The organism is Sphingobacterium sp. UBA3519 (assembly GCF_002377215.1).
Lineage (GTDB): Bacteria > Bacteroidota > Bacteroidia > Sphingobacteriales > Sphingobacteriaceae > Sphingobacterium > Sphingobacterium multivorum.
On sequence record NZ_DFPI01000021.1, the window covers coordinates 173,014 to 230,684 of the forward strand.

Here is a 57,671-nt window from a genome sequence, read left to right on the forward strand (position 1 = left end):
AACCTGACGTGCGTTTTGTGATTCACCTCGATTTGCCCGATTCACTGGAGGCCTATTATCAAGAAGCCGGTAGGGCAGGAAGAGATGGCAAGAAGGCCTATCCCGTTATTCTTTATCAAAAGACAGATGAGCAGAAGCTTGTCGATAATTTGCAAGCTAGCTTCCCTGATATTCCATTTATTCAACAGACCTATCATTACCTGTGTAATCATTTTCAGATTCCCTATGGTGCTGGAGAAGGAGTGACTGTAGATTTTGATGTTGTTGCTTTTGCCAAAAAATATCAGCTGCCATTGGTTCCTGTTATGAATGCGCTGAAGTTTCTGGAGCGGGACACTTGGTTGGTTTTGTCCGAAGCTGTCACAATCCCCTCACGGTTTAAATTTGAAATTGATAGCGCCGAATTGTATAAAGTTCAGGTGCAGTATGTAAAATATGATAAGCTCATTAAGGCTATTTTACGCAGCTATGGTGGTGTATTTGAAAACTATATCCTCATTAATGAATACGAATTTGCACGTAAGTTGGGTCTGCCTTATGATCGTGTTGTCGAGCTATTGAAGTCGTTAGAGTCATTGGAAATAGCGAGTTATCTGCCTTCTACAGATGCGCCACAATTGACCTTTTTGCAGAACCGCGTCGATTACAAACACCTGCATATCGATCATATTTTTATTCGCGATCGCCATCAGGTGAAAGAAGAAGAAGTCAATGGCATGATCGGTTATATTGAACGTAGCAATTGCCGCAGTCAGTCGCTGTTGTTATATTTTGGAGAAAAAAATGCGGGGTTCTGTGAAGTATGCGATTTGTGTCTGATCCGTAATCATCAGAAAAAGCAGCGCGCAGATATAAAAGCAGAAATCAAAAGTAGTTTGCTCGCTGGCGCTAAAAACATTCACGATTTGGTGGCTAGTTTGACGATAGGTACAGAAAAGAAAAGAATAGAGATTATCCGCGATCTCCTGGATGCGGAAAAAATCCTCTTGGAGGATAATCTCTACTCTTGGAATACCTTGTTTTAAACTATTTTTCGATGGGTAGATTGAGCTCTTCGCGACCCCATTCTGACCAAGAGCCATCGTATACGCGGATTTGCTCGTGACCAACAAGATGAGAAGCAAATGCTAAGATTGAGGCCGTGATACCCGATCCACAGGAGAATACATATTCATTTCCGGTAGCATTATGATGATCAAATTGCTGTTTCAGTTCACCAAGGGGTTTATAAACGATTCCATCAAGTAATTCTTCGAAAGGGAGGTTTTTGGAATGAGGGATATGCCCACCATGAAGGCCTTTTCGAGGTTCAGCAACAAAACTACTAAATCGACCTTTACTTCTGGCGTCAAAAATATTCACTTGAGGATCCCGATAATGTGTTAAGATATATTCTTTGTCAGCATAATGGTTTGCTTGAAATTGGGCTTTAAAGTTTCCAGGCTTTACAGCAGCTGCATACTGGTCTACGAGCGGTAATTTACTTTTTTTCCAAGCGGGGACGCCACCATTTAAAATAAATACCTGCTCAAAACCCATGACCTTAAACATCCACCATGCCCTTGGGCTTGAATAAACACCCCATCTGTCATATAACACGACGGTACTATCCTGATTGATTCCTAGGCGTTGCATTTCCCGTTCGAATACTTCTGCCGATACAAGGGTATGTGGTAATTTAGAAGTAGAATCCGAAAGTTTCCCTTCGATGTCAAAAAATTGAGAATGCGGTAGTACTTCGAACTTGGCGTCCTTGATGGATTGGCCAACTTTGTCGATGGTGCAATCAAGGAGGACAATGTCTGTATGCTGTCCCAATGATTCCAGAAGTTCGGTGGGGTTGATTAAGGCTGATTTGAATGACATAACAATAAAGTTTATTGCTACAAAATTACAAAAGCATCCCTATAAAAGCAAAGCGGCTGTTCTTTTGGAACAGCCGCTTTTTATGGATTGAAATTGCTAATTACTTAGCGTTTTTATCATTTTCCATTTGCTCTTTCAATTGAGCTAATACGTCTAAGTCGCCTAAAGTAGATTTCTCAACAGAATCTTTTACTTTTTTCACAGCTGAAGACTCAGCTTTAGCGTCTTTTTTACGGCTGTTAGACTCTTCTTTGCGAGCTTCTTCTTTCTCTTCTTCCCAGATACGAGAGTGAGAAATTACCAAACGTTTGTTCTCTTTGTTGAACTCGATGATTTTGAATGAAGTAACTTCATCAACTTTCAATGAAGAACCGTCTTCTTTAACAGAGTGTTTAGAAGGACAGAAACCTTCAACACCATATTGTAAAGCTACGATATCACCTTTGTCACCAACTTTGATCACAGTACCTTCGTGGATAGAACCTTCAGTAAAGATCGTTTCGAAAGTATCCCAAGGGTTTTCTTCCAATTGTTTGTGACCTAAAGATAATTTACGGTTTTCTTCATCCAATTCTAAAACAACTACGTCTAATGTTTCACCAACTTTAGTGAATTCGTTAGGGTGGTTGATTTTTTTAGACCAAGATAAATCAGAGATGTGGATCAAACCATCGATACCTTCTTCCAATTCAACAAATACACCGAAGTTAGTCATGTTTTTAACAACAGCTGTTTGTTTAGAACCTACAGGGTAACGCTCAGTGATATTTTTCCAAGGATCTGGAGTCAATTGTTTGATACCTAAGCTCATTTTACGCTCATCGCGATCTAACGTTAAGATTTGCGCTTCGATCTCATCACCAACTTTCAAGAACTCTTGTGGAGAACGTAAGTTTTGTGACCAAGACATTTCAGAAACGTGGATCAAACCTTCAACACCAGGGATGATTTCTAAGAAAGCACCGTAATCAGCAACTGTTACGATTTTACCTTTAACTTTAGAACCAACTTCTAATGCAGTATCTAAAGATTCCCAAGGATGCTCAGATAATTGTTTCAAGCCTAAAGCGATACGTTTTTTCTCGTCATCAAAGTCTAATACAACAACGTTGATTGTTTGATCTAACGATAAAACTTCTTTTGGATGCTCGATACGACCCCAAGAGATGTCTGTGATATGCAATAAACCGTCAACACCACCTAAATCGATGAACACACCGAAATCAGTGATATTTTTAACTGTTCCTTCTAATACTTGACCTTTTTCTAATTTAGCAACGATTTCAGATTTTTGGTTTTCTAAATCGTTTTCAATTAATACTTTGTGTGATACGACAACGTTTTTGAATTCGTGGTTGATTTTCACAACTTTGAATTCCATTGTTTTACCTACGTATACATCGTAGTCACGGATAGGTTTGATATCGATTTGAGATCCAGGTAAGAATGCCTCAACACCTTTGATATCAACGATAAGACCACCTTTAGTACGGCTCTTAACGAAACCAGTAATGATTGCATCATTTTCCAATGCCTCATTGATAGCTTCCCAAGATTTTTGAGTTTTAGCACGTTTGCGAGAAAGTACTAATTGACCGTTAGCATCTTCTTGAGATTCAACGAATACGTCAACTTTGTCACCAACTTGTAATTCTGGTAAGTCACGGAATTCTGATAAAGAAACTAAACCGTCAGATTTGAAACCAACATTTAAGACTACGTCTTTGTTGTTGATAGAAACTACAGTACCTTCAATAATTTCACCTTGGTTAACTTGGTTGAAAGTATCTGCGTATTGTGCTTCAAGTTTAGCGCGTTCAGCTTCGCTATAATTTCCGAAACCTTTATCATTTGCATCCCAGTCAAATTCACCTTCTGGTGTGATCCAAGTGTTTGATTTGATTTCGTCGATTAAGTTTGAATCAGCTTCTGATTCAATTTTTTCAGTGTCTTTCACTACTTTAGTGTCAGCACCTTGTAGCTCTGCGTTTTTCGCTGCTAATTCTTTTTCTGCTTCTTGTTTTTTTGCCATTAATTAATTTTCTCCTTTTTCCTACTTTGTAGGAGTTGCAAAGGTACAAAAAAACTTTAAATGCAAAATTTTATTTTTCTTATTTTATTGAAAGACTTTCAGTTATACAGGCCTTTTGCTTTAGACGTGTAAAGCTGCCTGTTCGAACGCTCGTTTAGCGTCTTCTACCGTTCATTTGTTGCCAACCTGACGGGGTAAATGAAGCTTTAAATAATTTTATACACCTATTCGTCTCTCTTAAAAGAGTTGAAAATGCGTGGTTTGGCAATAACAATGGTTTGTTTAGACAGCGCTATTGCTGCATTAAGCTCATAGCCCAATAATAAAATAAGCGTATTCAGGTAAATCCAGAGCATAATGACGATCAGTGTCCCAATGGATCCATAGAGTTTGTTATATGCACCAAAATGATTGATATAAAAGGTAAATATGGAAAACGTCAATATTGCTAAAATGGTAGCCATAGAAGCTCCGGGACTGAAGAGTTTCCATTTATTGGAGTTGGAAGGACCAAATTTGTAAATACAGCTTACCGTGAAAAAGTAAATAGCAAATATTATCAACCATCGGGCTACTTTAAGTAGAATGGCCCAGAAGCTCGACTTTATACCTGTTGTTTCCTTGAGGTAGTCTATGGTAATGCCAGCTAGGGTAAATATTGTCATCCCAACTGTTAACGCAAAAATAATTAGGAAAGCCAAGGCTAAGGCAAGCAAACGTTTTCTGACCCATGGCCTTCTTTCCGTCATGAGGGAAGCCTTATTGAAGGCATTCATCAGAGAGGCCATACCATTGGTTGCAAAATAGGCCGCAAATAAAAAACCGAAAGAAAGTAATCCACCATTTTGGTTTTTAATAATATCCTCCAAAGTCGTTTCAACAACCAGAAAAGCATTTTTGGGAATAACCACGGCCAGAAAGTCCAGCAACTGTTCCTGAAAATTATTGATCGGAATATAAGGGATCAATGTAAATAAAAAAATGATACCCGGAAAAATGGCCAATAAAAAGCTATAGGAAAGGGAAGAAGCCTTGCTGACAATGGAATCTCTCGATAGCTCCTGAAAGAAAAATACGGCCACAGTATAGAGTGGTAGCGAGCCAAAGCCAGGTAGTACGACACGTTTACTCCATTCGATTAATCTAAAATAAGGTTCAATATTTAATAGCCATTGGTGGATTTTCCCCATATCAATTAAAATAGTTACTCATCTTATCCAAGAAAACCTGTGGCGGCATACAAGGTCTATTTTTTTCCATGTTGACAAAGACCAAAGTTGTCTCGCCCTGGTTGAGTAGTTCTCCGCTTTCATTGAACAGTTCATATTCAAAAATAATACGGACGGCAGGTTTCTGGCGGATTGTTACCCGTATCGTGATCAAATCATCGTATTTGCCCGGTTTTAGGTATTTTGTTTTCATCTCCGTAACGGGGAGCATGACCCCCATTTCTTCCAGCTCCTTATACGATATCCCCGTGCTCCGCAGCATTTCAGTCCGCGCTATTTCGTAAAATGCAGCATAATTTCCATAATAAACATACCCCATTTGGTCTGTTTCTGCATAGCGGACACGAATCTGATGGTCAAATACAAACATTATTTTTTAATATTTCTGGCGTCCAATGCCTGTTGAAATTTACGTGCATTGATCAAATGCTCAGCCTCTGTTTTTGCAAAATTATGATAGCCCGAAAAATCATCTTTAGCACACATGTAAATATAATCATGTTGCTTAAAGTTTAAGACCGCATCAATTGCAGCAATACTTGGAATTGAAATAGGACCTGGAGGCAAGCCCCTATAGATGTAAGTATTGTAAGGATTGTCTGTTCTAAGGTGCTTATTCAATACCCTTCTAATGGTAAAGTCGTTGTTGGCAAAGATCACGGTAGGATCAGCTTGCAATAACATGCCTTTTTTGAGGCGGTTTAAATATAATCCGGCGATCATGGGCATTTCATCCTGGTGTAAGGCTTCACCTTTGACAATAGAAGCCAATGTACTGACTTGTTGCGGTGTCAGGTTAAGTGCTTTTGCTTTTGCCGTGCGATCTGCATTCCAAAACTTTTTCCATTCATCATCAAAACGAGCAATTACTTTTTCGGGATTGGTGTTCCAATAAATTTCGTAGGTATTGGGGATAAATATAGCAATCAGATTTTCTTTTGTAAATCCATATTTCTGTGCTGTAGCCTCATCATTTAGTACCGCGATAAATTCTGCAGAATCTGCCTCAAAACTTTTACCAAGGAGTGCGGCCATATTCTCTTTCAGTCGCACATTGGAAAATCTGAATTTTACAGGTTCTTGGTAGCCACCAATCAAATTGCCAACTAAGCGTCTATTGTTCATACCAGGGGTTAACAGATAACGTCCGGGTTTTACACTTTGCTCATATTTTTTATATTGTGCGGCACGCTCAAAGGAAGCGATGTCATCCACAAGATTTGAATCCTTGATTGATTTCAATACATCTTCATATTTTTCGCCCTCGTGTATGTACAGGTATTTTTTCTCTCCCGATACATTAGAAGCATAAAATGCTTTATAAAATGTCCAAGCAAAATAACCTCCGACAACGATAACGATCAGGGCAATGATTTTTAACCAACTTGGTATTCCTTTTTTATTTTCCATGCTAAAATTTTTTATTCATTTGTTGTTCGCTATTAAGGGCATTCATACAGCCTTTAGCGGTCAATGGTTGATGAAATCGCCCAGATATGGATCGGTTTCATCTTTATATTTTATACAATTCCTGAATCTGCAACAAACGCTAATCCATCATAATGGAGATTATGCCATGCAGCTTCATTTTTAAGTCAATACACTTAAAAGCCAAGACTATTCCCTTTACTTTCTTTTTCTTTTTTCTGCCCTGCAGTTGGATTTGTTGTTGTCGATTTAGCTGCTGGCGTATTTGTTGTGGTACTTTTCGCTGGAGCAACGGGCTTAGACTGAACCGGAGCTTTTGCTGCTGGCGGAGTAACCTGTGTTTGGTTTGCCTGTGGTTTAGGAGTTGGCGTACCTCCAGCTGGAGCACCTGTAGTTGTTGTTGGTGCCGTCAATGAGAGCGTTATGTCTATTTTAGCCCCTAAGCTGGTTAAGCCTTTTTCTATTCCTGGTGATTGTACACTGATTACTGCGGTGGCTGTATCCGTTACATTGGGATCATAAGTCACTGTGCCTAGGCCTAGACCAGCTCCAGATAGGGCAAACTTCGCTTCGTTTAATGGAAGACCAATTAAGTTGGGTATTTCCACTTCATTAGCACCGAGTCCATTTCCCAAAACTAGATCTATACGTGAACCCTTAGGAATCATGCGCCCGTTACGGATTGATTGTCCAGCAAATTGAGCATCCAATACGATGTCCCTAGCGATATCGGCGACATAAGAAGTGTCTCCGATTCTAAGGTTATGGTTTTTCAAAATAGCCGTTGCTTCGATCAATGTTTTATCCTTTATATTCGGAAAGGCAACTTCAGGTGCAACTTGTGTGATAATGGTCAAATAAATAGTCCGCCCCGATTTTACATGAAATCCTTGTTCGGGATCCTGCTCGATGACCATTCCTGGTTTGGCGTCCATCTGGTAGACGGAGTCAATTTGATATTCCAGCCCCGCGTCTTCCAGCGCCTGGATGGCAGCACTGATATGAAGGCCTTTCACTTTAGGAACGGCTATAGATTCATCATGTTTGGTATATATTTTCAGTCCAACATAAACGAAAAGGAATAGACATACTATCGCGATAAAAGCGGCAATAAGATTTTTCCTAAAAGTGGGGGTCTGAAGATATTGTACGACTTTGGACATTTCTCTGTTTTGATAAAAATTAATTCTGCATAGAACCGCAATATTAAAGCCAAGTTTGCAGAATGATTAAATAAAATTATTCCTCACAAAATTATTCGTTTTTCCGTGTATAGCAAATTATATTTGCTATTCGAATCGCTAAAATTTATGAAAGCAAAAATAGCATTAATAACTGGAGGTTATACAGGAGAAGCTGAAGTTTCTTTTAAAAGTTCTGCCTTTGTCAATTCTCAACTTGATCACGACAAATACGATATATATTTGATTACAGTGACCAAAGAAGCATGGTACTATGAAGATTTGGACGGTAAGCGGCATCCGATTTCAAAAGCAGATTTTACACTTCCATTGAACGGAAATATCTTAAGCTTTGACTTAGCATTTATTATGGTGCATGGTGTGCCCGGAGAAGATGGAAGACTTCAGAGCTATTTTGATTTATTAGATATTCCATATACCTCATGTGATGCCTTGACTTCGGCATTGACTATGAATAAAGGGTATACAAAAGCGATTTTATCGGATATTCCCGAGTTGCATTTGGCAAAATCGGTCTTATTGTTTGAATCGCAACGCCCGGAAGCGGTCAAAATCGTCGAAAGCAATCTTTCGCTGCCGTATTTTGTGAAACCTAATGCCGGTGGAAGTAGTATCGGAATGACCAAAGTAAAGGAATCGGCACAACTGCAGGAAGCGATTGATAAAGCTTTTGATGCAGAGAATACCGGGAAACAGGTTATTGTTGAAGAATTTGTGACTGGACGCGAATTTTCCGAGGGAATTTTTAGGAATTCAAAAGGCGAACTCGTTGTTTTGCCGGCTACCGAAGTTCGTACTACACGTGAATTTTTTGATTATGAAGCCAAGTATGTACCTGGATTGACCGAAGAGATTACACCAGCAGATCTGACTAGGGAAGAGCAGGAGCGCGCTGCACGTATTTTAAGGGAAATTTATGTGAGATTGAACTGTAAGGGTATGGTTCGGGTGGACTTCTTTTTGGAAAACGATACCGATAAATTTTATTTTATCGAAATTAATACCATTCCGGGGCAGACTCCACAAAGCTTTATTCCGCAGCAGGTACGGGCTTTTGGAATGAAGGAGGGGGATTTTTACGGGGAGTTGATCGAAACGGCTCTACAATCGAAATAGTTTTGTTCTATCTCAGTAAGACTTGAGGCAGGGACTATATGGCTGGAGCGCGGATAAGCATACATTCCGATGATGACATACTGCATTTCCCGGCCACAGCCCGCTGATCATTCGCATAAGCAGCCTTCTAGCCAAGGAGGATAAAAATACGCCACGATGACGATGCGCAAAAAAGGCTTTCAATTTTCTGAGAGCCTTTTTTGTGTTTTATTTTCTGAAATCAAATTTCGATAGATCAGGTTTAAACTTTTTAACTCTTTTCAGCTCCTCCTGATAAATTACCTGACCGATATTTTTTAAAAAAGGATAGGTTACTGTTTCATATTCATAGCGTCCATCGTTGTAGATGCCATTTTCATTGGACTGTACAACAACGGCGAGCATAAATTCCACGCCATGTTCAAAGTCGACGACATAGGCATTATCAATATTATAGCCATAGGAATCTCCATACTTGTTGAAGATCCGGATGTTGGGATTTAAGATCGCATTTTTTTCACGGCCATAAAAAAGGAGCTTGCTATACGTTGGCCAGAATTCTGCTGGATCATATTTTGGAAAATCCGATTCAAAGGGATAGCGCGACATATAATCATAGAGGAGCGCGTAGTCATCTTTTTTCAGATTGAATCTTTCTTGAGGCTGAAATGCTTCGGGAAATAACAGCTTCTTCAATATCAGCTGTTGATCTTGCAAAGCGTATACATTTAATCCTTCAAAACTCCAGGGTTCATGAACAAGTTCATCTTTATCGTTCATGTAACCTTTCCCCTGAAGCGTATTGGACAGCTCGATGGTATAATCCTTGGGATCGAACTGTGCTTCTTGTTTATAAATAATACGCTTCCCCTTATAAAAGGTGACGGGGTTAGTATGTTTGGCCCATATGCCTTTGTCGCCAATAGCAAGACGGTTGACAATGCGGCTGTAATTAGTGCCGTATTTTTTTAGTTTCGCATTCAGTTCTGCACGGCCAATAAATTCGAAAAGCCTGTTTTGGGCATCGTTGTCGCTGGTTAATAAGATCTTTTTAACATATTGAGCAACAGATGGAAGGCCATTGGCGGCGGATTCATCCACAAGAACCTTAGTCTGCTTTTCAAAAGCAGAATCGATGCGTAGTGGGGTATCTTTGCTGAGACCGTCAATATGCAGGTCATTGATTTTTTCCAAAGCCAGAATTGCTGTCGGCAACTTCACTGTACTTGCGGGATAAAAATACCAGTTCGGATTCAGTCGATAGCTATAGGACCTGAAATGTGGCTTATTGGATTTGTCACGATCAATCTGTGTATACAGAATTTGTACTTCATTTTTCGTCGGATGACTTAATATGTTTTGAAATAGATCGGGATGACTTTGGAGTAATTTTTCCAGGTAAACAGTATCTATCTTCTGAGCGTATAGATCTGACATGAATAGAGTAAAAATTAGGGTGAGGTATTTTTGCATGTGCTTTAGATCAAAGTGTCGCGCCTGTAAGCTCTTCTATAGCTTTTAATGGTGATAGGATCATGAAGCAAAAAGCTCCATGATCCTATCGCGTTTTGCTATTCGTAAACATGGAATTATTTTCGCGTATAAACTTCAAAGGTATAAGCAAATGCATGTTTGTCATCGGCCTGATGCGAATCTGAGGCAACTAATTCCCATTCTTCTGACGGTAATTCAGGAAAGAAAGCGTCACCTTTGATAGTTGTATGTACGCGCGTCAGAAGCACTTTATTTGCCAAGGGTAGCGCTTGCTGATAAATGTTTGCGCCACCAATGATGAATACCTCACGTTCATCCCGGCAATACAAGAGTGCCTCTTGGATGCTGTTGGCAACATCAATATCTTCTCCCTGGAAATTCGCGTTACGTGTAATGACAATATTCCTTCTGTCTGGTAATGCTTTGCCTATGGCCTCAAAAGTCTTTCTGCCCATTAGGACAGAATGCGCAATGGTATTTTTCTTAAAATATTTAAAGTCGTTGGGTAAATGCCAAGGCATCTGATTGTCGATTCCGATGGCATTGTTTTCCGACGCAGCTACGATTAATGTGATCGTTGGGTTGCTCATTTTTGATATAAGGTGATTATTCGTTCGCTAAAATATATTACAAAATCAGGTACCTTTCTTGTTAAACGGCCACCGGAGCTTTGATATGTGGATGGGATTCGTAGTTTAACAATTCAAAATCTTCAAACTTAAAATCAAAGATATCTTTTACTTCAGGGTTTATTTTCATCTGGGGTAGCGCTTTTGGCTCGCGGCTCAATTGGAGCTCCGTTTGCTCGAAGTGATTACTGTAGATATGTGCATCGCCAAGGGTGTGGATAAACTCTGCGGCTTCCATGTCGCAAACCTGTGCGACCATCATCGTCAATAAAGCATAAGAGGCAATGTTGAAAGGAACGCCCAAGAATATATCGGCACTACGTTGATAGAGTTGACAGGACAATTGCGGCTTTAAGATACCTTTTTCAGGTTGTGCCGGAGCGACATAAAACTGAAAAAAGGCATGACAAGGAGGTAATGCCATATGCTCTATTTCGGCAACATTCCATGCCGATACAATAATACGGCGTGAATCCGGTGAATTTTTTAGCTGGTTGATAACCTGTGTGATCTGATCGATATGACGGCCATCGGGTGTTGGCCAGGAGCGCCATTGTGATCCGTATACAGGGCCCAAATTTCCTTGTTCGTCAGCCCACTCGTCCCAAATGCTTACGCCATTTTCTTTGAGATACTGAATATTGGTTTCACCTTTAAGAAACCAGATCAATTCATGGATAATGGATCGCAGGTGTAATTTCTTCGTCGTTACCAAAGGGAAACCTTCCTGAAGGTTGAAACGCATCTGATATCCAAAGACACTTTTGGTACCTGTGCCCGTACGATCTGTCTTTACAACACCATTCGTATATACATGTCTGAGTAAATCTAAATATTGTTTCATCTGTAAAAAGTAATTATTAAATACCAAATATCAATGCTATAATCGAACTGGATAGAACGAATAGCACTATTTTATGTGTCTGATTCTCAATCGGGGAATTTTTGAATACATCATGTCCGGCTCTAATTTAGTTTGTCCGTAATAAGCCGCCGGTGCATTCAACCTTTCAAGATAGTCAAAACTAAGGAAAATCCTTATAACGAGAAAGTCAAAACTTAAAATGATAAGAGGGGTTACTGAAAAAAAATGTAATTTTGCAAAATATTATGGAGAATAAAAAAGTAGCTTTTTATACACTTGGATGTAAACTGAATTATTCGGAGACATCATCCATTGGTCGTTTATTTAAAGATGCGGGCTATGATACTACAGCGTTCAATAGCCGTGCAGACGTTTATGTAATCAATACATGTTCGGTAACGGATAATGCTGACAAGAAGTGTAGAAAAGTAGTGAAGGAAGCTTTAAAGCACTCTCCCAACGCCTATATTACGATTGTTGGCTGTTATGCGCAGCTAAAACCAAAAGAGATTGCAGAGATTCCGGGAGTGGATATGGTCTTAGGTGCAGCTGAAAAGTTTAATATTATTGAGCATATCAATGATTTGACGAAACAGGAAAAAACGATCGTTTATAATGGTCCAATCGATGAGACCAATCAATTTGTTTCGGCTTATTCGATTGGCGATCGTACGCGTACCTTCCTAAAAGTACAGGACGGGTGCGATTATTCATGTACATTTTGTACGATTCCTTTGGCACGTGGCGGAAGCCGCTCGGGTAAGATCGAAGATATTGTGCGTCAAGCGGAAGAAATTGCAGCTTCAGGCGTAAAAGAAATTGTGTTAACGGGAGTTAATATTGGTGATTTTGGTATTCGGGATGGTAAGCGTGAAGACCGATTCTTGGATTTGGTAAAGGTTTTGGATGAAGTTGAAGATATCGACAGGATTCGGATTTCTTCGATAGAACCTAATCTTCTTTCCAATGATATTATTGAGTTTGTGGCGCAATCAAAACGTTTTGTTCCACATTTCCATATGCCACTGCAGTCTGGAAGCAATAAAATTCTGAGTTTAATGCGCAGAAGGTACAAAAGAGAACTTTACACAGAGCGTGTCGCATTTATCAAGTCATTGATGCCTAATTGCTGTATCGGTGTTGACGTTATTGTCGGATTTCCGGGAGAAACACGTGAAGACTTTATCGATACATACAATTTCTTGAATGATTTGGATATTTCTTACCTGCATGTCTTTACCTATTCAGAAAGGGAGAATACGATTGCTGCTCAAATGGACGGTGCTGTACCGGGAGCTCAACGCAGCGACCGTAGCAAAATGTTGCACATCCTTTCGGAGAAGAAGCGCCGTGCGTTTTATGAGTCACAGCTTGGTGAGACTGGTGATGTTTTGTTTGAAGCAGACGAAAAAGATGGTTATATGCATGGTTTTTCTAAAAACTATGTCAAAGTACGGACCTTATACGATCCATTATTGGTGAATGAGGTTGTGCCGGTTAAATTTATGGAAGTAACGGATTCCTGTGAAGTGGAAGTAGAAGAAATTCCGGAGACATTGACACATTAATCTTTTTAAGGGTTATACTATATTAAGATTTATAACATATAAAAAAGGCAATCTTCCCGCATAAGATTGCCTTTTTTCGCTAAAGAGAATTCCAAAATTTCCCTATTGATTGCAGTATGCTGTTGTATTTCTGATCAAATTGACGGCTGAAATCTGACCGGAAGTAAATCGGTACCTCTAATGCGTACTGCTCTTTGCTGCGTTCAACCAGATGACGGTACCCAAGATCAAAAGCACCCCGAGCCATTGTATCGTGGATACACTTTCATGAAGTATAAAAAATGACATACAGGTGGCTACAGGTAGCTCCGCCGAACTCAATATTCCGCCTAAGGAGAAGCCTGTTTTAGGTAAGCCGTAGGCAAACAATAAAGGCGGGATGACTGTGCCAAATAGAGAAAGGATCAAGCCGAAATAAAGGAAGTTACCATCAAATTGACCATTCCATAAATAAGCAGGTGGAAATAAGGTAAAGACCATGATACAGGCCCCCGTTACCATAATAGCGCTTTTTTGAATGGGGTGATAGTCATTGCCGACACGACCGTTGACGATCATGAAGACCGAATAGGCGGTCGCCGCTAAAAGACCAAATAAGACACCTGTTAAGTTGAGCTGTTGTAAGCCTTTTTCAATAAGTCCAGTCGCTAATAATGTTGCAATGAGTACAATGCCGATGCCAATCAGGTTGTTTTTTGAAGGTTTTGCCTTGAAAAAGATAAATTCAATCAGCACACCGATCCAAATATACTGCATCAACAGTACAATGGCCAAGGAAGCCGGAACAAGCTGTACACATTTGTAATAGAGAATGCTCACCAAACCGGTCGAAGTACCACTGATTAATATCTTGATCCATGAAGATTTCTTGCTTGAAGAGTGAAATGACTTTGCCGAAAAGAGTTTGATGATGATATAGATAAGCCAAAGGATAAGCATGCCAAACAATACCTGAATTCCTGTTACCTCTCCTAAATTCAACCCTTTACCATAGGCTTTTTTAACAAACGTTGATAGTATCCCAAAACTACTCGCACCTAAAAAGACAGCTAATGCACCTTTTAATTTTTCCATTCTCAAATAAATTAGGCGTCAAAGTTACGATTTCTGAACAATTCTTTTTCTTATCTGACGTTCTTATCAAGAAAAGCAATCTCCGGGGGCAAGCAAATTTATTGGATATCAACAGCAATTTAATTAAGTTTGTTATGCAAGTAAGTTTGTTAAGCAAGAACGTAAATCGAACAGCATGGGTGTCAGATCTTATTTTATCTTCTTTTTAGGTGCAGTTCTATTTTTGAGCAGTTGTTCAACGAAGAAAAAGGTACTTAGCTCCAAAACACATTCTTCCAATGGTTCGGTTTTGACAGATGCGAGCTCAGCGCGTGGAAAAACTTTTTCGGGATCCAAACTTGACAATTATGCAGACTTGCTCAATGTGAGTACCAAAAAACTAAATCCGCACCTTTATTCCTTTATTGACGATTGGATGGGGATACCGCATCGTATGGGTGGACAGACCAAATCGGGGGTAGATTGCTCGGGATTTGTTAATCTGCTCTATATTGAAGTATACAAAGGGAATTTGCCGCGGACTTCGCGTGACATGGAAGGAATAGTAAAGAGAAAAAAGGTCGATAAACTTGAAGAAGGAGATCTCGTGTTTTTTTCTTTCGGACGAAATGGAATAGATCATGTTGGTGTATACCTGCATAATAATAAGTTCGTTCATGTTTCGACACGGAAAGGTGTTATTATCTCTGATCTTTCCGACAGTTGGTATGCGAAGACCTTTGTTGACGCGGGCTCTCCCAATATCTAAACGCGTGAATTTCATGTAGGTTTTATGTCATATCTTGATATAAACTTTTATACCCTGTATAAATCCTTATTTTTGTCAAAATTTTATAGAAATGACAATCAAGAGTAAGAAGATTTTTTTGGGCCTTTGTATTATTGTGCCGTTTTTGATGTATTGTGTTTATTACTACAGTAATATGATCAAAAATGCCCCTTTTCGTTTTGCCGATTTTGAATCCATTGTATTCAAATATGGCGAGCCGAACCACATGGTCAACGAATACAATTCAAAAACACGTATCTATAAATATTTAGACAAAAAAGATTCTCTAATTACCGATACTGTAAAATTTACAAAAGACGATTTATTATACCTGCATCGCAAAGCAATGGAGCTCGGCTTTTGGAACTTGGATACTGATATGACCGGTCCTGAATGGCAGCAGGATTCAACAAATTCTAAAGTCCCACGTTTTTATTTAGAGTTCAACTATAAAGATAAGTCCAAGCATATCACTTTGGATGCAGATTTTGCAGGCAACCCTCGGATGCACGATGCAGCAAAATCAATGATCGATGAAGTCAACCGCATGTTGGCAACTGCGCAAGCCAGATAGTTAAGAAATAGGCCCTAAGGGTAAAGAGAGAAATCAAGTCATTGGTTTCTCTTTTTTTGTGCCGAATATCCGTCTGAAAACAAAGGATGGAAGAAGGATTTAACCGGCCAACAACATATATGTTAATGGGGATTTTATAGGGACTTAATAGGGACCTGATAGGGACCTCATTCGGATGAATACGTATAAAACACGGATAAAGTCCCTATAACGATACTGCCAAATATGGATTAATTAATACAAGAGTGTTAAATGGCTTCCTTTGTTTTTTTGATAAATTCTTTATATTCTCTTTATACTCTGTTAACCTGAATCGAATACCTTAGCGCCAAAACAAAATTTCATATGAAAGCATTTTTGGCACTAGCAATTTCCTGGGCATGCGTAAACGCTGTGCAGGCGCAAGATTTTGCAAAAGGAAAAGTTTATCTGGACGCAAACAAGAACGGAAAATTAGATAAAAACGAACAAGGCATTGCGTCTGTTTCTGTTAGTAACGGGCGTGAAGTGACAACGACTGATAAAGATGGTAATTACCAATTGCCCGTTGGAAATGACAACATCATTTTTGTGGTTAAACCAACAGGCTATGCTTTGCCCTTGGATGAAAATAACCACCCAAAATTCTATTATATCCATAAAGTAAACGGTAGTCCAGTTTCAAAATACCCTGCTGTTGCTGCTACAGGAAAAATCCCTGCTGCTGTAAATTTTGCAATGTATCAACAAGATGAGGATCCTAATTTTTCAGCTTTTGTTTTTGGTGATCCACAGGCTTACACGGAGGAAGAACTGGCCTATTTCAAAAATGGTGTGATCAATGAAATTTCCGATAAGACAATTGCAAAATTCGGAATAAGCTTAGGCGACTTGGTGGGAGACGATCTTTCACTTCAGCCAAAATATAAATCGGTGATTTCCACGATGGGCTTGCCATGGTATAATGTCATGGGAAACCACGATATGAACTATGATGCTAAAGTGGATAGCCTCTCCGATGAATCGTTCGAGCGGACGTTTGGCCCCAATAATTATGCGTTCAACTATGGAAATACGCATTTTATCATTCTTGATAATATCATTTATCCGAATCCACGGACAGGTAAAGGTTATTTAGGCGGATTCCGTAAAGATCAGCTTGATTTTGTGGAAAATGACTTAAAAAACGTTGCTAAAGATAAATTGATTGTGTTGGCATTTCATATTCCTTTATACCATCAAAACTCGGATGTCTTTCGTAACGAAGATAGACAACGTCTGTTCGATATTTTGGCTCCATTTAAGCATACCTTGTCTTTATCCGCGCATACACACTTTCAGCGGCAATATTTTTATGGACAAAACGAAGGATGGAAACAAGAAAAGCCACATCACGAGTATAATGTGGGTACAACCTCGGGCGACTGGTATTCGGGCGAGTTGAATGAAAAGGGAATTCCTGTTTCTACAATGCGGGACGGTACACCAAAAGGGTATGCCATCTTAAAAATCGAGGGCAACCAGTACAGTTTTGATTATAAGGTTGTCGGTAAGCCGGCAACGTATCAGATTGATTTATATGGCGCATCAGTCGTTCCAGAAAAATACACAAAGAAATACCCGATATACGCTAATTTTTTCATTGGAAAGGAAGGTGACAAGGTAACGTATAGAATCAATCAGGGCGAATGGAAGGAAATGGATTTTGTCAATGAAAACGATCCGGCATTCCTAAATTCTCTTGCTAAATACGATACAGCAACCGAATTAAAGAATACGCGTAGACCTTCGAACCCCGAAAAATCCAGTCATCTGTGGACAGCTAATTTGCCCAAACTTAAAGCTGGTAAATATCAGATTGAGGTTCAGGCGGTTGATCTTTTCAATAGAGTACACCTGGCAACAAAGACTATTGAGGTGAGATAAATAAGCATTTGTAGAGTTGTTTTAAGTTTAAAGATAGCTTAAGATGCACTTAACATAACGATCCTATATTTGTGTAGAGTAATTTTTGATTCATAAAGAGTTAGGGTTAATGTGTAGATCTGTTGTGAAACACGTCTGAAAATTTAGTTTGTTTTTAAAGTGAAGGTAATCTCCCCAGATTACCTTTCACTGTTTTAGACCTTTTAGGCTATCTTACGATACCAGCATTTAACTGCTTCTCGGCTGGCCTGTTCTTACAGTTCATTTGATTTATGCAGACAAGGTTTTGCCTGGTAATTCGTTTGGTATATGAACCTTAGCAATATATGAACACATAGTTCGGCTGAACACTTGGTTCGACAGCGATATTTTCTTCTGAAAGTGTCTGATGTTATTGGCCAGAAAGAACATTCCGTTCGCTTTTATTGTTGTTGGTCTGCGAAGTCATGAAGGCTTTTATGCCGGATAGCACGCCGAAAATCATCCGATGCCGGATTTTCAAAGATCTCCAGGTCGAAGTATTTTGTGGCGGCAAATAGGTGGTCGAATACATCCGAAACAATTCCTTCGTAATATTCCCAGCGGATATCGTTTACAAAGAAATAAAGTTCGACTGGAACACCGTGTTCGGTTGAAGCAAGCTGACGCACCATCAGGGGCATGGTCTTGTGGATATTGGGGTTTTGACGTAAATAGGTGAGTGTGTAAGCTCTGAACATCCCTAAATTGGTCATTTTGCGACCGTTTATGGGGCTTGACTGATCTATCTGCTGCTGGGTGTTGAATTGGTCAATTGTCCTGGCGCGCTCTTCGATATACGGCCGCAGGATCTGTATATTTTTGAGTTTTTCAATTTCTTCATTTTCTAAAAATCGAATCGTGGAAATTTTGATATTTATGGCCCGCTTTAAGCGCCTACCGCCCGACTGCTGCATGCCCCTGTAATTTTTGAACGAATCCGACAATAGCGTATGTGTCGGTATCGTCGTAATGGTCTTATCAAAGTTCTGTACTTTTACATTATTGAGGTTAATCTCTTTGACCGTTCCATCGGCGCCATATTTGGGCATCTCTATCCAATCTCCGACACGGATGGAGTCATTGGCCGAAACTTGTATACTGGCAACAAATCCTAGTATAGTGTCTTTGAATACCAACATCAGAATTGCGGATGCGGCACCCAAGGATAATAAGAAAGACCAGGGAGATTTTCCTGTCAATATTGAAAAGCAGATCGTTCCGCCGATAAATAATAAGATAATCTGACAAACCTGTAAATAACTCTCCAGAGGTTTGTCTGCAAAAGATTTCTTCATGCGCAGCATATCCCGCAAACTTTTCAGGAGCGAATGAATAATCAATAAACTGACGACAGTCGTCGCTATGTCAAGTACTTTATTGCTGTTTTCTTTCCAGGTTGGAAAACCCATGAAGATAATGGGCATGATATATTGTGCCACTAATATCGGAACAAAATGAGCAACAAGTTTCAGTGTTTTATTACGGATCAACAGATCATCAAAGCGGTTTGTACTACGTCTGATGGCTTTGATTGTTAACAGGAGTAATGTTCTTTTGGTGAAATAGTCAATGATGATCAAAAACAAGACAACCAGTAAGAGTAAAAGGATCGAGTTAACAAAATGACTCCCCTGATTATCAAGGCCAAATTGTTTAATCCATTGAAATGTCCAATTATAGATGTGGGATTGAGAATCTTTGAATAATTCCGTTGCTGTGCTTTGCATGTTACAAATATACAAAAAGCCGCAATTAGCGGCTTTTTGTTATTTTGAATTGAGCGGTTCACGCTCGTGTTTATGTCTAAAGAAGACCGCAAAAAGGACTGCTATAATCAAGGTGTAGATGGCAAAAGCTAGCCAGATGTCATGCCAGTCTTTTAGCATGAGGTTACCACTTAACATGCCGTCAGGTAAGATTGAGATACTCTTTTCCTGCAGAAAATGTAGAAAATGGGTGTTGTCGATTGTTGTATCTAAATATTGTGCGAGATCTTTGCTGTTTTGAAAACTTTTGGTAAAGTAGTGGTCAATGATCCAACCCGATGCAAAACTGCCTACAACGGCACCAAAACCATTTGTCATCATCATAAACAAACCTTGTGCCGAGCTGCGTATGCTCGAAGTTGTTGAGGTTTCAACAAATAAAGAACCTGAGATATTAAAGAAGTCAAATGCCATACCATAGACGATACAGGATAATACAATCATCCAAAGTCCGCCTGCAGGGTCACCAAAGGAGAATAATCCAAAACGTAATACCCAGGCTAACATCGAAATCAGCATGACCTTTTTTATACCGAATCTTTTGAGAAAAAATGGAATAGCCAAAATAAATAGTGTCTCGGATATCTGGGAAATCGACATAATGATGGTCGAATATTTCACAACGAAAGATTCTGCAAATTTAGGATAGAATTTAAATTCATCCAAAAATACATCACCGTAGGCATTGGTCAGTTGGAGTGCGGCCCCCAAGAACATGGAAAAAATAAAAAATAAAGCCATTTTATAATTTCCGAAAAGTTTAAATGCCTCTAAGCCTAATAGTTGTGTCCAGGAGGCATCTTCCTGTTGTAACTTTTTTGGTGGACATTTAGGTAGCGTAAAAGCATAGAGACTTAAAGCCAGCGCTGCGGTTCCGGCGATATAAAATTGATAAGCTGTAGCCTTGTTGCCGGTTAAATTGGTGATCCACATGGCGACGATAAAGCCTATCGTTCCGAATACCCGGATAGGGGGGAATGCCTTGACCAAATCGTAGTTATTTTCATTCAATGCCGTATATGCAATGGAGTTGGATAGGGCCAAAGTGGGCATATAAAAACACATCGCCGCTAGCATTGCATAAAAAAAAGTGTTTGGATCATTTACCTGCGGTAAATAGAATAAAACACCCGCATAACATAAGTGAAGGATAAAATATAATCTTTCGGCATTTATCCAACGATCGGCGATAATTCCCATCAGGGTAGGCATAAATAAAGAAGCGATCCCCATGGTTGCGAAAATAGCTCCAAATTGTGTACCATCCCATTGTTTTGTGCCAAACCAATAGTTTGCTATTGTAATCAACCATGCTCCCCAGACAAAGAACTGAAAGAAGCTCATAATGGTCAATCTTAATTTAATAGACATAAATCGATGTTATTTAAAATTTTTATTTCGCTTTAATGAAAGGAGTTATTTTCTTTTGGAAATCTCATCCCTAATCAAGGCAGCCTGCTCGTAGTTTTCTTCGGTCAATGCCTGATTAAGTGCTTGCTCCAGTTGCTCATCTGTCAACGAGGAGAAAGGATTTTGTGGGGATTTTGAAGGTATTTTTTCTTCGACCTCAACAACACTTGGATCCTGAACTTTGTTGGATTTGTCCAGGTTTTCCAAAAATGCAAACTCATGTCCTTCAATGATAATTCCAGCAGAGGACATAATAAATTCGTAGGCATAGATCGGAGCTTCAAACCGTACAGCCAGTGCAACTGCATCGGATGTCCGGGCATCAATTTCTACAATCTTGTTGCCGTCGGAACAGATAATTTTAGCATAAAATATCCCTTCAATCAAATTATAGATCAGTACTTCAATGAGTTTAATACCAAAAGAATCTGCAAAAGATTGAAATAGGTCGTGTGTGAGCGGACGACTAGGAATCATTTTCTCTATCCGAATAGCAATAGCTTGAGCCTCATGGCTGCCGATGATGATGGGCAATCTTCTGTTGCCCTCCACTTCTCCCAATACAAGAGCATAAGCGCCAGATTGTGTTTGACTATAGGATAAACCAACGATATCTAATCTGATTTTCTTCATTTTAATTCCAAAGCGGTCTACAAACTTAGATAAATTTGCTTTTATATGCAATTATAACAACTAAAAACTCCCCATTCATTTTGGATAAATGGGGAGAATATATCGGATGAAAGCTTTAAATACCTTTGTAAGCCTTCAATGCCTGCGTTAATTTCGGAACGACGTCGAAGGCATCGCCTACAATTCCATAGTCGGCCACCTTGAAAAAGGGCGCTTCTGGATCTTTATTGATGACAACGATTGTTTTGGATGAGCTTACTCCAGCCAAATGCTGGATTGCTCCGGAGATACCGATTGCGATATAGAGATTGGGACTCACTACAATACCTGTCTGGCCTACGTGCTCCGAATGCGGGCGCCAGCCAGCATCGGATACTGGTTTTGAACAGGCTGTAGCCGCGCCAAGCACATCGGCGAGTTCTTCAATTATCCCCCAGTTTTCAGGTCCTTTTAGACCACGGCCGGCAGAGACGACGATTTCAGCTTCCGGAAGGGATATTTTGTCTGTTGCACGAACAATCTCTTTGACCATAGTTGTAAAATCTGTTTGGTCAATATTCGGAGCAAAAGTTTCGACATTTGCGCTACCACCGGTCTCTTTTGTTTCATATGCATTTGGACTAAGTGCGATGACTTTTATATCCGAGGTTAGTTCGAGCGTAGCGAAAGCCTTATTGGAAAATGCCGTCTTTTTGACAGTCAGTTTGTCGCCATTAATGGTCGGCAATTCGAGTGCGCCATCGGCCAGACCAGCCTCCAATTTGGCTGCAATACGTGGAGCGAGTCCCTTACCTGAGAATGAGTTGGACAGCACAAGTATTTTTGAACCGGTACTTTTTACGGCTTCAGCAATGATGCTTGCATACGCTTGGTTTACAAAAGAAGCAAGTTGTTCATTATTGACATTTAATACTTTGGAAGCACCGTACTTACCCAAACCAGCAAGTTCGTCTTCAGCGACATTTCCGATTGAAATAGCCACAAGATCAGTCTGTATGTTATCGGCGATGGATTTTGCATAAGAAACAACTTCAAAAGCTGATTTTTTGAATTTTCCATCAGTATTTTCTACATATACGAGTATAGACATAGTGTTTTAGCGTTTAAAGATTAAATAACTTTAGCTTCGTCGTGAAGAAGAGAAACTAATTTTTCTACCTCGGCAGCGTCAACAAGTTTGACCGTACCCCGTGGAGCAGGCGTCTCATAGCTGACAATGTGTTCAAGAACGTCTATTGCGGAAGGTTCCAGCACATCCAATGGTTTGGTCCGTGCGCTCATAATACCACGCATATTCGGTATTTTAGGTTCGGCAACACCTTCGGCAGTGCCAATGACGATGGGTAGCTTTGCTGTCAATACTTCTTTTCCACCTTCAATCTCGCGCTCAACTGTGACTGCGTCGCCCGCAATGTCAACTTTTTTGGCAATGGAAACAGAAGGGATATGCAGCAGTTCTCCTACGATTGCTCCCACTTGAGCACCGTTATAGTCGATTGATTCCCGGCCGGTTAAGATCAAATCAAATGCATTGTCTTTGGCATATTGTGCTATCTGATTCGCAACAAACCAAGCATCGCGCGGAACGGCGTTAATCCGTACAGCATTGTCTGCACCAATTGCCAATGCTTTTCGAATGGTTGCATCTGTAGATGCATCGCCCACATTGATGACAGTTACGGTTCCTTTTCCACCTTCGGCCAACTCAACTGCTTTGGATAAAGCAATTTCATCATAAGGGTTTATAATGAATTGTACACCAGCTGTATTAAATGCAGTGTTGTCATTTGTAAAAGTGATTTTGGATGTAGTGTCAGGGACATTACTTATACAAACTAATATTTTCATATACGATTGGTTTTACTCAAACTTACCATATTTTCTTTCAATTAAAAAGTGCTAAGGCGTTTTAAATGCTGTTAAAAAGTCGTCTTGTGATTTTGATGAATTTGTAATTTTACTAGTTTTTTTCTTTTATTTTTTTTGATGTGATATAATATTGAGGTGTTTTGTTGTCTTTTTTGTAATTTTTTATTTTAAATAGCCGGTTCTTGACAATAGATTTATTACGTCAGTAAATTGTCATTTTATATGCTAGCATAGTAATTTCATAAAGCATCACAGCTCATTCGGGGTTCCTGTTTATAAAAGCCTTTCGTGTGATATGGAGAGACGGGGAATTGTTTTAGTGGATATACAATTAAATTGCATATAATATGCAATTTGTCTAAGTTTGAAATAAAAAAGATATGTCGACACGATTGGATCAACTGAATGAATTTTTGAAAGAGAGCCCTGAAGATCCATTTTTAAAATATGCGATTGCAGCTGAATATCTCAAGCAGGAAGATGAACAAGAGGCCATGGTAAGATTTGAGAATTTAGTACATACAAATCCAGATTATGTAGGAACGTATTATCATTTGGGTAAATTGTACGAAAAATTGAATAGACAGGAGTCCGCGATTAATACCTATAGATCCGGGATTGAGATCGCTCGCAAGACGCGTAATTTCCATGCTTTGGGCGAGTTACAAGGTGCATTGTCATTCTTGACAGACGATGATGAAGATGATTTTTAATCTTTTCTAAATTTTTGGTATTTAATTTGTTATGAATTTATTGGTGTAACTGTTAGATGCTGATTTTTTTGAATTTGGAATGAGATGAAAAGGTATATTTGGATTGTGGGTTTGTTATTGACAATTGGAATGGTGGGATGTGATAATCCCAAACAAAGTGTTGCGGTCTATAAAGATAATTTACAAGACCTAAAAGGTAGGGATAAGGCGGAAGTAGTGATTGGTGAATATAGAGGTGTCATGCCTTGTGCGGATTGTGATGGTATAGAAACGCTTATTTCATTGCATGCAGACAACACCTACCAATATTCATCTAAATACCTTAATAAAAGTGATGATGTGTTTATGCGTGAAGGAAAATGGAAATTGGATGGCAACATCATTACATTGGACGGCGTCGACTATAAGTTCAAATTAGGAAATCGGATACTCAGTCAACTGGATCTCTCTGGAAATGACATAACGGGTGATATTTCCAAATATTATGTTTTGACAAAAAATTGATATGTAGCCTAAGGGATATATTAAAACATAAAAAGCCGAAAATATACTTTCGGCTTTTTATGTTTTTGGATGTATAGCTGTTTTTCGGCTATTGAATAAGTTCTTTCTTGCTGCAAGCCTGATAATTTATTTTTCACTTGCGGGGCATGCCTGACGCTTTACCTATAAATGCTATTTGTTCTTTGTACAAAGTTCTTTCAAGGTTGCTACCACAAAATCGACTTCTTCCTTTGTATTATGCTTGCAGAATGAAAAACGAACCGAAGGACGCTCCGAGCTGGTTTTGATTGCACCCAATACATGCGATCCGATGTCTGTTCCTGAGCTGCAGGCACTGCCACCAGAACAAGAGATTCCTGCAATATCCAGGTTGAATAAAAGCATGTCAGCAAGGTCACTACATGGGAAAGAAACATTCAGTACGGTATACAGTGATTTTTCTGGTTCAATAACACCATTAAAATCAATTTCGGGGATTGCTTTTTGCAACTCGTCGATCATATAAGATTTGAGTCCTTGAATATAAGCGCGGTGTTCTTCCATGTGCTCATAGGCAAGTTCCAAAGCTTTGGCAAGACCCGCTATTCCATAGACATTTTCTGTTCCGCCACGCATGTTACGTTCTTGTGCTCCACCGTAGATCAATGGTTTAATTTTGTTGTTGGCGTTAATATAAAGAAAACCAACTCCTTTTGGACCATGGAATTTATGTGCAGCTCCGGTTATAAAATCTATTTTCAGACTGCCAAGATCATGTGGGTAATGACCCATGGTCTGTACAGTATCCGAATGGAATATCGCATTATACTTTTGGCATAACTCGGCGATGCGTTGAATATCGTTGAGATTTCCGATCTCATTATTGGCATGCATAATGGAAACAAAAGTACGCGGATTGGTACTTAAAAGTTCTTCCAGCTGGTTGAGATTTAAATTACCTTTCTCGTCAACTTCCAATAAGTCGAGGTGCACCTTACCGGCTTTTTCTAGCTCTTCTAAGGTATGTAATACGGCATGGTGCTCAATAGGTGAGGTGATGGCATGGGTTATCCCAAAGTCGGCGATTGACCTAACGATGGCCATATTGTCCGCCTCGGTTCCACCCGATGTGAAGAAGATCTCTGCTGGAGATACATGAAGTAGATTGGCGATCGTTTTACGTGCTTTTTCTACAATTGTTTTTACTTGTCGTCCGTGACTATGGATAGAAGATGGATTTCCAAAGTTATTGTTCATCACATCCACCATTACTTTTATTACTTCAGGATCTAAGGCTGTAGTCGCTGCATTATCAAAATATACTTGCATGCTGCAAAATTACAAATCTCTCAAGTAAATTAGAGGTATAAAATGACTTATTTTTATCATTTTATTTTCCTAATTGTAGCTGACAGTGCTGGCGTAGCGGGTCTCATCAGAATTAGGCTCTTTTGCCTGGAAAGGAATAAGATGAGTATTTTTCCGTTCTGATGAAAAAAATAGCGCCAATCTATTACTTCAGTTTGGCGCTACTTTTCTATTTAGACAAGTTCTCTTTTGGTCTGACCACGATGAGTATCACAATTCCTCCTAGTGCGAGCACCAAACCCAAATAGGCAGCGATATCACCTGCTTGCGTGTAGAACGTAATTTCTTCATTTAAATTGATTTCCTGATTTAGGGCCGCAGGCTGCCACCATTTAGTCTGCTGTACAATATCACCACGTTGATTGGTAAAGCCTGAAATCCCTGTATTCGCCGACCGGGCAACCCAGCGCCTGTTTTCAATCGCACGCAGTTTTGCATACTGTAAATGCTGGTCTTTACCCGAAGTATTGCCCCACCAGCCGTCATTAGTGATAATAGCAATAAACTGAGCTCCTTTTTTGACGTATTGGGAAACATAATTGCCCCAGATGGATTCATAGCAGATAACGGGTGCGGCACCAATACCGCTCTGGGCATAGAATACCGAAGGTTCAGCCTGTTTTCCGTAGCCACCCGTCGTACCACCGAATGCTTTAAATAGAGGTTTCAGGAAGTTCATCGCTGCTCCAAAAGGCATTTGCTCTACGCCCGGAACGAGTTTGGACTTATGGTAAAACTGAAGTTTGGAGGAATAATCGATCAATGTTGCGGCATTGAAATTATCCTGATATACATTAGGAGCTATTTCACGCGCAGTAGGTGTTTTTGCATAGTTGTACAGCTGATAACTTTCAATACCTGAAAGTACATTGCCATTTTTATATTGATCTAAAAATTTTAAAATGCGCTGGTAAGAATACGTTTCCCTAAAGTTTTCCTCATCAAAATCGCCGTTCTGTGAAAGCGCAGTTTCAGGCCAGATAAAAAACTCTGTATTGGGTTTGGCGACCGAATTTGATAAAGAGAATAAGGTATTTAATTGTTCTTCAGGACTTAAATTGAATTTAATATAAGGGTCAATATTAGGCTGTACGACGACAATCTGTGCCGGATTCTGATGTTCTTCGTAGTTGAAGTAACGTATCAGCGAGTAGGTACTGGGAATTAATAAGACTGCAGCCAAAGAAGCAATCGGGACAATCTTATGTTTGATCGGATAAAGTCCTTTTCGATTGAGGTAGAGTGTAAATACTAAGATATTGACCAGCCAGATCCATATTGTTCCGCCATAAACCCCTGTGATGTCATACCATTGGATCAATTGATGGAAATTGGCGAAACCATTACCCAAAGTCATCCAGGGGAAGGCTAAATCCCAGGATTCGTGTAGAAATTCATAGCTTATCCAGAATCCCATTAATCCGAAAAGGGATAACAGGATGTTCGTTTTGCCTCGTAATTGCCCATATAACCTGAAAGCCAACGCCATTAAAGCGGCGCCAAGACAAAAAGGTATCAGACTGATGACAACAGCTGCAAAAGGCGGCATAACTGCCGAGATGGAGTTGTAAACCCAGTAAATGGAAGCCGTGTTCCAAACAACAGCCGTGAGTCCCGCTGTAAAAAATACTTTACGACCTTTTCTTTTGAATGTTTCATTGCGGATAATGTTTTCTACTGCAATTAGTAGTGGCACAAATCCAATAAATAACAATGGACTGGAATAGGGGATTGGAGGCCAGCCCAACCACAATAAAAAGGCACTTAAAAGTGCCAGTAAATAGTTGTTTTTCACAATATATTTTCTTCCATTTATGATTATAAACTGGATAAAACTTCTCTCTTTTTACTCTCGTATTCCTCTTGGGTAATCAATTGTTTGTCGAAGAGTGTTTTTAATTTTTTGAGCTTTAAGGTGATTTCATCATCTTCCTCTTCTTTAACGGGTGGAGCGGGGGGGATGTTTGATACCGTTGGCGCTGGCGGAGTTACTGGTGCCGATACAACAGCTTGAGGTGCCGCCGGAGCTGTAACTGCTGGCTGAACCGGGGTGTTATTTTCTGGCCGTTCGATAATCACTTCCTTTGCAACTGTTGGAGCAATGACTATTTTTTCTTTTTCGGCAGCCAATTCGGCTTTTTTATAGTTTTCAAGGGCGGCTTTAATATATTGATACAATTTCCTAGCCTGAACTTTAGGGATATAGTCTATGCTTAAATTCTCGCCAGTAAATGGTATAACCGTAACTTTTGAACCGAAGATTTCTTCCTTAAAGGCAATATCCTTGATATCTTGCCAACCGAAGATTTCAAAATCAGTAGCCAGACCCAGTTTAGTAAATTCGCACATAAATATGCGCTTATTACTGATGGTGATACTATCTGGTAAAATAGTAACTGCAGGTTTCTTTTGAACTGCAATATAATCTATTTTTTCCCCTGGAGTAAGCATATCTTGGACTTTAGTCACCAATTTTTCAATGATTTTTATGTCCTGCCCGTCCTGTGCAAATTGTTCCATGTTCATGTCAAATACTTTTTAATACCTAAAGATTGTCAAAATTTATTCCAATCCCGCTACACAAAATACAAATTCTCCTTTAATCGGATTGTTTCCAAAGTGTAATTTTAAATCAGTTAATGTTCCGCGAACATTTTCTTCATAGAGTTTGCTCAGTTCACGCGATATCGAAGCTTGTCTTTCAGCTCCAAAAACGGTGATAAATTCTTCGATGGTTTTGAGAATACGATGTGGCGACTCGTAGAAGATCATCGTTCTTTTTTCCTCTGCCAAAGCTTTTAAGCGCGTTTGTCTTCCTTTTTTGACGGGGAGAAAACCTTCAAAGCAAAAACGGTCGTTGGGAAGGCCCGAATTGACAAGCGCTGGAACAAAAGCTGTTGCGCCTGGTAAGCACTGTACTTCGAGTCCTTCCTTGATGGCCTCACGTACCAGTAAAAAACCCGGATCTGAGATCGCCGGTGTCCCTGCGTCCGAAATCAAAGCAATATTTTGCCCTTCTTTCAGAAATTTAATGATTTCCGAGACCGCTTTATGTTCATTGTGTTGATGATGCGCAAATACTTTTTTGTCGATTCCAAAATGTTTCAAAAGCGGAGCACTGGTCCTTGTATCCTCTGCTAAGATGAGGTCTACTTCTTTCAGGACATTGATCGCACGAAACGTCATGTCCTCCAGATTGCCAATAGGTGTTGGAACTAAATATAACATGGTCAAAGTTAAGTTTTTTTTACTATATAATATGCGCTAAAACATTCTGTGCTTTTTGGAGTTTTATTTTAAAGATTATGGTAAACTCCATCACTTTATTTTAAATAAATTATGCAATACATTGAAAAAATACAGGCACATCTGGGTGCTGAAGCGAGTTATTTGTTAGAATTTGATCAACCCGCAGTTTCCAAAACAATGCTTCATCTTCCACAAGCAGCATTTATTGACCAAGTATATAGTTCGAGTGATCGTAGCCCTCAGGTCTTGCGGAGTTTGGGGCAACTTTTTGGAACGGGTCGATTAGCCAATACCGGTTATCTTTCGATACTGCCTGTTGATCAGGGAATCGAACACAGTGCAGGAGCTTCTTTTGCGCCAAATCCACAGTATTTTGATCCAGAAAATATCGTCAAACTGGCTTTGGAGGGAAATTGTAATGCCGTGGCTTCTACCTTTGGTGTTTTGGGCGCTGTTGCCCGAAAGTATGCACATAAGATTCCGTTTTTGGTTAAAATAAATCATAATGAACTATTGACCTATCCTAATCGAGCCGATCAAATCTTGTACGGAACAATTCGCGAGGCCTGGAATATGGGGGCTGTTGCGGTAGGGGCAACGATTTACTTTGGGTCTGAGGAATCCGACCGTCAGATTATAGAGGTGGCAAAAGCATTTGAAGAAGCCCATTCCTTGGGAATGGCGACGGTATTATGGTGTTATCTGCGCAACTCGGCGTTTAAAGTTGGCGATACAGATTATCATTTGGCTGCGGATCTTACCGGACAGGCCAATCATTTGGGCGTAACGATCAAAGCGGATATTATTAAGCAAAAACTACCCGAATTGAACGGCGGCTTTAAAGCGCTGAATATGGGTAAAAGTAGTTATGGAAAGCTGGATGAACGCATGTATACCCAACTTTCTTCCGATCATCCTATTGATTTGTGCCGCTACCAGGTGCTTAATTGCTTTGCCGGCAGGGCAGGCTTGATCAATTCTGGCGGGGCTTCGGGGCAGAATGATATACAAGAAGCTGTAAAAACAGCGGTTATCAACAAGCGCGCAGGTGGAACAGGTTTGATCTCCGGCCGTAAGGCCTTTCAAAAACCAATGAATGAAGGTGTCGCATTATTACATGCCATTCAGGATGTTTATTTATGCGACGAAGTAAGCATAGCTTAGCAAATGCGCGACTCCTGAGTTCATCAGATTAAATTTCACAACAGCACTTGTAGTACAGACCAAACTGTAGAGCGTATCGATTAGGAGTCTAATGGATACGCTCTTTCTATGGATCATAGTTTGTAAACCGATCCCGTTGAAGATCAGTCTTCGATGAGTTGGTGGATGTTCGCCGGTGCGGTGCGATGGAAATAGAGTGCCGTAAAGCAGTCAAAAAGCCTTTTGAATGGTGGTTTAGGAATAAAATAGCTTGTATATAAAGGCAAATTTATCTAAGTTTGTTCACTATTTTAAATAACACATTTATATTATGTTGCAATTAAATTATATCCGTGAGAACAGGGATACGGTAATCGAAAGATTGGCTGTCAAGCATTTCAAGGAAATTGGATTGGTCGACGAAATCATCAGTTTAGATGAAGATCGCCGTAAGGTCCAATCGGAATCGGACGCACTTTCGGCAGAGGCTAATGCGGCAGCAAAACAGATTGGAGATCTGATGCGCCAAGGTAAAAAAGAAGAAGCTGAAACCGTTAAATCCAAATCCTCGGGGTATAAGGAGCAAGTGAAGCAACTTTTGGATCAATTGGGTACAATTGAGGCAGAATTGAATGAGAAGATCGTGCAATTACCTAATTTACCGCATCAATCCGTTCCGGCAGGTGTAAGTGCTGAGGACAACGAAGTTGTTTTGAGCCATGGCGAAATCCCAGCTTTGTCGGAGGATGCATTGCCGCATTGGGAATTGTTGAATAAATATGGTATTGTTGAGTTAGAGCTTGGCGTAAAAGTTGCGGGAGCAGGTTTTCCTATCTATAAAGGTAAGGGGGCTAAATTGCAACGCGCCTTGATCAATTTCTTTTTGGATCAGGCTGCCGAAGAAGGATACGAAGAAGTACAGGTACCTATTTTGGTCAATGAAGATTCTGCATTTGCTACGGGACAATTGCCGGATAAAGAAGGGCAGATGTACTATGTGGGTAACGACAACCTGTATTTGATCCCTACAGCTGAGGTTCCGGTCACCAACATTTATAGAGACGAGATTGTGAAAGAAGCACAATTCCCCATTAAACATTGTGCATATACACCCTGTTTCCGTCGTGAAGCAGGTTCATACGGGGCACATGTACGCGGATTAAACAGGCTACACCAATTTGACAAAGTGGAGACGGTGCAGATTGTACATCCTGAAAAGTCCTACGAAGTGCTTGAAGAAATGAGTTTATACGTACAGGGGCTGTTGCAGAAGTTAGAGCTTCCTTACCGTGTATTGCGCCTTTGTGGTGGAGATATGAGTTTTACTGCTGCATTGACCTATGACATGGAAGTGTATAGCTCTGCTCAGAAACGTTGGTTGGAGGTATCTTCCGTTTCCAATTTTGAAACTTATCAAGCGAATCGTTTGAAGGTCCGTTTTAAAAATGCCGATGGCAAGATGCAGCTGGCACATACCTTAAACGGTTCGGCATTGGCTTTACCACGTATCGTCGCAGCGATATTGGAGAATAACCAAACAGAAAAAGGAATTAAGATTCCTGCGGTTTTGGTTCCGTACACCAAATTTGAGTATATCGATTAAATAACAATAAATAAGTCATCTTTAGACTTATTTAATATCAGCATGAAAGACGCTCAGCCTGAGAAGGTAGAGCGTCTTTTTTTGTTATAACTCGACTTTAAGATGTTTAGAATGATTATAAATTAACTATAATTTCCATATGAAAAAATAATAGAATGGCATGTTAACGTTTTCTTATAACATTGTTAATGTTTTGTTAATTATGGTTGATTCCGTATAAAATTCTGTCCGTAAATTGTTTGATGACTTTTTATTCTATAATGCTTCTTTTGTAACAATTTGTAAAATTGTGAACTTATTCTTGCGGTATTTCCTGTTATCGATAGATTATGTTAAAAAACTTGTAAAAGCAACTTTGGCTTTCTATATTTGACACCGCTAATAAAAATCGCACTAACTATTATTTACTGTAAATGCTGAAAAGAGCAAATTTTACAGCTGGATATTTATCTAAGGACTGACCCTATATCTACCTGGGGCCTGCTTTTCCAATAATATTTTCAACTGTTACTAAATGAACTGCAATAGCATGTTATGCTTTTTTTGCTGTTTATTGTTTAGGCAATTTATGTTTAGACGGTTATGATAACGGATATAATTTATATCAATATAGGATTAGAAAAATAATAAAATTAACTAACTAAAACATGAAACAAACATTACTAAGTTTTCTTGTTGGCGGTATGATTCTGACTTCGGTTGCATTCGCTCAAGAAAAAAAGATTAGTGGTCTTGTTACATCTGCTGACGGTAAAGCAATACCAGGGGTAACAGTAGTTGTACAAGGTACTAATCAGGCTACTCAGACTGATACTGATGGTAATTATTCATTGAATGTACCGGCAGGTAAGGTTGTGGTATTCCGTTCCGTTGGTTTTGATGATAAAACTATTATTGTTAACAATAACAGTTCTGTATTCAATGTCTCTTTAGTAAATCATGACAATGCTTTGGAAGAAGTTGTTGTTACAGCAAATGCAATTAAGAGAGAAAAACGTTCTTTGGGATACTCTGCTCCAACAATTAAGAGCGATGAATTGACAGAAGGCCGTAATTCGAGTGCGATCAACTCCTTAGCTGGTAAAGTTGCAGGGGTAAATATTACTTCTACGTCAAATTCTCCGGGTAGTTCATCTCGTGTTGTATTACGTGGTGGTTCTTCGATTGCCGGAAATAACCAAGCATTGATCGTTGTTGATGGTACACCGATTGATAATACAAGCAGAGTTGGTGGAACTAATGATCTTTCAAGTGTGGATTTTGGTAACCGTGGTAATGATATCAATCCAGATGATATCGAATCAGTAACGGTATTAAAAGGCCCTGCAGCAGCTGCTTTGTATGGTTCAAGAGCTTCGAATGGTGCGTTGATCATTACAACGAAAAGTGGAAAAAAAGGTGCGAAAAGTGCCATTACATTTAGCTCCACCAATACATTGTCTTCTATTTTGAAGTTACCTGAATTTCAAAATGAATACGGGCAAGGCTATGCTGCATTTGATGAAAAGACAGGAGCTTTTATTGATTATGTGAATGATCCGAGGGAAAATGGTTCGTGGGGAGCTCCTTTTACAGGCAATGTTCAAGAATGGGGACAGGCGATAGATGGCGTTCGCCAGAAGAAAGCTTATTCTGCAGTAAAAGATAATGTACGCGATTTCTTTGATCTTGGAATTGCTTCTGACAATAACCTTAGTTTTTCAGGCGGTTCAGAAAAGTCTACATTCTATCTGGGATTAAATGCTCTGAATTCAAATGGTGTTTATCCTGGAAAGAAAGATAACTACAATAAATATGGTGTTCGATTCAATGGAACCACGGAATTGTCCGATAAATTCAGTGCCGGTGTTTCTGTAAATTATAATCGTATTAACAGTAATAATGTCGGTGGTGGCCAAGGTGGCGGTTCTGTTTATAACAACCTATTGCAGACCCCGCGCGATATTGATGTTAAAGGATTGAAAGATCTTTCAAATCCGTATAATGCGTATGGATATACGGACGCAAACGGTGTTTTGCATGATGATGTATACGGTTATTACGGTGCTTATACCATGAACCCGTATTGGGTATTAGCTAATTATAATAATTACAATGATGTGAACCGTATTATGGGGAACTTCAATGTAAATTATAAACCGACCGAATGGTTAACATTCCAAGAACGTGTAGGTTTAGACAATTATACCGATCGTAGAAGAGCGCAGTCTCCAAAATATAGTTACCTGCCTGCTGATAACTCTACAGGTAATTATGTAAGAGGAAACGTTCAAACGGATCCTGGGAGTTATAGAATCGATCAATTTAATGTGAATGAAATTGTACATGATTTCATGGCAACCGCTACTCATAAATTTAATGAGGACTGGGACGCATCCTTTATGATTGGTAATAATATTCGTCAACGCAAAACTTCGAATAATAGCACTGCTACCAATTCAAGTGGAGGACTAGTTGTTCCTGGCTGGTATAATCTTGCAAACTCGAATGGTCCATTGGATCTAATCGAAGACACTTGGAGCAACCGTCGTTTAGTGGGTGTTTATGGAGATTTAAACGTTTCCTATAAAAATATTGCTTATTTACAAGCAACAGCTCGTAATGACTGGTCATCTACTTTACCAAAGCAAAATAACTCTTTCTTTTACCCGAGTGTGAGTGGATCATTTGTCTTGTCTGAATTGTTTAAGCCAGAATTGAAGAGCAAGTTCAATTATGCCAAATTACGTGCGAACTGGGCGCAAGTAGGATCGGATACTGATCCTTATCAGTTGATTACAACTTTCTCCAGAAGTACTATTGCTGGCGGTTTTGGTTCAACAACTTTTCCATTTGGAAACGTATCCGCATTGATGTCAAGTAATACGATAGGAAATGCGGGTTTGAAGCCTGAAATCACAACATCATTTGAAGTGGGGGCTGAATTAGGATTTTTAAATAACCGTCTTTACGCAGACTTTACTTATTACAACAACAATTCAAAAAATCAGATTCTAAGTATTCCAATTCCGGTTTCAACAGGTTATGGATTTGCCCTGGTAAATGCTGGTAAAGTCCAAAATAATGGTGTTGAATTGACATTAAGAGGAACGCCAGTGAAAACAGAGAATTTGACATGGGAATTGTTCGGTACATTCACAAAAAATAACAGTAAAGTTATTGAATTGATGCCGGGTGTAGAACAAGTTTCTGTCGGTGGTTTCTCAGGAATGAATATCGTGGCAGCGGTAGGTCGTCCATATGGTGAGTTTTATGGTGTTACAAATGCTACGGACGCACAAGGTCGTACGATTGTAGATCAGGCATCAGGTATGCCGTTAGCTACTGAAAAACCACAATACTTGGGTACTTATAATCCAGATTTCCAAGCATCATTGGGTACTAACTTGACCTACAAAAACTGGTCAATGAGTGCTTTATTTGATACAAAACAAGGCGGTGTATTCTATTCAAGAACAAAAGATATCATGGCTTTTGTTGGAACATCTGCTGAAACCGGTGGTGAGCGAATTGCACAGATTTTCCCAAATTCTGTCTACTTGGATAATAACGGAAACTCTATTGAAAATACATCGGTAACCTACGATAAGCAAAATTACTATGGTTCACTGGAGTCTGGGATGAATGTAGTAGACGCGACTTACATCAAGCTTCGTAATTTGACATTGAGTTATAAATTCACGAAAAATCAATTGAAAAACACACCTTTTGGAGCAGCTTCTATTGGTTTGTTTGGAAATAACTTGTTTATCTGGACGCCAAGCGAAAATAAATATGCTGATCCAGAGGTGAATTCATCAGGTGCTGGTAATGCACAAGGTTTTGATTTTACGGCACAACCTTCATTGCGTAACTACGGTATCAATGTTAAAGTTTCATTTTAAAAGCGAATAAAGTATGAAAACTATAAAATTTAATAATACCAAGAAATTCCTAGTTGTGGCTTTAATCGGCGCAATGGGCTTGACTGGATGTAATAAATTCTTGGATATCAATGAGAATCCAAATAACCCGGAGTCAGCAACACCTAGTTTGTTATTGCCTACAGTAGAAGCCTCAATCAGTCAGGTTGTTGGAAATTCTTTTCAGGTATTTGGTAATATTTGGGGACAATATTGGACACAAAACCCAACCTCTTCTCAATATAGAGTTATCGATCAGTATAGAATCACCAATACTTCTATGGATAGAGTTTGGGGTAATATCTACAGGGGAACTTTAAACAATGCTGAATTGATTATCAATTCAAAAGTGGCGGATAACGAAAATTATAAAGGTATCGCTCATATTTTGAAAGCTTATGCATATCAGGTTGCAACCGATGCTTTCGGGGATATTCCGCTTTCTGAAGCATCAAAGGCTGATGGAAATTTGAGTCCAAAATATGAAGCTCAGGAAGTTGTATACGATTCAATTTTCAATTATATTGATAAAGGATTAGCTTTACTAGCTGTGAAACAAGCCATTCCAGTAGCAAGTCAGGATATGATTTTCAATGGCGATCTTGAAAAATGGAAGGCTTTTGCCAATACATTAAAATTGAGAGCTTATTTGCGTCTTTCCAATGTGAATGTAGCTAAAGCTTCTGCAGGTATTAAAGCACTTTATGCGAGCAATGCTGTTTTCTTGAATCAAGATGCGACGATCTCTTATACAACTACAGGAGGTAATGAAAATCCTTTCTACAATGAAATGGTTGGTTTAGGAAAGACTCAAAATGTTGTAGCGAGTGGAACCGTTGTGCAAGCTTTTGTCAAAAATAATGATCCTCGCAGATTTGCTTTCTATGACAAAGTTGAATACACAGATCCAGAAACGAACGAACCAAAGATACAAGATACAATTGCTTACATTGCTCAAGGGACGTATTCAAGTAATTCAAAAAAATTGGTATCTACTCCTTCGCCAATGGTTGGAGGTAATGCCATGAGTCAAACATCTGCCGTTGCACCAGTAAAACTGTTTTCTGCGAGCGAAAGTTTGTTCTTACAGGCTGAGGCAGTTGTAAGAGGTTGGGGAACAGGAGATGCACAGAGTTTATATAATGCTGGGATTACAGAGAGCTTTAAAGCAACAGGTAAGACAGCAGATGCTGCCAAGTATATTGCTGATGCGCCAGATGCCAAATTTTCAGGTGATGTGGAGGCTAAAGTAAAAGCTATTATCACACAAAAGTACTATGCGATGTGTGGTTTCCAAGGCTTTGAAGCTTGGACAGAATGGAGAAGAACAGGATATCCAACCTTCTTTGTTAAATCTGCAGCATCAACTTTAGGTGAAGACAGAATGCCTTTGCGCATGCCTTACGCACTTAGTGAAGCAACCACAAATAGCAATTATCCAGGTAACGTTGTAATCTATACACCGGTATGGTGGGACGTTAAATAATCTTTTAGATTATATACTTATAAAAGCGGCAATTTCGAAAGAAATTGCCGCTTTTATTTTGGTATTATATTATGGAAAAAGCCGTATTTTCGTCCTTATTAACGCTGGTATATTTTATGAAAAGATCGATTTTAGTTTTAATTGTGCTTGTTTTTATAGGAGCTAATACGGAGGCTTTTTCTTCTAAAGCAAGGGGGAATGTGTTTAATAGCGATACGATAGTGAATTACTTTGATAAATCAGGAAATGCAGTTAAGACAAAACTTGCGTCTCACTCTTATGAATGTATTGTTCCTGTTGGGGATGAATCGAATAGATTTTTTAATATAGTTAGCTATTATACAGCTACTGATTCCATGAAATCTTTCGCTTATAGCCGTGATAGCACAGTTGGGGTTTTTGGCTGGAAATATGTTGGCGAATCGACTACCTACCATCCGAATGGACAGTTGAAAAGCTTGGAGAAATTCGATACCAATGGTTCAGCTATTGATTCATCTTATTATTACTATCCCACGGGCAAACTGAAAATGTTAGTTACACAAGTGGAATCAGAACAAAATCCATTTACTGGTAGCCCTATAACCAAACCATATTACCTATTGTATATGGATTCTTTGGGGAATTATCTTTTGAAGCGGGGGAATGGATTTATTCGCTTCGATTATGACAATGGTGATTATATTGAAGGTGAGCTAAAAGATAATGAAAGAGAAGGGAAATGGGAGGGCTGGAATATGGAAAGCCGTTATGAAGAGCAATATTTAGCCGGCGTTCTTCAAAGCGGAAAAAGATTTCGGGCCAATGGCGAACTGATTTCCTACGACTCCGATACAAAGGAATTGGCACCTATGCCTTTTCTTAAAATGGAACAATTTATGAAAGCTGTTTATCGACAGATAGACCTACCAGACCATTTAATTGCTCAATTGAAGTCTTCCATAATTAATGTGCGATTTGTAGTCAACAAGGATGGGAGGCTCAGTGATTTTAAATATGACAATGATATTCCTAATGGGGTTAAAGGAAAAATAACAACAGCTATTCAAAGTGCTGGTCCGTGGCAACCAGGGAGATTGCAAGGAGAGCCTGTGGCAATAAATTATACCATCCCGATACGATTGTAATACATCGGTACATGTTGCGATACGTTTTCGAAAGAGATTCTTTATATATGTGGCAAAATTCTCTAAATACAATCCCTACATTTTAGAGCTAGCCTGGTCTGTCAGGTAAGTCTGGCTGTAATATGGTTATAGTAAAGGTGCAATATTTATTATTATAGTATTAGACTATACCGAATAGGGGGCTTTATTGATGCTTAAGCAAGTCGAAAGATTGCCTTCTTTGTTGGTTCATCGGATGGGAATGTTTAGATATTAATTGTATATTCATCTACCATTTAGTAACCAATTTAATTTATGAAAAAGTTGATCTTTCTTCTGTTAGTATGGAGTTCTTTTCGAGTCTTTGCACAACAAATAAAGATAAATACCGACGGTCAGATTATTCATATTGGCACTTCTAAGGATACAATTATTCGTTTTTTGGACCTAGAAGGGGATTTCTTGGCAACGAAAGACAAATCTTATTATTATAGACAAGTTTATCCTGTTGAAAATGAGCCAAGAAGACTTTATCGTGTACAAGCCTTTTATACCGATACGGATCTTCCAAAGTTTTATGGACATAGTTTAAATTATGATGGAAAAACATTAAAGTATTTTGGCGAGACCGTGTCTTATTTTCCTACCGGAAAGGTGGAATCTGTGGAACTTTATGATGAGCTTTCCTATTTGATTGATACCGCATATTATTATCACCCAAATGGAAAATTAAAAGCTTTGGTTTATTATGAGCCCAATATAACAGAGGCTAAGTCCAATTTCCCTCATTATTTGCTGTATTTGGATTCGGTAGGAAATATGCTACTTCGGAAAGGAAATGGCTTTTTTAGATTTGACTATAAAAATGGTCAATATATCGAAGGTGAATTAGTTAATGATAAACGAGAAGGGATTTGGACTGGTTGGGATCATTCAAAATATGAAGAATTTTATAAAGAAGATATATTAATAAATGGGAAGCGCTATTTGCCCGATGGAAAAATTAATACATATACTGCCAAGACCATGAAGCAAGAACCCAAATATCGTGGTGATCTAATGGCTGACATTGGATTGGTTATGCGTAAAGTTCAGTTTCCCTCAGAATTTTTTGAGAAATATAAAAAGAAAACGATACTTGTCAGTTTCGTCGTTAATAAGTCTGGTGCTACTGAAGATTACGAAATTGAGGGAGATTATGATCTAAATGTCAAAAGGATGATGATTGAGGCAATGCAACGGTTAAGTAAATGGACTCCTGCCTACCTAAAAGGAATACCAGTGCGAGTGCGTTTTACAGTCCCTGTGAGATTTAATTTCGAATTAATTACGCATTAGATTTACTTAAAGTAAATATTTTGGTTTTATGATAAGTTACCGTCTTTGTTTGTCTCTATTTTACGCAAACTTAGGATTTCCATCGTCGACTGATTATTTTAGGTTATTAGGACAGTTTACAGCGAATAATCAAGCCAAATTACTTTTGTTACGTTTAAAGGTGAAAATAATGTACTGTTTTTCAGCTGCTTGTAGTTTATTATAAAATAAATGTTATCACAAAGTTATGCTTGCATTGCAAAAGTTAAAAAAAGTTATAAATTTGTATTTAACATTTTTTAACAGCTGACATTGCTGAATTAATAGATGTATGACTAACTAACATAGCATATAATAATTATTGAGAAGTAAAAAAATTGCTAGCCAAGCTGCTTTATTGCCAAGAATTTAAATAAACATACTTAATTAAACATAAACATATGAAACACAAACTACTCAGTTTTTTATTGGGTGGTGCTATCCTAACTTCGGTAGCATTCGCCCAAGAAAAGAAGGTTAGTGGAAGAGTGACAGGTACAAATGGCGAGGGGTTGCCAGGCGTTACTATTGTTATTCAAGGCACTAACCAAGCCACACAAACCGACGCAAACGGTAACTATTCTATTAATGTTCCTACTGGAAAAATTTTAGTCTTTCGCTCTGTAGGCTATTCAGACAAAACAATCACAGTTGCACAAGGTTCAAGTTTGTATAATATACAACTTAGTGACAACGAGTCTGTTTTGGATGAAGTCGTTGTGACTGGTGCAGGGTTAACTGCTAGCCGTCGTTCTGTCGGTGTTGCACAGACTACAATTAAGGCTGAAGACTTAATGCAAGCAAAGCCGTCCAATGTCGTTACGGGTTTAACCGGTAAAGTTGCCGGTTTACTGGTACAAGGTGTTACATCGGGGGTTAATCCTAATTTTAGGGTTATGCTTCGCGGTATGCGCTCACTTACAGGTAACAACGAAGCCCTCATCGTTGTTGATAACGTTATCGTCCCTTCATCGATCTTGGGTAACTTAAATCCAGATGATATCGAGGATGTTACTGTACTAAACGGTGCTAATGCTGCAGCATTGTATGGTTCTCAAGCGGCCAACGGGGCCTTGATCGTAACAACTAAAAAAGGTAAAGGTAGTCTAGGCTTCCAAATAGATCTTGAGAATACGACTACATTCGAATCTGTAAACTTTCTTCCGAAGATGCAAAAGCAATTTGGATCGGGAGCTGACAATGATTTGCAGATCTATAACCCGCATGAAAATCAGCAATATGGTCCAATTTATGACGGCGTAATTCGACCAATTGGGGATCCATTACAAGATGGTAGCATCCAAAGTATTCCGTATAGCTATGCAGGTAAAAAAGGAAAAGACGGTTTCTGGGATACAGGTGTAACCAATATGACTAACTTGTCGATCTCTTCGCAGAGTGAAAATAGTTCATTACGTTTGTCAGGTCAATATTTGACTTCAACGGGTACAATTCCAGGTGATAAATACAATAGAGCCTCGGCACGGCTTTCTGGAACGCGTAGATTGGTGGAAGGACTTGATTTGACCTACTCGACATATTACGCTCAAAATAGGTACAACACGACTTCTGCTGCAGCAAATATTTATGAGCGAGTTTTAAATACGCCTGGCCAAATTCCATTGACCGATTATAAAGACTGGCAAAATAATCCATTTGCTTCCCCTGATGGTTATTTCAATGCCTATTATAATAATCCTTATTTTATGGCAGATAATTATCGTAGCCGGACTAGAAATGATTATTTTATTGGTAACTTGGAATTAAGATATAAACCAATTGAATGGTTTGATGTTTTGGGACGTGTCGGTGTTACTACATCAAATCAATCCTATAAAAATACGACTGGCGTATATACCTTCTCAGATTTTACAAAATCTTGGGCTGGAACGTCTACCTATAAATATCAAAATATTTTAGGTGGCGTTACGGACGGATTTAATTATTCTACTCGAATTGTGTCGGATTTTATAGCGCATGCCTATAATAAAACTGGGGACTTCAAAATTGACTATACTGCACTTTTTCAATTTATTCAAAATGAATATTCTGGAATGTCTGCGGGCGTATCTGGTTTAGCTGTTCCTGAGATTTATAATTTGGGTAATAGTACCAACAACCCAAGTGCTAATCAAGCGAATTACCTGGCACGTACATTTGGTTTAACGGGTAAAATTGACGTTGGCTATAAGGATTACCTATTCCTGACCGTAACAGGACGTAATGATTGGGTTTCTATTTTGGAGCCAAATAACCGTTCATTCTTCTATCCGTCAGCAGCCTTATCGTTTATCCCAACGGATGCCTTCGAAGGTTTGAAAGATTTTAAAGCTTTAGATTTCTTAAAAGTGAGAGCATCGTGGTCTAAAGTAGGACAAGTGAATTTAGGGTCATCAACAGACTTTGGTGCTTATCGTCTTTTGCCAACATTTTCACAAGGAGCAGGTTATCCATATAATGGAATTGGAGGGCATACTGTTGGTAATCAGTTAGTACAAGATGGTTTGAAGCCTGAAATGACGCGTTCTTTTGAGGTAGGTTTTGAATCTGCTTGGGCAAAAAGACGCATCAATTGGGATTTCACATATTACGATAATCGCACAACTGATAACGTTGTGCCGACGGGAATTTCTACAGCAACAGGTTATGGGTCTTATCTTGTAAATGCGGGTACAACAACAGGTAAAGGAGTTGAAACTAAATTAAATGTAATCCCAATTCGTACAGATAATTGGGAATTAAGTGTAGGTGGAAATTATGCATATTTTAATAATAAAGTTGAATCTATTGCAGAAGGACTTGAAGTTTTACAATTGGGAGCCTATACTAGTGGGTCGAGTGCTGGTGCAGGTTCTTACGCGGTAGCTGGAGAAGATTTCCCTGTATTGAGAGGTACCTATTACAAACGTGATGATTTAGGTCGAATTATCGTTGACCCTGTTACTGGATATCCTTCATCAGATGGTACACTCAAAATATTAGGTAAAGCAATGCCTACGCACACACTTGGCCTTAATTTAGATTTGACTTGGAAAGATTTATCATTCCACACGCAAGCAGAATACCGTACAGGTAATTATATTTATAACGCGGGTGGTAGTACATTTGATTTTTCGGGCGCAGGCTATAACACCGGAATTTATAACAGAGACCGCTTTGTTATTCCTAATTCTTCATATTGGGATGAGGCATCTCAATCATACGTGGAAAATACAAATATTACAGTACGCGACGGTGGACCAGGATATTGGTCAATTGCTGGGCCTCGTACGGGTATCCAAGAAAATTATATTACTTCTGCGGCATTTTGGAAAATTCGCGAAATGTCTGTGAGTTATCGTATCCCAAAATCATTTTTGGCAGGTCAAAACGTAATTAAAGGGGCTCGTGTAAGTGTTCAAGGACGTAATTTATTTATCTGGACGCCAAAATCAAATGTTTATACCGATCCAGAATATTCTGATGGAAATGGCTCGTCAAATGGTAATGCAATTGGTTTGACTAATTTGGGTCAAACGCCTCCATCAAGATATGTCGGTTTTTCTGTGAACTTAACTCTCTAATTTGATCTTAAAATGAAAAGAAATAAATTTTTACTATACGCTTGCTTGGGATTGAGCTTAGCCTCATGTTCCAAGGCATTGGATATCAATGATAACCCCAATAATCCTACAGAGTCTACTCCTCAACTTGTTTTTCCACAGGCTTTAGTAGCTACAGCACGCCTTGTACCTACATATAATAGCTATGGTACACAACTGGTCGGTTATCGTGCAAACGGTGGTGGAGTTTCTGGTTGGGGATCAATTATCTCCTATAATTTTACTACGACTGATTTTAATTCCTTGTGGTCAACAAGTTATGATATATTGAATGATCTTCAATATGTTGAAAATACGGCCAAGCCACAGGGTCAAATGGATTTATATTTTGCTGCAAAACTATTGAAAGTCTATAACTATGTGAATCTGGTAGATACTTATAATGATATTCCTTATTCACAAGCCTTAAAAGGGAAAGCAAGTCTTACTCCTGCCTATGATAAAGCAACGGATATCTATAAGGATTTGGGTACACAATTAGATAGCGTGGTAGCTTATTTTAAGACGAGCACATCTTCAACTTTATTTAAAAATACAGACTTTTTATATAAAGGAGATGGTATTAAATGGGCGCAATTAGGCAATACGTTGAAATTAAAAATGTTATTGCGTGCTAAAGATAAAGTTCAATTTACGAAAACAACACTAGATGATGTTGGGTTTGTAACAGCTGATGTGATTGTTAATCCTGGCTTTACTAAAAATGACGGTAAGCAAAATCCAATGTGGAATGCTTGGGCTTATTCCTATGATGGAGCGGCTGTAGGAGCTGCAAGTCAATATGCGCCAACGCCCTATATTATGACATTTTATAATGGTACTAAAATATCTGATGCAGCTCGCGCTAATTTAATTTATAAGACAGGGGTGTCTACGCCTGTAAATCAGTTGGGATACCAGCAATCTGATGCTGGTCGTGGTCAAGCACCAAGTTCTTGGTTTTTAGGCACTTCTTCAACATCCTATACAGGAAAAGGAATATTAAAAGGCCCCGCGGCTGGTCAGCCAATTTTGTTGGCTTCGGAAAGTTATTTCTTACAAGCGGAAGCTGCTTTGAAAGGGATAACTTCTGGTACTGTGGCTACTTTATTTGATGAGGGGATTAAAGCATCGTATAATTATTTAAATAGAAATGAAGCGGATGCAACAACTGTTTCTGCAGCCGATTTAACAGCTTATTTAACAAATTATAAAGCAGAAAATGCCAGTAACTATTTAGTAAATATAGCAAGCGCCACTTCGGATGTACAAAAATTGCAAGCCATAATTACACAGAAATATGTTGCTTTCAATTTTTTGTTTGGACATGAGGCATGGAACGAATATCGCCGTACAGGGTATCCTTCATTGATTAACCCGAATACAAATGCATATTATCCGAATAATATTGCAAACAGAAATAATACATTTGTTTCTATAACTTCTGAAGCTACAGCTACAGATAAGTTGCCTACGCGAGTTATGTATCCGAATACTGAGTTTAACTATAATAGTGCAAATATTCCTTCAATAGATAAATATACATCGAAGATTTTTTGGGCTAGATAAATTTAAAATAACATGAAAAAAATATTAAAATATATTTCTTTAGCATTGGTTATTGCCACTATATTTTCATCTTGTTTGAAAGATGAAGTTTTGATTGGGCCAGATGCTCCAGGGGCAATATCAAATATTATCGAATTTAAGAATCCTGGTTTTATTCAATCTAGTACTACTAGTAAGCTACCCTTATATTTATTATCATTTGATATGAATCCAACAGGGCAGTTGGTATTAGAAGTAAATTATGCAGGTTCAAATACTGCCCCGAATGATATTAATGTGAAGGTTAAGCTAGATAATTCATTAATTGACGAATACAATGATGATCAGGACGATGAGTTTGTAGCTCTTCCTACTTCACAGTATAGTATTTCTTCATTCGATGTTGTCATAAAGAAGGGGGAACGAGTAGGTAAGTTTGTTGTTGATTTAAAGCCCAGTATTTTTACTTTTGATAAAAGCTATGCGCTTGGATTTTCTATTGAATCTGCTTCCGTTGGAAATATCTCTGGAAACTTTGGTAAAATGGTTGTTGGAATCTCTGGTAAAAATTTCTTCGACGGAACTTATGCCTATACAACTTCTGCAAACACTGCTCTTGTTCCAAATGCAAATAAGACAGTAACACTTGTAACAATTGGCGGAAATAAATGTCAATTGAAACCAGGACTTTTGGGAACATATTCAAATGTTGTAAATTATACTATTGATCAAGCTACGAACAATATTACAGTAGAAATGACAACTTTATTACCAATTGCTACTAAGCCAACAAGTAAATACGATCCAGCGACTAAAACACTTACAGTAAACTGGACTTCAAATGGAGGCGGACGTACTTTTGAAGAGAAATTTGTCTACACCGGACCGAGAGATTAGTTAATCAATTAATAAGTAGAGGAAGAGTAATGTCTTTTCCTCTGCTTTTACTATTTAATTTTTATCTTATGAAAAAGTCTTTTTTAACTTTATTTATGGGTTTTGGGGTGGTGCTGGTATGCAAGGGGCAAAATAAAGAGGCTACACCAAAGATTGGATACGATAATTTGGTAAAAGATCTAAGTAAGAACCTAGTGTTGACAACATCCGAAATTGATAAGAATATTTCTGGAGATATAATCGTTGAATTTCGTGTAAATGAAAAAGGGAAGATAGATTCTGCAGATATCGTTAAAGATCTTGGAAACCAAATTGCACTGCGTCTTATTCGTATATTGAAGGTTTCGGGAGAATGGACACCTGCAGTTAAGGATAATAAAGAAGTAGCCTCTTGGGTTAGATTGCCATATCATGTTCTTTCATCAGAAGAAATTGCAGATAGCCAAGACCATGTCGCTATTCCAGAGAAAGGAATGAACGCTTTTAATGAAAATTTTTCTAATACTTTTGAGTATCCTAAGGAGGCATTAAACGCTGGGGTAAAAGGAAAGTTTAATTTGCGATTTACGGTAGATACAAAGGGTGTGATTTCCAATGTTAATTTCGAAAATGACCCGGGCTATAAGGTTTTGGAAAACGCAAAAAGAGCCCTTTTGAGATCAGGGAAATGGATTCCAGCAAAAGAAAATGGTGTAGCTGTTGTGTCTGAAGTAGTTTATCCCTTGTCTCTTGACTTTAAATCTTACAAAGGCCATATGTAAAGTACGCTAGATTACTGTTAAAAAACCACTTTAGTTCATTTATATCCTAAAGTGGTTTTTTTATGTAGTTTCCTGCCCAAACTGAAGCACATATCCATTATTGTCATATATAGCAAATTCGCGCATCCCCCATTCGAAAGTTTCTATTTCATAACATATTTTGACATTATCTTTCAAACTTTCCAATAAATTATCAACATCAGCTATGTTAAAATAAAGGGACCCGGTAAATTGTGCTGTTTCAAAAGCAATGCTTTCAACAGGATGCGAAAACATGATTTCGATGGTTCCACTTCGCAGTAGAGCCCAGTTCAATGCTTCGTTTTTTTCAACACATGTAAACCCGAGTTTTTCAGTATAGAACTGAATAGTTTGATCTAAGCTTTTTGTATATAATATTAGATTTAAGCTTTTGTAGTTCATCTTTTTTTTGCCTTTTATTGGTTCGAACTATTGTTTTGTCTTTTTGATAGCAGTTACGTGTGTTTTTTTATTATTATCGATTGTAAGGGTAGTTTTATGATGAAAAATACAAAATATTACAGTATTTATTGTTACTTCATAAAAAAAAATAGCTACTTTTTTAGATTAAGGTGTGTTGTTTGTGTAATTGTTTGGTATTTAGTGTTTTTGTGTGTTATTTTTTTGTGTGAAATACTATGATTTATATCGTTTGTTTTCCAGTTTTTTAATTCTATTTATAACTTCTTGTTGCATCTTTAAAAGATTGTTTTATCTTTGCTTTTAACAAAACCTTAACATTTCATGTTTGGTTTTGTACACTAACTGTATTAGCCTGTTGGGCTCATCACTTTTGAAAAACATATATTAAAAGTTTCTTCGGTGCTTTTTTCGTATTTAGTTAGATAAACTACTTATTTAAACAAACATAAACATATGAAACACAAACTACTCAGTTTTTTCGTGGGGAGTATGATCCTTTCTTCTGTTGCTTTTGCGCAAGAGAAGAAAGTAAGCGGTCGTGTAACTGGCGCTGACGGGAAACCGTTGGTAGGAGTTACAATTGCTGTTCAAGGATCAAACATTGCTACTCAAACAGATGCAAATGGAAAATATTCTTTATCAGTTCCTGTTGGTAAAGTAATGGTTTTCAGGTATGTCGGTCATTCTGATAAGACTATAATCGTTAAAGATGGACAGTCATTATTCAACGTGTCACTAGAGGATCAGAATACAGCATTAGATGAGGTTGTCGTAGTCGCTTATGGTACTGCAAAAAAAGAATCGTTAACTGGATCAGTAACATCTGTTTCTGCGAAGGATATCGAAAAAAGACCGGTTACCAATGCATTTGCAGCTTTAGAGGGATCTGCTGCTGGTATTCAACTGAACAATACTTCTGGTATGCCAGGTGCAGAACCTAGTATAAGGATTCGTGGATTTTCATCACTAAATGGTTCGAATGACCCTCTTTATGTTGTCGATGGTGTTCCTTTTGGTGGTAATATCTCCGATATAAATCCGAATGACGTAGAAAGTATATCGGTATTGAAAGATGCTTCTTCTTCAGCTTTGTATGGTAGTAGGGCAAGTAATGGTGTTATTATCATTACAACAAAGAAAGGAAAAGCTGGACGCTCACAAGTGAATGTTTCCACTGATCAAGGGTTTTATTCAAGAGGTATTGCAGAATATAGCCGAGTGAATGATAGACAATTCATGGAGGCTATGTGGATGGGGTATCGAAATAACTTATTGACAAGTAGTTCAACCAAATATCCGACAACCCAATCTGCAAATGATGAGGCTTCAAAGTCATTGGTAAGTAACTATCTTAAACTAAACATTTATGATAAAGATGATGATAAATTATTCGACGCGAATGGTAAGCTAGTTTCTGATGCGCAAATTAAAAGTGGATATCGAGATGACTTGGATTGGTTTAGTGAAGTAGATCGTATAGGACATCGTCAAAATTATAATATTGATGGGAATACAGCCACGGATAAAGCAAAAGTTTTTTATTCTACTGGATATTTGGACGAAAAGGGCTATATTAAAAATTCAGGTTTAAAGAGGTTTACAGGTCGTTTAAATGCGGAATTGCAAGCTAAAAATTGGTTTAAATACGGCTTCAATTTAGCAGGATCACACCAAATTTCAGATAGAATAAGCGGTTCCACGGATGATGCTGGTTCTTTCACAAATCCTTTTAATTATGCACGCTCAATTGCACCAATTTATCCGATTCATCTACATAATCCTGATGGTACCTATGCATTAGATGCTTTAGGAGATAAACAATTCGATAATGGTGAATCCACAAGATTACAATATGTTGGAAGGCATACTATTTGGGAAAATGAATTGAACAGTGATCAAACGATTAGAAATACTGTAAACGGTCGAGGATTCCTCGAATTTAAATTCCTGAAAGATTTTACGTTCACGCTAAATGGTGATTTGAATCTTCGTAATTCGGAACGCCGTACCTATAATAATGCAGTGATAGGAGATGGTAATGGACAAGGTCGCGCTGCTAGAAATATTTATCGGTACAAAAATTATACGCTACAACAACTGTTAAGTTGGAATAAGGACTTTGGAAAGCATCACGTTGATGTTTTAGCGGGCCATGAAAATTATTCCGATAATTGGAGCTACTTGTATGGTTATAAAACAGATGAGACGTTTGCGGGAAAAACTGACATGGTTAACTTTACCAAGATTACCTCTTTGTATGATTACCAAGAGGACTATCGCGTCGAAAGTTTCTTGTCTCGCGCTCGCTATAATTATGATGGTAAGTATTTTGCTGAGGCCTCCTTTAGAAGAGACGGATCTTCTAGATTCAGTCCTGAAAATCGTTGGGGTAACTTTTGGTCATTAGGTGGAAGTTGGATAGTTTCCAAAGAAGACTTTTTCAAAGATGCACTTCATATCGTCAATGATTTGAAAGTAAGAGCATCTTATGGAGAAGTTGGAAATGATGAAAGTGCTAATAAATATGCGCACTTAGCTTTGTATGATATAGATCAAAATGCAAATATGGCGGCTCTTTATAAAAAACAAAATGCGTCGCCGGATCTGATTTGGGAAACTTCAAGTTCTTTTTCTGCAGCTATTGAGACACGTTTATTCCAGCGTGCAAATTTAAGCTTTGAATACTTTAATAAGCAGTCACAAAATCTGATATTTGACGTTAATTTGCCGCTATCTGCCGGTGCGACATCTACTTCTTCTGCTGTTTCCACAATTACACGTAATATCGGTTCAATGTCAAATCGCGGTTTTGAGCTAACATTTGATGTCGATGTTTTGAAAGGTGATGGATGGAAATGGAATATTGGAGCGAATGCAACATGGTTGACCAACAAAATATTAGCATTACCAGAAGAGAATAGAGAAAATGGTATTATCACTGGTAATTTTAAATGGATGGAAGGACGTGGAAGATATGATTTCTGGATGTTTAAATTTGCAGGTGTAGATCAAATGACCGGGCGTTCTCTGTATCTTCCAGATACACAAAGATTTAATGTGAATGGTTCAGCTCCTGATAAGGCAGCTATACCAACTGCTGAATTAATCGAAATTAACGGAAAATATTATGTTACCAATCCATCCAATTATGGTGTAAGGGATTGGTCGGGATCTGTTATTCCTAAGATGAATGGAAGTTTTAATACCAACTTTGAATATAAGAATTTTAGTTTTTCGGCTTTATTTACTTACGCTATCGGAGGTAAAGTATTTGATTCGTCTTATGCAGGTTTAATGTCTATGTCTGGTACGCCAAGTGCTATGCATACAGATATTATGAAGTCATGGAATGGAATTCCTGAAGGTATGACTGCGACTTCTGTAAATAGATTGGATCCGAATGGTATTCCAGCAATTAACTTTTCACAGAGCAATATGAACAACTATTCAAGTGATCGTTTTTTAACGGATGGTTCTTATTTAGTTATCAAAAATATTGCGGTGGGCTATAGTTTGCCAAAAACATTGGTTAGTAAAATAGATTTGTCTTCAGTGAGAATTGTTGCGGGGATCGAAAACTTGGCAACAATGACGAAACGCAAAGGAATGAACCCGCAACAGCAATGGAATGGTACTAGTACAAATGCTTGGGTAACTCCGCGTACTGTATCTTTTGGAGTAAAAGTTGGACTATAAGAAATAAAAGGATGAAAAATATAAATTATATTAAAGTATTATTTGCAGGAGTGTTGTTGCTAGCTTCCTGTAAAAAGGACTATTTAGAGACACTTCCTACAGACTCTGTAAGTACTCCTACGGTATTTGAAACAACAAAAAATGCCAAGTTAGCTGTAAATGGCTTAGCTAAGATGATGACCCAACAATATTTGGGAAGCCAGGGCTTTAATGGAGAAGGAACAATCAAAATGTATTACGGGAATTATCCTGGAAACAATTTTTTTGTCAACTTAAGTGGTTGGGCCGATATCATTAATGCAAATTACAATCAAAATTTAACAAGTATTTACCTTTATTATCCTTGGTATTATTATTACAAGATTATAGGTAATGCAAATCAAATTGTAATAAGTATTGATGGAGCGGAGGGACCAGCCGTTGAAAAAGATTTCATAAAAGCACAAGCATTAACCTTTAGAGCATACAGTTATATGATGTTAGCTCAGATTTACGGAAATAGATGGAAGGATTCCAATAATGGTCAAACTGGAGGCTTAGTTCTAAGAACCGACGTATCAACAGGAGACATGCCTTTATCTACTTTAGGGCAGACATATGATTTAATTTATAAAGATTTAAATGACGCAATAGCGCTATATGAATCGTCTAAATTGGATAGAGAATCCGACAAAAATTTCCAAGTGAATGAGGATGTGGCTTACGCGATTTACGCAAGGGCAGCACTAAACAAACAGGACTACGTTAACGCAGAAAAATATGCAGTTCTTGCTCGTAAAAATTATAAATTGATGAGTAACGCTGATTATAAAAACGGTTTTTCTACTCCGAATGGCGAATGGATATGGAGTAGTTATGGAGCCTCTGATGAAACGTTATATTTCTATTCATTCCAGTCTTATATTGCCTATAACTCAACAGCTAGTGCCGTAAGAACAACACCAAAATGTATCAGTAGAGAATTGTTCGATAAGATACCGACGACAGATGTTCGTAGAGATTTATTTTTGGATCCAAAGAATGAAGCATATACTACCGCAACGGGTATTGCGGGGACAGCTATGAAAGCGAGAGCATTTAAGTTGTTCCCAGATTTACAAGCTACTGCAGTTCCTTTTGCGTATATGAATTTCAAATTTAAAGCGAATGATATACCTGGTATCGGTCATGTGAATCATTTTAGGGCTTCCGAAATGTATCTCATTGAGGCTGAAGCGAAATTTTTCCAAAATAAGGCAGCAAGCGAAGTTCAAGGTGTTCTTAATGCATTAAACGCTAATTCAGGAAGGGATGTGAATTATGTTTGTACAAAAACAGGAACAGATCTACTTAATGAAATTAAACTTTATCGCGCGGTTGAACTATGGGGCGAAGGATTCGATTGGTTTGATATGAAACGATGGGGAGATACTATTGTGAGAAAAGACTTTGCTAACGGTGGTAATTTCTTGACTTCATTGGTTACTACAATTAAGCCAGAAGATAAAAATAAATGGACTTGGGCTATACCTCTTCGTGAAAGCGATTATAATAAGGGGTTGGAATAATTTTAAGAAGGAATCAATAGTTAGGTGGCCGATACGTGAATTTCATGTATCGGCCATTTTTATTTTAAAATATAATCGAGATCGTATGAGTTCTCAATGTCTGGAAACGACCTCCAAGGTGATATATTACTAAATCGTTAATTTTATGTATATAAATTAATAGACTAACAATTTATTAATATTAACTTAATATTGAGAATCTATTTTTACGCCGTTGAAAGATGATGGAATAGAAGAAGGAAAAATGATTCTGCTCGTATCATATCACCACAAGCGAAAAAGATAATTTATTTAAAATTCTCATGAAAAAAGCACTTTTACTCTTAGCTCTGATAGGACCCGTTGTAGCACTTGCGCAAAATAATAATGCGCCCTCCAGCTATGATCCACATGATATCAAGATTACGGGGTACCTTCAAACACAGTTTCAAAAGGCGCAATCTCCTGGAATTACGTCCTTTTCAGGTGGGGATTTTTCAAAGAATTCGGATAACAGATTTATGATCCGCAGGGGACGTCTTAAAATTGATCGGGTGGATACTTACTCGAGTATTGTCTTTCAATTGGATGCTACTCAAGACGGCGTACAACTAATGGATGCCTTTATTCAATTGCGTCACCCAAGTCAAAAAGGCCTTAGTTTAACGGCGGGACTTTTCAATAGACCTTTTGGATATTCCATTGTATACTCATCGGGCTATCGTGACTTTCCGGAACGGGCACGTGTATTCCAGACGTTGATGCCACGCGAACGTGATCTTGGAGGGATGGTAAGTTATCATCCTGGCGGTAAAGCTAAATTCTTAAACTTAGATTTAGCCTTGGTGAATGGCAGTGGCCATTCGGCTAAAGATTATGATTCCAAAAAGGACCTGATCGGTAATCTTGCTTTTAAATTTGATAGTTTAGCCGATAAAAAACTTCATTTGGGCTTTGGCGGCTCGTTCTATAAAGGTTCAGTGCGTAATGATACGAAAACGTACTATACGCCCAATAGCAATGGTTATACAGCGCATATCAGCGACGAGAATGAAGGCAAGGCGATCGGCAGGAACTATTATGGAGCAAACTTACAGGTAGAGTTTGATAATAGCTTCGGGAAATCCAGTTTCAAAACCGAATATGTGGCAGGAGACCAGCCTGGAGTTGCCGGTGGTGTCGATATTAAAGGACCTTACGCCAGCAGAAGTTTTACAACCCAGCCGACAACAGACCTTTATCAACGTAAATTTAATGGATATTATCTTTGGTTTACGCAGGAGATTGCGAAGACCGGTATTACTGCATTGATAGCGTATGACGTATATGATCCAAATACGAAAGCCAGTGGCATGACAATCGGCATGCCTGATAATTTTACGGCCGATGGCGATGTTAAGTTTAGTACGCTGGGCTATGGTCTTGCATATCAGATTAACAATAGGATAAAACTGACTGTATATAATGAGCATGTAACGAACGAAACCACAAGTTTACCAAACTTTTCGGCTGATCTGAAAGATAATGTTTTCACTACAAGGCTGCTTTATCGTTGGTAAATTGGCTCAGTGCTGTTTTTTCGCGAGTATCGGTGTTGAGGGGGAGGATCAATATTTAGTTTGACCAATATAGTAGGTTGTTTAGGCCATTTGATTTAGAGATCTCCCGACACTTAGATGTTTTTCCGAATCCGGCTCAGTGATGATGCGGTAATCCCTAAATAGGATGCTAACATGGCTAATGGAACACGATTGGCTAAACCCGGGTAAAGCTTTAAGAACAGGAGATAGCGTTCTTTGGCATCGAGATTCATCATGGTATTTGCCGTTTTTAGCTTACTTTCCACCACAAAAGCATAAAGTTTGGCCATCAACAACGGCCAAACTTTAATTTCCTTTTCAAGAAGCGTAAAATTCTCAAAATCAAGGCTCCAGATCTCGCTATCTGTGAGGGATTCTATATAGTCGTTGGAAGGTGTTCGATCCAAGAAGCTCTGAAGATCCCCAATAAAACGACCTTCATAAATAAAATAACGCGTAAAATCGTCGCCTTTACTGTTGTAATAGAGCGAACGGAATACCCCCGATTCCACAAAAGCAATGCTATTGTTTACTTTACCGCAAGCGACAAAATAGCTTGACTTTGAAATATTCTTTTTTTCGAATGCCTGTCGAATTAAGTTCTCTTCTCGCAAATCGAGCTGTCCAAATTTTCGGATGTATTCCAGTAATTGCTCCATGTTCCCTTTATATTACTTAGCTAATTTAATCAATTCTTCACGTTGAGGTCCTGTTGAAAGATACTTTATGGGAACTTCTAATTCTTCTTCGAGAAAAGATATAAATGTCCTCAAGGTTTGTGGAAGCAAGTTTGCTTGCTTGATATTACGGAAATCGGTATTCCAACCTTTTAAATATTTCCAGATCGGTATAATTTTTTGTTCAGAAGATTGGGGAAATGCTAACGAAATTTTTTGTTCATCTATTTCATAATGGGTACAGACGGGGATGTCTGCCATTTCGTTCAAAATGTCGGCTTTCGTAAGAACAAGTTCCGTAACTCCGTTTAACATAATGGCATATTTTAATGCTGGTAGGTGCAGCCAGCCGACACGACGGGGACGTTTGGTATTGGAACCGAATTCAGCTCCCTTTTCCCGTAAATCATTGGCAGCTTGTCCTGTGATCTCCGTTGGGAAAATACCATTCCCCACACGGGTGCAATAGGCCTTTGTAACACCATAAATTTTATCCACCAGTTTAGGCGACACACCCAAGCTTACACAGGCTGCGGAGGCTATCGTATTTGATGAGGTCACATAGGGATAACTTCCATGGTCGATATCAAGCAGAGTTGCCTGCGCGCCTTCCGCCAATACCTTCTTCCCATCTCGGATTGCCTTATTCAGAAAGATTTCGGTATCTATAATTGGCACTTGTTTTAAGGAAGTGCATCCTTGAATAAAAGTGTGGTAGAGCTCTTCGAATGCAGGCATTTCTTGCCCCAAAAACTGTAGTTCTTTGTATTGACGGTTTAAATTTTGATATACGTCAGTATCAAAACTATCCGAGTGAAGATCACCAACGCGAAGGTTCTGTCTGAGTATTTTATTGGAATAGCTTTGCGCAATTCCATTTTTGGTCGTTCCTATCGTGCGATACAGTGGGGACTGTTCCATATAGATATCCCAATAACGATGGGTCGGTAAAACGAGATGCGCTTTTTGGGATATCAAAATCCTATTGAAGAGATCTTGATCTGGCATAATGTGCGCTAGTTCTTCGATTTCTGCTTTAAATGCTAATGGGTCAACGACCACACCGGTGCCAATAATGTTTTTGACATGCGACGAAAAAATACCCGATGGGAGTAGTTTAAGCGTAACTTTGTTACCTTGATAATAAATACTATGTCCGGCATTCGCGCCGCCATTAAAACGGGCGATAATATCATAGTCGCTTCCGATCAGATCAATGAATTTTCCTTTACCTTCGTCTCCCCATTGGAGCCCAATTAGAATGTCCATGTTGCGTTTGTCTTGAAATTATTGTCAAAGCTAGGGCTTGCAAGGCGGAGGGCAATTGCCATTTGGCAAAAAGTGCTCCTCATTATCATTTGGCCAGCAGTCTTAATGCGTTTGGATTGCGCTTAAGCTTGTTTGTGTCCCAACCGTTGTACTTTTTGTAGCCATTTATTCCGTTTAATAGGATCGGAAGTTTTGATAATTCCGATATAGGTGACTTTAACCGGCGATATTCCACAAAATTGAAGGGTTGATCTTTTTAATTGATTAACACTTGGTCTGCCGTAAACTAAAGCATAATACCAACTTGGTTGATCGAGTGTTGTAATGATCCGAGCAGATTTTCCTTTGAGTAATTTGTCCCAAAAAAGAGAGTTTTCGCGATATTGAAAAGCCCGTCCAGGTAAAAAAAGTCTATCGATAAAGCCTTTCATCAAGGCTGGAAGGCCGCCCCACCAAACGGGATGTATCCAGACCAAATGATCGGCCCATAAGATGTCTTCCCAGGCAAGAAGTAGGTCCTGCTCAAGTTCTGTCCGTTTACGATAACCAAATTCAAGGTTTGGATTGAAATCTAGGTCAATAATATGGATTGTTCGTACTGTAGCTCCGGACGCTGCCGCAGCTTCTTGATAGGCATTTGCGATGCCAAAATTGAAAGATTCCCGATTCGGGTGGCCATTGATAATCAGTATTTTTTTCTGCATGATGTTATACTACATCACAAAAATAGAGATACGCTTACCGTCTTTATAGGACAAATGTCTAAAAAGAAATTTCGCTGCGGATACGACTTAAATGACGTTGTGTAATGCCTAAATAGGAAGCGAGGTATTGTAAAGGAAGCTGTTGGATAGAATCAGGATGATCTTTGAGTAAATTGGCATAACGTTGTGATGCGGTTTCTTTTTGTAATTGAAAGACGCGTTTTTCAAGTTCAAGATATTGTTCCTCGGCAATCATTTTAAGGTATTTTGTCCATTTTAGGCTATTCGTAGCAAGCTTATCAATCATATTTTTTTTGATCGTCCACAGTTCGGCAGGGGTAATGGCCTGCATGGTCTCCATACTTGGCCCGCCTGTAATAAAGGAGGAGTAGGCCGCTATCCATGTATTGGGAAAGCGGAAACAATAGGTAATATCTTCCCTATTCGCACTGCTATAATAAGAACGGAAGATCCCTGATTGTATAAATGCAACCTCATGACAAGGTTGATTCTCTTTAACAAAAAAGTCGTTTTTGTTCAGCTTTCTGTATTCAAAAAGCTGAACAATCTGATTGATCTCTTCTTCGTCGAACAGACGCAAAGACCGAAAATATGTTGCTATCATGAAGTCCAAACTTAGAAAAATTGCGGTGTTCCTACAAGATAAATTCGATGTGTTTTAATCGGCTCAATGTTTAGTTTGCCGATTGAGCAACAGGGTAGATTTTTAATTCGCATCAATTAGAATGGCCAATTGCAGGCACATTTGATCGGAGCGATTGCTCCAAGCATGATTGGTGCCGCGTTGGATGACAATATCGCCGGCCTGTAAAAGCGTTTCTTCTGTGTCTGTAATCAAGTAAATCTCCCCTGTAAGAATAACGATGTAATCTAAACTTGCTGTCTGATGCATGACATTAACCTTAGCTATTGTAACAAATTGACAATGATTAAAGTGTATTATTCGCAAGTAAGAAGTCTCCGTAGAAATCGGGGATATTGCTGTCGTAAATTGCATTTGCGACAGCTGTTATTGGGTAGTTTACTTTAACGATCTCGGCATTAATTTCTTTTTCAGATAAGGTTATTATTGTGTAAGTTGCTTTTCTGTCTTTTTCTTTACTACGTCCGACGGAACCACAATTGATAA

General features: G+C 38.6%; 47 protein-coding genes (2 of these 47 only partly in view). 21 read left to right on the plus strand and 26 right to left on the minus strand.

Features of this window, described 5'->3' with window-relative positions; translation table 11 throughout:
• Positions 1–1,025: the 3' portion of a RecQ family ATP-dependent DNA helicase gene (locus B3297_RS10775; RefSeq protein WP_070564988.1), read on the plus strand. Its footprint begins 877 nt before the window's first position; 1,025 of the gene's 1,902 nt are visible here — the last part of the coding sequence; its start codon lies beyond the left edge, outside the window; it ends in the stop codon at positions 1,023–1,025.
• 1 nt (position 1,026) lies between these two features.
• Here the strand turns inward: B3297_RS10775 and B3297_RS10780 are convergent, their stop codons facing one another.
• The 6 genes from B3297_RS10780 to B3297_RS10805 form a co-directional block, all read right to left on the minus strand.
• Positions 1,027–1,866 (minus strand): sulfurtransferase, encoded by an 840-nt coding sequence (locus tag B3297_RS10780; protein WP_070564991.1) that lies wholly within the window; start codon positions 1,864–1,866, stop codon positions 1,027–1,029.
• Between the two features lie 100 nt (positions 1,867–1,966).
• On the minus strand, positions 1,967–3,898 hold the full coding sequence (rpsA, locus tag B3297_RS10785) for a 30S ribosomal protein S1 (RefSeq protein ID WP_070564994.1): 1,932 nt from the start codon (positions 3,896–3,898) through the stop codon (positions 1,967–1,969).
• Positions 3,899–4,122: 224 nt separating this feature from the next.
• A complete protein-coding gene (locus B3297_RS10790) occupies positions 4,123–5,088 on the minus strand; it encodes a YihY/virulence factor BrkB family protein (RefSeq protein WP_070564997.1) in 966 nt (321 codons plus the stop codon).
• A 1-nt stretch (position 5,089) separates the two neighbouring features.
• A complete protein-coding gene (locus B3297_RS10795; protein ID WP_070564999.1) occupies positions 5,090–5,497 on the minus strand; it encodes an acyl-CoA thioesterase in 408 nt (135 codons plus the stop codon).
• The gene (gene mltG / locus B3297_RS10800; protein ID WP_070565002.1) at positions 5,497–6,537 is read right to left on the minus strand and encodes an endolytic transglycosylase MltG; all 1,041 of its coding nucleotides are present in this window, start codon (positions 6,535–6,537) and stop codon (positions 5,497–5,499) included. The genes B3297_RS10795 and mltG overlap by 1 nt, the downstream gene beginning before the upstream one ends.
• Positions 6,538–6,731: 194 nt before the next feature.
• Positions 6,732–7,718: a PASTA domain-containing protein gene (locus B3297_RS10805; protein WP_070565008.1), complete on the minus strand. Its 987-nt coding sequence runs from the start codon at positions 7,716–7,718 to the stop codon at positions 6,732–6,734.
• Between the two features lie 147 nt (positions 7,719–7,865).
• Between B3297_RS10805 and B3297_RS10810 the strand changes: the two genes are divergently transcribed.
• Positions 7,866–8,873: a D-alanine--D-alanine ligase family protein gene (locus B3297_RS10810; RefSeq protein ID WP_070565010.1), complete on the plus strand. Its 1,008-nt coding sequence runs from the start codon at positions 7,866–7,868 to the stop codon at positions 8,871–8,873.
• Positions 8,874–9,080: 207 nt separating this feature from the next.
• Here B3297_RS10810 and B3297_RS10815 read toward each other — a convergent pair whose 3' ends face one another.
• From B3297_RS10815 to B3297_RS10825, 3 genes are all read right to left on the minus strand, one after another.
• Complete coding sequence (locus B3297_RS10815; RefSeq protein ID WP_254667688.1) at positions 9,081–10,289, minus strand: serine hydrolase; 1,209 nt, start codon at positions 10,287–10,289, stop codon at positions 9,081–9,083.
• A gap of 152 nt (positions 10,290–10,441) precedes the next feature.
• The gene (locus tag B3297_RS10820) at positions 10,442–10,936 is read right to left on the minus strand and encodes a dihydrofolate reductase (RefSeq protein ID WP_070565016.1); all 495 of its coding nucleotides are present in this window, start codon (positions 10,934–10,936) and stop codon (positions 10,442–10,444) included.
• Between the two features lie 61 nt (positions 10,937–10,997).
• Complete coding sequence (locus tag B3297_RS10825) at positions 10,998–11,819, minus strand: thymidylate synthase (protein ID WP_070565019.1); 822 nt, start codon at positions 11,817–11,819, stop codon at positions 10,998–11,000.
• A gap of 266 nt (positions 11,820–12,085) precedes the next feature.
• Here B3297_RS10825 and mtaB point away from each other — a divergent pair, with 266 nt between their 5' ends.
• Positions 12,086–13,408 carry a tRNA (N(6)-L-threonylcarbamoyladenosine(37)-C(2))-methylthiotransferase MtaB gene (gene mtaB / locus B3297_RS10830; RefSeq protein WP_070565022.1) on the plus strand — a complete coding sequence of 441 codons (1,323 nt, stop codon included), beginning with the start codon at positions 12,086–12,088 and terminating at the stop codon, positions 13,406–13,408.
• A 177-nt stretch (positions 13,409–13,585) separates the two neighbouring features.
• Here the strand turns inward: mtaB and B3297_RS10835 are convergent, their stop codons facing one another.
• Positions 13,586–14,482: an EamA family transporter gene (locus tag B3297_RS10835; protein WP_145330304.1), complete on the minus strand. Its 897-nt coding sequence runs from the start codon at positions 14,480–14,482 to the stop codon at positions 13,586–13,588.
• Positions 14,483–14,657: 175 nt separating this feature from the next.
• Between B3297_RS10835 and B3297_RS10840 the strand changes: the two genes are divergently transcribed.
• From B3297_RS10840 to B3297_RS10850, 3 genes are all read left to right on the plus strand, one after another.
• A complete protein-coding gene (locus B3297_RS10840; protein ID WP_046673998.1) occupies positions 14,658–15,230 on the plus strand; it encodes a C40 family peptidase in 573 nt (190 codons plus the stop codon).
• Positions 15,231–15,321: 91 nt separating this feature from the next.
• Positions 15,322–15,825: a hypothetical protein gene (locus B3297_RS10845; RefSeq protein ID WP_286778909.1), complete on the plus strand. Its 504-nt coding sequence runs from the start codon at positions 15,322–15,324 to the stop codon at positions 15,823–15,825.
• A 345-nt stretch (positions 15,826–16,170) separates the two neighbouring features.
• Positions 16,171–17,730 (plus strand): calcineurin-like phosphoesterase C-terminal domain-containing protein, encoded by a 1,560-nt coding sequence (locus tag B3297_RS10850; RefSeq protein WP_070565031.1) that lies wholly within the window; start codon positions 16,171–16,173, stop codon positions 17,728–17,730.
• Between the two features lie 422 nt (positions 17,731–18,152).
• Here B3297_RS10850 and B3297_RS10855 read toward each other — a convergent pair whose 3' ends face one another.
• From B3297_RS10855 to B3297_RS10875, 5 genes are all read right to left on the minus strand, one after another.
• Positions 18,153–19,478, minus strand: coding sequence for a mechanosensitive ion channel family protein (locus B3297_RS10855; RefSeq protein ID WP_139144959.1), 1,326 nt, complete (start codon positions 19,476–19,478; stop codon positions 18,153–18,155).
• Positions 19,479–19,517: 39 nt separating this feature from the next.
• Complete coding sequence (locus B3297_RS10860) at positions 19,518–20,888, minus strand: nucleoside permease (protein ID WP_070565037.1); 1,371 nt, start codon at positions 20,886–20,888, stop codon at positions 19,518–19,520.
• A gap of 45 nt (positions 20,889–20,933) precedes the next feature.
• Positions 20,934–21,560, minus strand: coding sequence for a bifunctional nuclease domain-containing protein (locus B3297_RS10865; protein ID WP_070565041.1), 627 nt, complete (start codon positions 21,558–21,560; stop codon positions 20,934–20,936).
• 115 nt (positions 21,561–21,675) lie between these two features.
• Positions 21,676–22,650, minus strand: coding sequence for an electron transfer flavoprotein subunit alpha/FixB family protein (locus tag B3297_RS10870; protein ID WP_115049713.1), 975 nt, complete (start codon positions 22,648–22,650; stop codon positions 21,676–21,678).
• 20 nt (positions 22,651–22,670) lie between these two features.
• The gene (locus B3297_RS10875; RefSeq protein WP_070565047.1) at positions 22,671–23,408 is read right to left on the minus strand and encodes an electron transfer flavoprotein subunit beta/FixA family protein; all 738 of its coding nucleotides are present in this window, start codon (positions 23,406–23,408) and stop codon (positions 22,671–22,673) included.
• A gap of 401 nt (positions 23,409–23,809) precedes the next feature.
• Here B3297_RS10875 and B3297_RS10880 point away from each other — a divergent pair, with 401 nt between their 5' ends.
• On the plus strand, positions 23,810–24,142 hold the full coding sequence (locus tag B3297_RS10880; RefSeq protein ID WP_046674005.1) for a tetratricopeptide repeat protein: 333 nt from the start codon (positions 23,810–23,812) through the stop codon (positions 24,140–24,142).
• An 84-nt stretch (positions 24,143–24,226) separates the two neighbouring features.
• Positions 24,227–24,646: a copper resistance protein NlpE gene (locus B3297_RS10885; protein ID WP_070565053.1), complete on the plus strand. Its 420-nt coding sequence runs from the start codon at positions 24,227–24,229 to the stop codon at positions 24,644–24,646.
• Positions 24,647–24,817: 171 nt separating this feature from the next.
• Here B3297_RS10885 and B3297_RS10890 read toward each other — a convergent pair whose 3' ends face one another.
• The 4 genes from B3297_RS10890 to rsmI form a co-directional block, all read right to left on the minus strand.
• Entirely contained in the window at positions 24,818–25,954 is a 1,137-nt protein-coding gene (locus B3297_RS10890) for a cysteine desulfurase family protein (RefSeq protein WP_286778910.1), read from the minus strand.
• A 208-nt stretch (positions 25,955–26,162) separates the two neighbouring features.
• On the minus strand, positions 26,163–27,788 hold the full coding sequence (lnt, locus tag B3297_RS10895; protein WP_286778911.1) for an apolipoprotein N-acyltransferase: 1,626 nt from the start codon (positions 27,786–27,788) through the stop codon (positions 26,163–26,165).
• Positions 27,789–27,811: 23 nt separating this feature from the next.
• Complete coding sequence (locus B3297_RS10900; RefSeq protein ID WP_115049718.1) at positions 27,812–28,519, minus strand: PH domain-containing protein; 708 nt, start codon at positions 28,517–28,519, stop codon at positions 27,812–27,814.
• Between the two features lie 36 nt (positions 28,520–28,555).
• A complete protein-coding gene (gene rsmI, locus B3297_RS10905; RefSeq protein WP_115049720.1) occupies positions 28,556–29,221 on the minus strand; it encodes a 16S rRNA (cytidine(1402)-2'-O)-methyltransferase in 666 nt (221 codons plus the stop codon).
• 111 nt (positions 29,222–29,332) lie between these two features.
• On the opposite strand from rsmI, the gene B3297_RS10910 reads away from it, so the two are divergent.
• The 10 genes from B3297_RS10910 to B3297_RS10955 all read left to right on the plus strand — a co-directional run bounded on the left by B3297_RS10910 (position 29,333) and on the right by B3297_RS10955 (position 46,625).
• Positions 29,333–30,406 (plus strand): class I fructose-bisphosphate aldolase, encoded by a 1,074-nt coding sequence (locus B3297_RS10910; protein WP_115049722.1) that lies wholly within the window; start codon positions 29,333–29,335, stop codon positions 30,404–30,406.
• A gap of 310 nt (positions 30,407–30,716) precedes the next feature.
• Positions 30,717–31,988, plus strand: coding sequence for a serine--tRNA ligase (gene serS, locus B3297_RS10915; RefSeq protein WP_286778912.1), 1,272 nt, complete (start codon positions 30,717–30,719; stop codon positions 31,986–31,988).
• A 647-nt stretch (positions 31,989–32,635) separates the two neighbouring features.
• The gene (locus tag B3297_RS10920) at positions 32,636–35,872 is read left to right on the plus strand and encodes a SusC/RagA family TonB-linked outer membrane protein (protein WP_286778913.1); all 3,237 of its coding nucleotides are present in this window, start codon (positions 32,636–32,638) and stop codon (positions 35,870–35,872) included.
• A 13-nt stretch (positions 35,873–35,885) separates the two neighbouring features.
• Complete coding sequence (locus B3297_RS10925) at positions 35,886–37,376, plus strand: SusD/RagB family nutrient-binding outer membrane lipoprotein (RefSeq protein ID WP_286778914.1); 1,491 nt, start codon at positions 35,886–35,888, stop codon at positions 37,374–37,376.
• Between the two features lie 116 nt (positions 37,377–37,492).
• Positions 37,493–38,503 carry a hypothetical protein gene (locus B3297_RS10930; protein WP_201639668.1) on the plus strand — a complete coding sequence of 337 codons (1,011 nt, stop codon included), beginning with the start codon at positions 37,493–37,495 and terminating at the stop codon, positions 38,501–38,503.
• 294 nt (positions 38,504–38,797) lie between these two features.
• Complete coding sequence (locus tag B3297_RS10935) at positions 38,798–39,820, plus strand: energy transducer TonB (RefSeq protein ID WP_201639667.1); 1,023 nt, start codon at positions 38,798–38,800, stop codon at positions 39,818–39,820.
• Positions 39,821–40,239: 419 nt separating this feature from the next.
• Positions 40,240–43,401 (plus strand): SusC/RagA family TonB-linked outer membrane protein, encoded by a 3,162-nt coding sequence (locus B3297_RS10940; RefSeq protein ID WP_070565125.1) that lies wholly within the window; start codon positions 40,240–40,242, stop codon positions 43,399–43,401.
• Between the two features lie 12 nt (positions 43,402–43,413).
• On the plus strand, positions 43,414–44,988 hold the full coding sequence (locus tag B3297_RS10945; protein WP_201639665.1) for a SusD/RagB family nutrient-binding outer membrane lipoprotein: 1,575 nt from the start codon (positions 43,414–43,416) through the stop codon (positions 44,986–44,988).
• Positions 44,989–45,000: 12 nt separating this feature from the next.
• Positions 45,001–45,864 carry a DUF1735 domain-containing protein gene (locus tag B3297_RS10950; RefSeq protein WP_201639664.1) on the plus strand — a complete coding sequence of 288 codons (864 nt, stop codon included), beginning with the start codon at positions 45,001–45,003 and terminating at the stop codon, positions 45,862–45,864.
• Between the two features lie 68 nt (positions 45,865–45,932).
• Positions 45,933–46,625 (plus strand): TonB family protein, encoded by a 693-nt coding sequence (locus B3297_RS10955; RefSeq protein WP_201639663.1) that lies wholly within the window; start codon positions 45,933–45,935, stop codon positions 46,623–46,625.
• Positions 46,626–46,685: 60 nt separating this feature from the next.
• On the opposite strand, the gene B3297_RS10960 is transcribed toward B3297_RS10955, so the two are convergent.
• Positions 46,686–47,048 carry a VOC family protein gene (locus B3297_RS10960; protein ID WP_201639662.1) on the minus strand — a complete coding sequence of 121 codons (363 nt, stop codon included), beginning with the start codon at positions 47,046–47,048 and terminating at the stop codon, positions 46,686–46,688.
• Between the two features lie 474 nt (positions 47,049–47,522).
• Between B3297_RS10960 and B3297_RS10965 the strand changes: the two genes are divergently transcribed.
• The 3 genes from B3297_RS10965 to B3297_RS10975 all read left to right on the plus strand — a co-directional run bounded on the left by B3297_RS10965 (position 47,523) and on the right by B3297_RS10975 (position 53,850).
• Positions 47,523–50,765 (plus strand): SusC/RagA family TonB-linked outer membrane protein, encoded by a 3,243-nt coding sequence (locus tag B3297_RS10965; protein ID WP_201639661.1) that lies wholly within the window; start codon positions 47,523–47,525, stop codon positions 50,763–50,765.
• 11 nt (positions 50,766–50,776) lie between these two features.
• A complete protein-coding gene (locus B3297_RS10970) occupies positions 50,777–52,312 on the plus strand; it encodes a RagB/SusD family nutrient uptake outer membrane protein (RefSeq protein ID WP_201639660.1) in 1,536 nt (511 codons plus the stop codon).
• 302 nt (positions 52,313–52,614) lie between these two features.
• Entirely contained in the window at positions 52,615–53,850 is a 1,236-nt protein-coding gene (locus B3297_RS10975; protein ID WP_201639659.1) for a porin, read from the plus strand.
• 113 nt (positions 53,851–53,963) lie between these two features.
• On the opposite strand, the gene B3297_RS10980 is transcribed toward B3297_RS10975, so the two are convergent.
• The 6 genes from B3297_RS10980 to B3297_RS11005 form a co-directional block, all read right to left on the minus strand.
• Positions 53,964–54,530 (minus strand): Crp/Fnr family transcriptional regulator, encoded by a 567-nt coding sequence (locus B3297_RS10980; RefSeq protein WP_112373619.1) that lies wholly within the window; start codon positions 54,528–54,530, stop codon positions 53,964–53,966.
• Between the two features lie 12 nt (positions 54,531–54,542).
• Entirely contained in the window at positions 54,543–55,817 is a 1,275-nt protein-coding gene (locus B3297_RS10985) for an adenylosuccinate synthase (protein ID WP_286778915.1), read from the minus strand.
• A 122-nt stretch (positions 55,818–55,939) separates the two neighbouring features.
• Complete coding sequence (locus B3297_RS10990) at positions 55,940–56,521, minus strand: NAD(P)H-dependent oxidoreductase (RefSeq protein WP_070565155.1); 582 nt, start codon at positions 56,519–56,521, stop codon at positions 55,940–55,942.
• A 58-nt stretch (positions 56,522–56,579) separates the two neighbouring features.
• A complete protein-coding gene (locus B3297_RS10995; RefSeq protein WP_070565158.1) occupies positions 56,580–57,146 on the minus strand; it encodes a Crp/Fnr family transcriptional regulator in 567 nt (188 codons plus the stop codon).
• A 102-nt stretch (positions 57,147–57,248) separates the two neighbouring features.
• Positions 57,249–57,434, minus strand: coding sequence for a cupin domain-containing protein (locus B3297_RS11000; protein ID WP_236586118.1), 186 nt, complete (start codon positions 57,432–57,434; stop codon positions 57,249–57,251).
• A gap of 37 nt (positions 57,435–57,471) precedes the next feature.
• Positions 57,472–57,671: the final stretch of a metallophosphoesterase family protein gene (locus B3297_RS11005; RefSeq protein ID WP_286778916.1), read on the minus strand. Its footprint extends 538 nt past the window's final position; the window shows 200 of its 738 coding nt (coding positions 539–738); its start codon lies beyond the right edge, outside the window — the gene reads right to left on this strand; it ends in the stop codon at positions 57,472–57,474.

Excerpts from the sequence above, each read along its gene's own strand:
- B3297_RS10780 (WP_070564991.1), bottom strand. The coding sequence starts at position 1,866 with ATGTCATTCAAATCAGCCTTAATCAACCCCACCGAACTTCTGGAATCA.
- rpsA (WP_070564994.1), bottom strand. The coding sequence starts at position 3,898 with ATGGCAAAAAAACAAGAAGCAGAAAAAGAATTAGCAGCGAAAAACGCA.
- B3297_RS10790 (WP_070564997.1), bottom strand. The coding sequence starts at position 5,088 with ATGGGGAAAATCCACCAATGGCTATTAAATATTGAACCTTATTTTAGA.
- B3297_RS10795 (WP_070564999.1), bottom strand. The coding sequence starts at position 5,497 with ATGTTTGTATTTGACCATCAGATTCGTGTCCGCTATGCAGAAACAGAC.
- mltG (WP_070565002.1), bottom strand. The coding sequence starts at position 6,537 with ATGGAAAATAAAAAAGGAATACCAAGTTGGTTAAAAATCATTGCCCTG.
- B3297_RS10805 (WP_070565008.1), bottom strand. The coding sequence starts at position 7,718 with ATGTCCAAAGTCGTACAATATCTTCAGACCCCCACTTTTAGGAAAAAT.
- B3297_RS10810 (WP_070565010.1), top strand. The coding sequence starts at position 7,866 with ATGAAAGCAAAAATAGCATTAATAACTGGAGGTTATACAGGAGAAGCT.
- B3297_RS10815 (WP_254667688.1), bottom strand. The coding sequence starts at position 10,289 with ATGTCAGATCTATACGCTCAGAAGATAGATACTGTTTACCTGGAAAAA.
- B3297_RS10820 (WP_070565016.1), bottom strand. The coding sequence starts at position 10,936 with ATGAGCAACCCAACGATCACATTAATCGTAGCTGCGTCGGAAAACAAT.
- B3297_RS10825 (WP_070565019.1), bottom strand. The coding sequence starts at position 11,819 with ATGAAACAATATTTAGATTTACTCAGACATGTATATACGAATGGTGTT.
- mtaB (WP_070565022.1), top strand. The coding sequence starts at position 12,086 with ATGGAGAATAAAAAAGTAGCTTTTTATACACTTGGATGTAAACTGAAT.
- B3297_RS10835 (WP_145330304.1), bottom strand. The coding sequence starts at position 14,482 with ATGGAAAAATTAAAAGGTGCATTAGCTGTCTTTTTAGGTGCGAGTAGT.
- B3297_RS10840 (WP_046673998.1), top strand. The coding sequence starts at position 14,658 with ATGGGTGTCAGATCTTATTTTATCTTCTTTTTAGGTGCAGTTCTATTT.
- B3297_RS10845 (WP_286778909.1), top strand. The coding sequence starts at position 15,322 with ATGACAATCAAGAGTAAGAAGATTTTTTTGGGCCTTTGTATTATTGTG.
- B3297_RS10850 (WP_070565031.1), top strand. The coding sequence starts at position 16,171 with ATGAAAGCATTTTTGGCACTAGCAATTTCCTGGGCATGCGTAAACGCT.
- B3297_RS10855 (WP_139144959.1), bottom strand. The coding sequence starts at position 19,478 with ATGCAAAGCACAGCAACGGAATTATTCAAAGATTCTCAATCCCACATC.
- B3297_RS10860 (WP_070565037.1), bottom strand. The coding sequence starts at position 20,888 with ATGTCTATTAAATTAAGATTGACCATTATGAGCTTCTTTCAGTTCTTT.
- B3297_RS10865 (WP_070565041.1), bottom strand. The coding sequence starts at position 21,560 with ATGAAGAAAATCAGATTAGATATCGTTGGTTTATCCTATAGTCAAACA.
- B3297_RS10870 (WP_115049713.1), bottom strand. The coding sequence starts at position 22,650 with ATGTCTATACTCGTATATGTAGAAAATACTGATGGAAAATTCAAAAAA.
- B3297_RS10875 (WP_070565047.1), bottom strand. The coding sequence starts at position 23,408 with ATGAAAATATTAGTTTGTATAAGTAATGTCCCTGACACTACATCCAAA.
- B3297_RS10880 (WP_046674005.1), top strand. The coding sequence starts at position 23,810 with ATGTCGACACGATTGGATCAACTGAATGAATTTTTGAAAGAGAGCCCT.
- B3297_RS10885 (WP_070565053.1), top strand. The coding sequence starts at position 24,227 with ATGAAAAGGTATATTTGGATTGTGGGTTTGTTATTGACAATTGGAATG.
- B3297_RS10890 (WP_286778910.1), bottom strand. The coding sequence starts at position 25,954 with ATGCAAGTATATTTTGATAATGCAGCGACTACAGCCTTAGATCCTGAA.
- B3297_RS10900 (WP_115049718.1), bottom strand. The coding sequence starts at position 28,519 with ATGAACATGGAACAATTTGCACAGGACGGGCAGGACATAAAAATCATT.
- rsmI (WP_115049720.1), bottom strand. The coding sequence starts at position 29,221 with ATGTTATATTTAGTTCCAACACCTATTGGCAATCTGGAGGACATGACG.
- B3297_RS10910 (WP_115049722.1), top strand. The coding sequence starts at position 29,333 with ATGCAATACATTGAAAAAATACAGGCACATCTGGGTGCTGAAGCGAGT.
- serS (WP_286778912.1), top strand. The coding sequence starts at position 30,717 with ATGTTGCAATTAAATTATATCCGTGAGAACAGGGATACGGTAATCGAA.
- B3297_RS10920 (WP_286778913.1), top strand. The coding sequence starts at position 32,636 with ATGAAACAAACATTACTAAGTTTTCTTGTTGGCGGTATGATTCTGACT.
- B3297_RS10925 (WP_286778914.1), top strand. The coding sequence starts at position 35,886 with ATGAAAACTATAAAATTTAATAATACCAAGAAATTCCTAGTTGTGGCT.
- B3297_RS10930 (WP_201639668.1), top strand. The coding sequence starts at position 37,493 with ATGAAAAGATCGATTTTAGTTTTAATTGTGCTTGTTTTTATAGGAGCT.
- B3297_RS10935 (WP_201639667.1), top strand. The coding sequence starts at position 38,798 with ATGAAAAAGTTGATCTTTCTTCTGTTAGTATGGAGTTCTTTTCGAGTC.
- B3297_RS10940 (WP_070565125.1), top strand. The coding sequence starts at position 40,240 with ATGAAACACAAACTACTCAGTTTTTTATTGGGTGGTGCTATCCTAACT.
- B3297_RS10945 (WP_201639665.1), top strand. The coding sequence starts at position 43,414 with ATGAAAAGAAATAAATTTTTACTATACGCTTGCTTGGGATTGAGCTTA.
- B3297_RS10950 (WP_201639664.1), top strand. The coding sequence starts at position 45,001 with ATGAAAAAAATATTAAAATATATTTCTTTAGCATTGGTTATTGCCACT.
- B3297_RS10955 (WP_201639663.1), top strand. The coding sequence starts at position 45,933 with ATGAAAAAGTCTTTTTTAACTTTATTTATGGGTTTTGGGGTGGTGCTG.
- B3297_RS10960 (WP_201639662.1), bottom strand. The coding sequence starts at position 47,048 with ATGAACTACAAAAGCTTAAATCTAATATTATATACAAAAAGCTTAGAT.
- B3297_RS10965 (WP_201639661.1), top strand. The coding sequence starts at position 47,523 with ATGAAACACAAACTACTCAGTTTTTTCGTGGGGAGTATGATCCTTTCT.
- B3297_RS10970 (WP_201639660.1), top strand. The coding sequence starts at position 50,777 with ATGAAAAATATAAATTATATTAAAGTATTATTTGCAGGAGTGTTGTTG.
- B3297_RS10975 (WP_201639659.1), top strand. The coding sequence starts at position 52,615 with ATGAAAAAAGCACTTTTACTCTTAGCTCTGATAGGACCCGTTGTAGCA.
- B3297_RS10980 (WP_112373619.1), bottom strand. The coding sequence starts at position 54,530 with ATGGAGCAATTACTGGAATACATCCGAAAATTTGGACAGCTCGATTTG.
- B3297_RS10985 (WP_286778915.1), bottom strand. The coding sequence starts at position 55,817 with ATGGACATTCTAATTGGGCTCCAATGGGGAGACGAAGGTAAAGGAAAA.
- B3297_RS10990 (WP_070565155.1), bottom strand. The coding sequence starts at position 56,521 with ATGCAGAAAAAAATACTGATTATCAATGGCCACCCGAATCGGGAATCT.
- B3297_RS10995 (WP_070565158.1), bottom strand. The coding sequence starts at position 57,146 with ATGATAGCAACATATTTTCGGTCTTTGCGTCTGTTCGACGAAGAAGAG.
- B3297_RS11000 (WP_236586118.1), bottom strand. The coding sequence starts at position 57,434 with ATGCATCAGACAGCAAGTTTAGATTACATCGTTATTCTTACAGGGGAG.